Consider the following 56,445-nt stretch of genomic DNA (forward strand, 5'->3'; position numbering starts at 1 on the left):
TGCGTTATCGATCTGGTCGAAAGCACGAGCAGCACCGCCGTAGGTTTTAGCCAGTACGGTGGTGATTGCAGCGGTCAGAGTAGTTTTACCGTGGTCGACGTGGCCGATAGTACCAACGTTGACGTGCGGTTTTGTACGTTCAAATTTTTCTTTAGACACGGCTATATTCCTTACTATAGTGCTCTCCCCTTCAGGAGAGAGCACGGGACTTAGGTTTTAACCCCGGGGATTATTTACCACGGGCTTCGATTACGGCCTGAGCAACGTTGTTCGGCGCATCATCATACTTCAGGAATTCCATGGTGTATGATGCACGACCTTTGGTCAGAGAACGCAGCTGAGTTGCATATCCGAACATTTCAGACAGCGGAACTTCAGCGTGGATCTTAACGCCAGTTACTTCAGATTCCTGACCGCGCAGCATACCGCGACGACGGCTCAAGTCACCGATAACATCACCAGTGTTCTCTTCCGGAGTTTCTACTTCAACCTTCATGATAGGCTCAAGCAGAACAGGTTTTGCTTTCTTAAAGCCTTCTTTAAAGGCGATAGAAGCAGCCAGTTTAAACGCCAGTTCAGAGGAGTCAACGTCGTGGTAAGAACCGAAGTGCAGACGAATACCCATGTCTACAACCGGATAACCAGCCAGCGGACCAGACTTCAGCTGTTCCTGGATGCCTTTATCAACGGCCGGGATGTATTCGCCAGGAATTACACCACCTTTAATGTCGTTGATGAACTCGTAACCTTTCGGGTTAGAGCCCGGCTCCAGCGGGTACATGTCGATAACGACGTGACCATACTGACCGCGACCACCAGACTGTTTCGCGTGTTTACCTTCGATATCGGTAACTTTCGCGCGAATCGCTTCGCGGTAAGCAACCTGAGGTTTACCGACGTTCGCTTCAACGTTGAATTCACGCTTCATACGGTCAACGATGATGTCGAGGTGCAGCTCACCCATACCAGCGATGATGGTCTGGTTAGATTCTTCGTCAGTCCATACGCGGAATGACGGGTCTTCTTTAGCCAGACGACCCAGAGCCAGACCCATTTTTTCCTGGTCAGCTTTGGTTTTCGGTTCTACTGCGATGGAGATTACCGGCTCAGGGAATTCCATACGTTCCAGAATGATCGGCGCATCTTGATCACACAGAGTGTCACCAGTGGTTACGTCTTTCAGACCGATTGCAGCAGCGATATCGCCCGCGCGAACTTCTTTGATCTCTTCACGTTTGTTAGCGTGCATCTGAACGATACGACCGAAACGCTCACGTGCAGCTTTCACGGAGTTCAGTACGGTATCACCAGAGTTAACCACACCGGAGTACACACGGAAGAAGGTCAGGTTACCAACAAACGGGTCGGTAGCGATTTTGAACGCCAGTGCAGCGAACGGCTCGTCATCACTTGCGTGACGCTCAGCCGGCGTGTCTTTACCGTCGTCCAGGATACCGTTGATCGCCGGAACATCGATTGGGGATGGCAGGTAATCAATTACCGCATCCAGCATCGCCTGAACACCTTTGTTCTTGAACGCAGAACCACAGGTTACCAGGATGATTTCGTTGTTCAGAACGCGCTGACGCAGAGCACCTTTGATTTCTGCTTCAGTCAGTTCTTCACCACCCAGGTATTTCTCCATCAGCTCTTCAGAAGCTTCCGCAGCGGATTCCAGCAGGTTCTGGTGCCATTCGTCAGCCAGTTCCTGCATATCTGCCGGGATATCTTCGTAGGTGAAGGTTACACCTGCGTCTTCTTCGTTCCAGTTGATGGCTTTCATTTTCACCAGGTCAACAACACCGGTGAAATGTTCTTCAGCACCAATTGCCAGCTGCAGCGGAACCGGGTTCGCGCCCAGACGGGTTTTGATCTGACCAACAACTTTCAGGAAGTTTGCACCCATGCGGTCCATTTTGTTAACGAACGCAATGCGTGGAACTTTATATTTGTTAGCCTGACGCCATACGGTTTCAGACTGTGGCTGAACACCACCAACTGCGCAGTAAACCATTACCGCACCATCAAGAACACGCATGGAACGTTCTACTTCGATAGTGAAGTCAACGTGCCCCGGGGTGTCGATGATGTTTACGCGATGCGGTTCATACTGCTTAGCCATACCAGACCAGAATGCAGTAGTCGCTGCGGAAGTGATGGTAATACCACGTTCCTGCTCCTGCTCCATCCAGTCCATGGTAGCCGCGCCGTCGTGAACTTCACCGATTTTGTGGTTTACACCGGTGTAGAACAGAATACGTTCGGTAGTAGTGGTTTTACCGGCGTCGATGTGCGCACTGATACCGATGTTACGGTAGCGTGCGATGGGTGTTGTACGAGCCATTTGATTCCTCGTTTATCTTTTTAGGCGTTCAGTTAAGTAACCCAAAGCGGGCTGCTTCGCTGAAGCGCCCGCCTGGTGACTAATACTCCGAAGGGATTACCAACGGTAGTGTGCGAACGCCTTGTTGGCTTCGGCCATACGGTGAACGTCTTCACGTTTCTTAACTGCAGTACCTTTGTTGTCTGCAGCATCAGTGAGTTCGTTCGCCAGGCGCAGAGCCATGGATTTATCACCGCGTTTACGAGCAGCTTCAACGATCCAACGCATTGCCAGAGCATTACGACGGACCGGACGGACTTCAACTGGTACCTGATAAGTAGAACCACCAACGCGGCGAGACTTAACTTCGACAGTCGGGCGCACGTTTTCGAGAGCTACTTCGAAAGCTTCCAGTTCATTTTTACCAGAGCGCTGAGCCAGGGTCTCCAGCGCGCTGTATACGATAGTTTCTGCAGTAGATTTTTTACCATCTACCATCAGGATGTTGACAAATTTAGCCAGCAGTTCTGATCCGAACTTAGGATCCGGCAGGATTTTACGCTGACCAATGACGCGACGACGTGGCATGGAAATACTCCGTTGTTAATTCAGGATTGTCCAAAACTCAAAGAGTTTAGTTTGACATTAATTTAAAACGTTTGGCCTTACTTAACGGAGAACCATTAAGCCTTAGGACGCTTCACGCCATACTTGGAGCGAGCTTGCTTACGGTCTTTAACGCCGGAGCAGTCAAGCGCACCACGAACGGTGTGGTAACGAACACCCGGAAGGTCTTTTACACGACCGCCACGGATCAGGATCACGGAGTGCTCCTGCAGGTTATGACCTTCACCACCGATGTAGGAGGTTACTTCAAAACCGTTAGTCAGACGAACACGGCAAACTTTACGCAGTGCGGAGTTCGGTTTTTTAGGAGTGGTGGTATATACACGAGTACATACGCCACGTTTCTGCGGGCAGGCTTCCAGTGCCGGCACGTTGCTTTTTGCAACTTTGCGAGCACGTGGTTTGCGAACCAGCTGGTTAACTGTTGCCATTAAATAGCTCCTGGTTTTAGCTTTTGCTTCGTAAACACGTAATAAATCGCCTCATATAATATGAGGACGCAGAATTTTAGGGCGGTGTCGAAAAGGTGTCAAGAAATATACAACAACCTGGCATCTACCAGGCCATTTGAGACGCATGTTTTACCGCCAGCCTGACGAAGTCAGTATAGCCAACCCTGACGACACTGTTCGAAATTTGACCGTACAGCCCACGCGCTTCAACATCTTCATTCAGCACGTGTAGGGATATGGGGGCAGAACGGAGAATATCAAGAAAGCGGCTGCCCTCAATTGCCGCCACCACGCCATCAGAGCGAAGCAGCAGGTCATCCCCCTCTTTCACCACGCGCAGTAGCGCGGTGATGTCCGTATGCCAGGGAGAAGTACTTAGGGTATGCAGCATAGACGCCTCAGAAGTGAAGAATCACATCATAGCCATCAAGCTGCTGACGAAGCGCATCAGGCTCCAGCAACTCAACGTCTGTGACAAAGGCCGTGGCCGCACTTAAGCCGCGCTCACGCAGAGACGCCGCGCACAGCCAGACGTTCTCAATATCGTAGAGTGGCATCAGCTTAAAGGTGGCGATGTAATCGCGGGCCAGCACCGTCGACGGTTTTTGATCGCTCAGCAGTTGAAACACCCCGTCGCCGATAAAAAATACGCCGAGATCGTCACTTAACGCGGATGCGGCCAGCAGGGCATCGAGCCCTTCACGCCCGGAGGCGCTCCCGTGCGGCGCCGTCGAAAAAACAAAAGCGACACGTTTCATCAGAACTGCACCATGCGATCGCAGGTCAACGAGGCTTGCGCCAACGCACCCAACCCGCTCAGAGAAAACCCAGGCTGAAGATTAAAACCAGGCAGCGACAGATTTTTCGCTTCGGTTTCATCCGTGACACCACGACGTAGCGCCGCCGCCACACAAATATGCAACTCGACGCCTTGTTCATCATGCAGCTGCTGCCAGCCGCGCACCACGTCGAACTCATCGCTGGCAGGCGCGGTAAGCTGATTGGCGTTGTAGACGCCCTCGCGATAAAAGAACACGCAGGCAAGCTCGTGACCTTCGCTCAGCACCGCCTGCGCAAACTGCAGCGCGCTGCTGGCGTGTTGCGTCCCGTAGGCCGGGCCGGTCACCATGATGGCAAAACGCATTACTTATCTTGCCCCACAAAGTCGCCGCTTTTGAACTGGCGAATGTAGAGATACACCGTGTGTTTGGAGATGTTCAGGCGGTCGGCCACCTGATTAATCGCATCCTTGATATCAAAGATGCCTTTCTCGTAAAGGTTGAGCACGATCTGGCGATTTTTAGCGTTATTGGAAACGTTACGATCGGCATTCACCTCTTCAATCGTGAACTCCAGCGTCTGGGTGACCAGGTCTTCAACCGAAGAGGCAAAGTTAACCTGCGAATTCACTTCCGGCGTTTCCGGCGGAATAAAGGTGTTCATGATTTGTGAGAAAGGCACATCAAGGTTCATGTTGATGCACAGCAGCCCAATGACACGTTGTTCGCGATTGCGGATCGCGATGGTCACGGACTTCATCAGCACGCCACTTTTGGCACGAGTAAAATAGCATTTGGAAACGCTGCTATCTGCGCCGGTCATATCGTGCAGCATGCGCAGGGCCAGGTCGGTAATCGGCGAGCCGATTTTCCGTCCGGTATGTTCGCCGTTAGCGATTCGAATAGCCGAGCACTTCAGGTCCTGCAAAGAATGCAGCACAATTTCACAATGGGAACCAATGAGCATCGCTAACCCGTCCACGACCGCTTCGTAGGACTTCAGGATCTCGAAATCGGTTTTATCGAAAGGACGTTGATCCAGTAAATCAAGTTCACTGGTTTCGTTGGTTAAAAGCGACCTGGACATGTAAAAAAGCACTCCTTTTCAGGAGCCTGTCGTTATGTTGTCAGGGCAGGCTCATCACTAATAGGGGGATCTAAAGTAATACGCGCACCTGGCGCTTTCCAGCATTAATTATATCAGGCAGGTAATAAAAAGCCGCCGCCCAATGGGCGGCGGCTATCAGACTCTTATTTTTTGTCTGCGGTTGCAGCTTTCTCAGCTGGCGCAGCGTCAGCTTTCGCGTCCGCTTTTGGTGCTGGCTTAACGTCTAACAGTTCAACGTCGAAGACCAGGGTGGAGTTAGCCGGGATACCCGGAACGCCGGTTTTACCGTAAGCCAGATCCGGTGGGATAACCAGCTTGATTTTGCCGCCTTTTTTGATGTTTTTCAGGCCTTCAGTCCAGCCTGGGATCACGCCATCAAGACGGAAAGAGAGCGGCTCGCCACGAGTATAAGAGTTATCGAACTCTTTACCGTCGATCAGCGTGCCTTTGTAGTTTACTACCACGGTGTCGCTATCGGTCGGTGCGCTACCGGTACCCGCTTTCTCTACTTTGTACAGCAGGCCAGTAGAAGAGGTTTTCACATCTTTCTCTTTGGCGAATTTCGCGCGGTACTCTTTACCTTTCGCTTCGTTATCCGCGGCGTCTTTCTCCATCTTCGCCTGAGCGGAAGACTTCACGCGCGCTTCGAAAGCCTGCAGGGTTTGCTCGATTTCCTGATCGGATAGTTTGCTCTTATCAGCAAATGCGTCCTGAACACCGGCGATCAGCTGATCTTTATCCAGTTTGATGCCCAGTTTTTCCTGTTCTTTCAGGGAGTTTTCCATGTAACGACCCAGCGAAGCACCCAGTGCATAAGCGGATTTCTGGTCGTCGTTTTTGAAAGCGGATTTGCTTTCTGCGGCTGCTGCGGTTTTCGCAGAGTCAGCGGCAAACGCCAGCGGCGCATTCAGTGCAACGGCCATCGTGGTTGCCAGAAGCGTTACTTTAAACAGTGATTTCATCCATCTCTCCAGGGCCGGGGCCTCTCGCCCCAAGATTTACTAAGTGAGAAGCGTACTATATAGCCTTGCAGAACAAATCTACATACGAACGCTCCTGATTCTCGACACTTTTCAGACTATTTTTGTTTAAATTAGTTTCCCCGTTGACGAAGGAATGCTGCGTGAGAGCCGAAAGTTAAGTAGAATCCGCGGCACCGGGAAGCACGCCGGAACTCACAGCGAAGAGGTTAATGATGCAAGAAATGAGTATTGAAGCGCGGATGGAAGAACTTGAAAGCCGCCTGGCGTTTCAGGAGATCACCATTGAAGATCTTAACCAAACGGTCACCCAGCATGAGCTGGAAATGGCGAAACTGCGCGATCATCTGCGGTTACTGACGGAGAAACTGAAGGCCAGTCAACCGTCTAATCTCGCGTCCCAGTCAGAAGAGACGCCACCGCCTCACTATTGAGACGTAAAAAAAGCGGGATTATTCCCGCTTTTTTGTTGCCGGATGGCGCTTCGCTTATCCGGCCTACAAGATAATCTTATGTAGGCCGGGTAACGCAACGCCGTCCTCCGGCGAAGGCTGAATTAATGGCAACCGCAACCGCCGTTACCACAACCGCCTTTACCGTGTTCATGACCATGGTCGTGACCGTGGCCGCCGCAGCAACCATCGTGGTCATGATCGTGATCGTGGTCGTGGCCGTTCGCACCGTGAACGTGGCCATGAGCCAGTTCTTCTTCGGTTGCTTCACGGATAGCCACAACTTCCACGTTAAATTTCAGATTCTGACCCGCCAGCATGTGGTTACCATCAACCACAACGTGATCGTCTTCGACTTCGGTGATTTCAACCGGAACCGGGCCCTGGTCAGTTTCTGCCAGGAAGCGCATGCCAACCTGCAGTTCGTCAACGCCCATGAACACGTCTTTAGGAACGCGCTGCACCAGGTTTTCGTCATACTGACCGTAAGCGTCGTTCGCGCCAACAGCCACATCGAATTTATCGCCAACTTCGTGACCTTCCAGCGCTGTTTCCAGGCCAGAGATCAGGGAACCGTGACCATGCAGGTAGTCCAGCGGCGCACTTACCGGAGACTCATCAACCAACACACCGTCTTCTGTACGTACCTGATAGGCCAGGCTGACCACCAGGTCTTTTGCTACTTTCATGATATCTCCTGAGCAAGGGAAGAATAGTGGCGCAGATTGTAGCGGAATTCTGCACTCGTGTACCCCTTAGCTTAAAAAAAGGCGAGCGATAACGCTAGTCGGGATGAAAAATGCCAATCACTTGCTCATCTTTGCGAACATGCTCGCGGGCTTCTTTATCTGCTTCCCGCATCTGATGACCACACTTAACGCATTCAACAATATCAACATTATTTTCGCGCCACATGGCCATGGAATCCTGCGCCTGACACGCCGGGCATTTCGCGCCCGCGATAAACCGTTTACGTACCGCCATACTTCACCTTTTATTCAAATTCATCCCAGCCATCCAGCTGACGTCGCTCCTGTTGCATCTCGCGCTGGAAGATCTCTTCCAGCTCGCGCCGCGCTTCCCGCACGCGCGAAATCTGTTGCGTATCGCTGTGCACGGGCATCAGCTCGCGCAGCATCCGCATATCGAGCCGACGGAAGTGCAGTTGCGCCCGCTGTGCCTGATGAGGATGCATTCCCGTAGAAATAAGCGCCTTACGCCCCAGTTCCAGCGCGCTGGAAAAGGTCTCACGGGAAAACTGTAACACGCCCGCCTGCAGCAGTTCGTGCGCTTCCACACGTCCCCGGGCACGCGCCATAATATTGAGGTGCGGAAAGTGCTGCTGGCAGATTTCCACCAGCTTCATGGTGTCTTCCGGATCGTTACAGGTGATGACAATTGACTGTGCCTGCTCCGCCCCGGCGGAACGCAGCAACTCAACCTGCGTCGCATCACCGTAGTAAACCTTATAACCATATTTACGCATCAGATTGACCGCACTGATATCCCGTTCCAGCACGGTAATGCGCAGCTTGTTCGCCATCAGCAAGCGGCCAATCACCTGACCAAAACGGCCAAAGCCGACCACGATCACCTGTGGCTTATCATCTTCCACCCACGGCGCTTCCTCTTCTTCTTCCGGGCCGTTAAAGCGGCGCGACAGCACGCGGTCGATGGCTTTCATCAGCAGCGGCGTCGTCATCATCGACAGGGTTACGGTCACCAACAGCAGCGCCATCTGGTCGTCTTTAAAGAGCTTCACGCTCGATGCGGCGGAAAAGAGCACAAACGCAAACTCACCGCCCTGACTGAGCACGCCAGCGAACTGCATCCGCTCGGAACTACGCAGGCCATGCAGCCGCGCCAGCACGTACAGCACCAGCGTTTTCACCGCCACCAGCACCACCACGCTGCCCACCACCCACAGAATATGGGTGTAGAGCACGCCAAGATTCAGCGCCATGCCAACGGAAATAAAGAACAGCCCCAGCAGCAGGCCTTTAAAGGGCTCGATAGCTGTTTCCAGTTCGTGACGATATTCACTTTCCGCCAGCAGCACCCCGGCAATAAACGTCCCAAGCGCCATTGAAAGTCCCAGCGCATCCATAAACAGCGCGGAACCCAACACCAGCAGCAGCGTCGCCGCCGTAAACACTTCGCGCACGCCGGAGGCGGCGATAAACCGGAACACCGGACGCAGCAGGTAACGCCCGCCAATCAACACGCCACCAAATACCAGCACTTTCATGCCGACAGCCATCCAGTCGACGTGATCGTCGCCAGACCCTGCCAGCAGCGGCACCAGTGCCAACGCGGGAATAACCGCTAAATCCTGAAACAGCAGCACCGAAAAACCGAGTTGCCCCGATTCGCTGCGGTTCATGCCCTTCTCGCGCATTAATTGCAGCGCCATCGCCGTCGATGACATCGCCAGGCCAATCCCGCCAATCACCGCTGTCTGCCAGGAAAAATCCGTCAGCATCAGCAGGCCACCGAGGATAAGCGCGCTGAAAATAACCTGTGCCGCGCCGATACCGAAAATAGGTCGCCGCAGTTGCCAGAGTTTGGCCGGATTCAGTTCAAGCCCAATGATGAACATCAGAAAGACGACGCCCAGCTCCGAAAAGTGAAGAATTTCATCGACGTCGCTGATAAATCCGAGCCCCCATGGGCCGATAGCAATCCCCGCCAGCAGGTAGCCCAGTACCGCGCCAATGCCCAAACGGGCAGCGAGCGGCACCGCCACCACGGCGGCAAACAGAAACAGCACGCCGGCCAGTAACAAATCGGAACCTTCCATCAGCGGCCTCCCGGCGCAATCGGTGAAGCCAGCCACTCACCGTACGCTTTCGCGTGACTTGCCAGCTCTTCCGGCGATTGACGGCGCGCCCAGTAGATAATCATCGGGTTCATCCAGTGCATCCGGCACATCGCCGCCGTCAGTTCAAAGGGACGTAAAATATCGCTCATGGGATAGCGGTTCAGCGCGTCATAACGGTAAGCACTTTCTGGCTCGCCAGTGGTAATGACGCTACGCCAGTACTTTCCCGCCAGTTGGTTGCCCCCCACCCCGCTGGCAAAACCACGGCTTAACACGCGATCCAGCCACTCTTTGAGCAATGCCGGGCAACTGTAGGTATAAAGCGGATGCTGGAACACAATCACCTCGTGCTCGCGCAGCAGCGCCTGTTCACGCGGGATATCAATAAAAAAATCAGGATAGTTTGCGTACAAGTCATGCACGGTCACGTTGCTCAGCTGTGTGGCAGGCTTGAGCAAAACCCGGTTCGCCACCGAGTCCTGTGATTCCGGATGGGCATACAGCAGCAATACTTTCGGCGTCTGCGACATCATTCCCCTCCGTTTATCATTTCCGGGCGCACGCGCAGCAGGAATGATTTTGTGTATCGTCATCATTTTGGGCTACCATTGCGGCCCGGTGTGGCGATTCGCTCACCACATTACATTATCACAATGACAATTTAACATACCCAGAACATACGGCGCCTTATGATTGTTTTCTCCTCGTTACAAATTCGACGCGGCGTGCGCGTCCTGCTGGACAACGCAACAGCCACCATTAACCCAGGGCAGAAAGTCGGCCTGGTGGGGAAAAACGGCTGCGGCAAATCCACGCTGCTGGCGTTATTGAAGAACGAGTTAAGCGCCGATGGCGGTAGCTTTACCTTCCCCGGCAACTGGCAACTGGCCTGGGTGAATCAGGAAACGCCTGCTCTGGCAGAGCCTGCACTGGAGTATGTTATTGACGGCGACCGTGAATATCGCCAGCTTGAAGCGCAACTGAATGCCGCCAATGAGCGTAACGACGGCCATGCCATCGCCACCGTTCATGGCAAACTGGACGCGATTGACGCATGGACCATCCGCGCACGCGCGTCCAGCCTGCTACACGGTTTGGGCTTCAGTAACGAGCAGCTTGAACGTTCGGTGAGCGATTTTTCCGGTGGCTGGCGGATGCGTTTAAACCTGGCGCAGGCGCTGATTTGCCGTTCCGATTTACTGCTGCTCGATGAACCGACAAACCACCTCGATCTCGACGCGGTTATCTGGCTGGAGAAATGGCTGAAGAGCTATCAGGGCACGCTGATCCTGATTTCGCACGACCGCGACTTCCTCGATCCGATCGTCGACAAAATTATTCATATCGAACAGCAGGCGATGTTCGAATACACCGGCAACTACAGCTCTTTCGAACGTCAACGCGCGACGCGTCTGGCCCAGCAGCAGGCGACCTACGAAAGCCAGCAACAGCGCGTGGCGCACCTGCAAAGCTTTATCGACCGCTTTAAAGCCAAAGCCAGCAAAGCCAAACAGGCGCAGAGCCGCGTGAAAATGCTGGAACGTATGGAGCTTATCGCCCCGGCGCACGTCGATAACCCGTTCCACTTCAGCTTCCGCGCGCCGGAAAGCCTGCCAAGCCCGCTCCTTAAAATGGAGAAAGTCAGCGCAGGCTACGGTGAGCGCATTATTCTCGACTCGATTAAACTGAATCTGGTACCCGGCTCGCGCATCGGCCTGCTCGGGCGCAACGGCGCGGGTAAATCGACGCTGATTAAAATGCTGGCCGGTGAACTTAGCCCGATAAGCGGCGAGATTGGCCTGGCGAAAGGCATCAAGCTCGGCTACTTCGCTCAGCATCAACTGGAGTTCCTGCGTGCCGATGAGTCACCGATTCAACATCTCGCGCGCTTAGCGCCGCAGGAATTAGAACAGAAGCTGCGAGATTACCTCGGCGGCTTCGGTTTCCAGGGCGATAAAGTCAGCGAACCGACCGGGCGTTTCTCCGGCGGTGAAAAAGCGCGTCTGGTGCTGGCGTTAATCGTCTGGCAACGCCCGAACCTGCTGCTGCTCGATGAACCGACTAACCACCTTGACCTCGATATGCGTCAGGCTTTGACCGAAGCACTCATTGAGTTTGAAGGCGCGCTGGTTGTCGTCTCGCACGACCGTCACCTGCTGCGCTCCACCACCGATGACCTCTATCTGGTTCACGATGGCAAAGTCGAACCGTTCGATGGCGATCTGGAGGATTATCAAAAGTGGCTGAGCGATTCGCAGAAACAGGAAGCGCAGGCGGACGACGCCCCTAAAGATAACGTCAACAGCGCGCAAGCGCGTAAAGATCAGAAGCGTCGCGAAGCGGAACTGCGCACACTCACACAGCCGCTGCGTAAAGAGATTGCCCGTCTGGAAAAAGAGATGGAGAAGCTCAACGCGAAGCTTGCCAGTGCGGAAGAAAAACTGGGCGACAGCGAACTTTACGATCAGAGCCGCAAAGCGGAACTGACTGAATGTTTGCAACAGCAGGCGCAGGCAAAAGCGGGGCTGGAAGAGGCTGAAATGGCCTGGCTGGATGCGCAGGAGCAGTTAGAAGCCATGCTGCAAAGCGAATAAAGGCGACACACCATGAACCCGGTAACGACCAACGACATCACCTTCCGCAAGCTGGCGATCTTCATGACCTTTATGGAGAAAGGCAATATCGCCCGTACCGCCGAGGCGCTGGAGCTCAGCGGCGTGAGCGTGCATCGCGCGCTGCACACGCTGGAAGAGAACGTCCGTTGTCCGTTGTTCATCCATAAAGGCCGCAACCTGGTCGCGCTTCCGGCGGCCTGGACGCTGCTGGAGTATTGTCAGGAAGTCACTCAACTGATGGCGCGCGGGCTGGAAGAAGCGCGTAAAACAGCGGGTGTTGGTCAGGGGCGTCTGCGCGTCGGTACGCTCTATTCATTGACGCTGGAAACTGTGCCGCGCCTGATTATGGGTATGAAACTGCGGCGTCCGGATCTGGAGCTTGACCTCACCATGGGCTCCAACGATACCCTGCTGCATATGCTGGAAGACGGCACGCTGGATGCGATCATCATCTCTATTTCTGAGAGTGATATCGACCGCAACAACATGGAAGTGCTGCCACTGTTCCACGACGACATCTTCCTCGCCGCGCCCGCCTCCGCTTCGCTGAAGCCCGACGCGCTTGCCGACCTACGCGATTATCGCGACCAGAAATTTGTCTCACTGGCGGAAGGGTTTGCCACCTACGCAGGTTTTCAGGAAGCGTTTCACATCGCCGGGTTTGAACCGGAGATCGTGACAAGGGTGAATGATATTTTCTCGATGTTGAGTCTGGTACAGGCAGGTGTAGGATTTACCCTGATGCCAGGGCGCATGAAGAAGGTGTATGAGAATTCGGTACAGTTGCTGAAGCTTTCGCAGCCGTACCAGATGCAGCAGCTCATCGCGATTGTATTCAGCCGCAACCGCGAGCAGGACCCGAACCTCCGCGCGCTCGCCGCCGAAGGACGTATGTACGCGCGGAGCCTGGACGAGAACGCCTGAGCCGTTGCCGGATGGCGGCTACGCCTTATCCGGCCTACAAAAACATCCCACATTCTGGTAGGCCCGATAAGCGCAGCGCCACCGGGCAAATCACCGCAGCCGCTGCGCCAGATGCACCGCAACATCCACGCCGCTACGCTCCAGCGAAATCGACTCGCCTTCCCACGCCGCCTGACGCGTTAAACAGGTCAAAATGCCGCCCGGCGGCATCTCAATCGCCAGCCGCGCTTCGCGTTCATTGGCGGAAATCACCGCTTCCTGCCAGCGCACGGTGCGCGCCATATTCATCGCCAAATCATCGGCGATGCGTTCTGGCTGCCATAAGACGCGCCCGGTACTGCCACTCAGATACGCATAACGCGGACGCGTCAGCGTCACGCCGTTAAATGCCTGCACCAGCTTCTGCGCCGGTTGCGCCAATAGTTCACAGTGCGACGGTACGCTCACCGCCAGTCTCGGCGCTTTCGTCGCGCCTTTCGCCATCGCGCGTTTTGCTACGATAGCCATGCCTTCATCCGGGCCGGCAATCACCGTCTGGGTTTCCGCATTCAGGTTGGCGATGTACGTTCCCGTACCTTCCAGCAGCGGCTCAACCTGGTTCAGGGTGAGCCCCATAATCGCCGTTAACCCGTAGCCGTGAGGATACGCCTGCTCCATCAGATCGCCACGCAGCGCCACCAGCTTCAGCGCATCGCGGAAATCGAGCGCCCCTGCCACCACGGCGGCAGGATACGCGCCAATCGACAAACCGCTAACGATATCCGGCGGCACACCTCGCCGCTCCAGTTCCCGCGCCCAGGCAACTCCCGCAATCAGTAGCGACAGCTGTACCGCGCGCGTATGTTTCAGCGCTTCTGGCGTGTCCAGCGTCAGCGCCTCGTCGCCCAGCACCTCGCGGGCCTGCGTCAGTTCATCACCGGGCAGGTTTTGCAGCATGTCGGGGTGTTGCGTGCCCTGACCGGGAAAGGTAAACAGAATTTTCATTATTCCTCCCTGCTCCAGGGGAAGCGAACCCGCCGCGGCCCCTGGCTGGTTTTCAGCAATGCTTTGCCATCGCGCAGCCACTCCGCCAGCGCAAACGCGCCTTCCGGCGTTTCCACCTGGGTATCGGCGCGACACAGCGCGCCGGTGAGTTGCTGCTGCCAGCGTTGCAGCGCCTCGCGCGTTAACGGTTCAGGCGCGCGGATCAACAAATCCAGATCGCTTTCAGCGTGGATCACCGGGATCCCCGTCGCCAGTGCATAACCGGTGCTGCCCGTTACGCCCCACGTCCACGGCCAGCCTTGCTGGGCCAGCATTAACGCCAGTTGAACGGGAGGCTGAGAAATAAACGGAGAACGGAGTAATTCAAGGGGATTGACCAGCGATTCAGGCGAGCACACACGAACGACAGATTCACGTTTCACCCAGCCTGCGGCACGCTGGTCTCGGCGTATTCCGCGCACCCCAACCGGGATGCGCCCCTGCGCATCGACATCACGCCGCACCACCACCGGCAGACCGGTATGCCAGATACCGTCTACCCAATCTTCTGTTACCGATTCCAGCGCATCGCGGGAAATGAGCCAGATAAGGTCATGTGGGCGTAATGTCGTGGTCATAACTTAGATTCCTGAAGTCAGCGAGATAAACAGCGGCAGCGACAGGATACACAGAACCGAGCTCAGCAGCAGCACCGCTTCCGCATCCGGCGATTGCACGCCGAAACGGTTACCGAACACCACGCCGAAGAAACCGGCAGAGAGCGCAATCATCAGAATAGCGGTGATGGCGACAGAACCCTGCAGGCCGAACGCCAGTACGATACCCCATGCGATGAACGGCTGAATCAGCAGTTTGGCGATGGTCGCGCTGACAACCATGGTGTTGATTTGCAGTTTACGCGCAGAGAGGATCACCCCGGTCAGGAACAGTGCCGCAGCGGTTGCCGACAGGCCCAGCGGTTTAATCGACGCCAGCAGCATTTCCGGCATTTTGATGCCAATCGCCGAGAGAATCACCCCCAGCAGCGGGCCCATGACGATCGGTTTTTTCAGCGAGCGCCACATCAGCACTGGCAGCATAGAGAGTGAACTTCCACTGTTGCCACCTTCGGCACGCGCTTTTTCACGTTCCAGAATCAGCAGGCAGAACGGCGTCATCAGCACGGAACCACAGGCGATAGAGACCGCAACAGAAAGCGAAGTTGCCGGAGTTTCACCCAGTACGCTGCCCAGAATCGGCAGGCCAAGCGCGGCATAGTTTGGCAGTGCGACGGTCAGCGTCAGCACGGCGGCATCCTGCGGCGATTTATTAAAGACTTTCACGGCCAGGAAGTAGATAGCCGCGTAGATAATCCACATCGCCAGCGTCAGCACCACAATCAGCGGCGACTGAGCGACAATCCCGGCCCATGGAGTTTGTACGGTTGCGCTGAACAGCGCGGCAGGCAGTGCGAAATCCATGACAAAAATATTAAGCAGGGAAACATTCTTGTTATCGACCATTTTGGCCTTACCTGCCCAGAATCCCAGTAGCATGATCACGAAAATCGGTGCCAGGGCATGAATAATTACGTAAGTCATAAATCACCTGTAGTTAAAAAGAAAAGTCACTGACGCGATGGTTATTATTTTCAGAGTGCAGACTCCCGGTGGGCGCAGCAGCTGTGCCCACGGGGTTGACTCTGGCAGGTCTCTTTTTACTTACCAGCTGGCGCGCATACGTTCGCGTACGAGCGCCGAGCTGCGGCGGTTGTCAGAACCCAGGCGATTTTTCAGCGAGGTGTCCTGACGAGCGTCTTTGATGGCCTGTTGCAGCGTGCTGTTCACCTGCGTCAGATCGTTATCGGTTGGGGCATCCGGGTTGCTGATATCCAGCAGTTTCGCCAGCAAGCCCAGCGTGGCGTAGTTGCTGATGTCATACGCCATCGGCGGAATGGTCGCCGCCAGTTTTTCCAGCGCGTCAACGGTACGCAGGGTGATACGCGCGGCAGATTCTTTGCCCATCGCGTGGATCAACACGCCGGAATCGTTGAAGGCAATCAGTTGGTTGGCCTGATAACCGTGCGCCAGAAACGCGCCGGACATCGCTTTACCAACAATCAAACCAATCACCGGGTGACCGGCCAGACGCGCATTGGCATACGCCCCGGCAGCACCGGCCAGCGCCTGGTGAATACCGAACGCTTCTTCACGACGGCCATAGGCCTGACTCGGCACATCAATCACCGCGATAATCGGGCGTTTAACGGCTTTATCTGCATCGGCGGCGACGGTTTCGCTCACCACTTTCGCCAGCGTCCAGCCTTCGAGCAGGCCAACTTCACCTTTTGCGGCGCGAGGGAAATGGTTATTGGCATCGGGAACAACAGCCACAAAACGCACTGCTTCACCGTTAATTTCGCCATCAGCCGCCTGGACTGACGGGCAAAGACCTTGTACGCGTTGTGCGTTCGGGGCCAGTTTTTCCAGCCACAATGCCCCACGGCTTACTGAGTTACTCATCATTTCACCTCCCGGGCAAAAAGCGCGTTAATCTGTTCAGAATCAGCCTGTTTGCGGGTGTCGAAATTCGTCAGGCGATCCAGATACCAGTCGTAGTTATCGGTGCGATGTTTCGCCGGTACGCCTTTGGCAATCGCGTCGTTCATCGCTGCTTTCACCGCATTAACGCCATCGCCAACCAGCGCATCGACCAGCCCGCTTTCATAACGTACTTCACCACCGGTCATGCTCCAGATAAACGGACGGTCGCGGGAGTCATATTCGGCAATGCCCGCTTCCTGTTCGATAACCTGTGGGCCATTCAGACCAAGACGCGCTTCGCGGGTGACAATCAGATAGCTGCACAGCGCGGCAGCGATAGACATCCCGCCAAAACAACCCACGGTACCGGCAACAATTCCCACTACCGGGGTATAACGGCGCAGGTCAACAATCGCGGCATGGATATCGGCAATTGCCGCCAGGCCGAGATTCGCTTCCTGTAAGCGCACGCCACCGGTTTCGAGGCAAAGTACCGCCTGCGTCGGGATACCGTTACGATTATCTTCCGCCGCCAGTTCAAGCGCCGCCGCCATTTTTGCGCCGGAAACTTCACCCATACTACCGCCCTGGAACGCGCCTTCAATCGCCACAACCACGGCAGGTTGACCATTGATGGTACCTTTGGCGACAACCATGCCGTCATCGGCCTGCGGCACGATGCCCTGCGGCCCAAGCCACGGAGAAACGATGCCTTCAAACGGGTCCAGCAGTTCGCGGTAGCTGCCGTCATCCAGCAGCGCGTGCGCACGCTGACGTGCTTTTAATTCGATAAAACTGCGGTCATCACGCATAGCTCACCTCCTCAAAGACCTGTTCGATACGAATGCGAGCCACGCCAGGGGTTGCGCCAAAATCGTGGACAACCATCTTGCCGGAGGGCAGTTCGCTCACAAGGCTCAGGCGGTTGAACAGCGCTTCCCAGCGGGCGCGGCTGTTGTCCACCGAGGTGGTGATATCAATCGTCAGGGTTTTCTCCTGGTCGGCGGTGAATAACACCTCCATATCCCCGGAGCCCACAACGCCCGCCAGTGCTTTGCCGCTTACAGTGCGGCTGGCAGGCAAAGAGATCGTAATGTGTTCCATAACATCCTCTTAATTCGGTAAATAAGGCGCGGAAGACGCGTCAATACGGTCGAGAAACAGCGTGGCGGCCAGCAGGTCGGCAGCGCCGCCCGGTGACGCGTTGAGCGCCAGCATTTGTGCATCTAGGGTTGCCAGCGCCTCGCGGCCTTCTGGCTGTGCGGTGCCGCCAGCAAGCAGGACAGCACGCGCACCGTTTTGCATGGTTTCAAGGCCGTGCATTCCGCTGCGCGAGAGCACGCAGGTGTCGCTGAGAGAGGTCATAATCGCCATCAGCGCATCCAGCCTGGCGTGCGTTTCGCTGCTGCCGTTGAAGCGGCTTAAACGAAGCTGAGGTAAAGCGCGCTGCATCACGTGCGGAAAAGCCTGCTGCGCTTCTTCCCTCGCCCCTGGCACGCGATAGCGGTGCGTGGCGCGAAGCCCTTTGCTGAACACTTTCGGCGCGACAGCATCCGGCAACATCGCCAGTTTCGCCGCCGTGGTGCTGATGGCTTTCGCCGTACCGGCACCGCCGAGCATCGCCACCGCGCTGACCAACAGGCCCAGCGCCCAAATCGCGCCACGGTGAGTATTCACACCGTTCGTGGCAGCCATCATCTGTTGCTCGCCTTCGCGTCCCAGTCGCCCAATGGTTTGTCTGAGCGCAACATCCGCCGGACGCTGCCAGCTTTGCTGCGCCAGGGCATGAAACGTCGGGGTCAGGCTGTGGGCGGAACGCTCCATCAGCGCCAGCGTCAGGTCGTGATGCGCCCCGCTGCCCCGGCTGTCCACCAGACCGGGTTTCGGGCTTAAACGTGCTTCGTCGACAAGACATTGCGTGGCGGTTCGCGCCAGCCATTCGGCACCGCCTTCAACCTGAATCTGTGGCAGAAGTTTCATCACCAGCTCCGGAATTTCGCAGGTGGGTTGTACAAACCACCGGACCATTCCACCAGGTCGGACACGCTGCTGGCAGCCAGCAGGGAACGGGTGGCGTCGGTACGGCGAATGCCCATATCTTCCGGATAAACCACTTTGCCGCTCTTACGCAGCTCAGCAACGCGTTTGGCGTCTACGCCCAGGCCAATATCGGTAATACCGGCAACGGCGGCGACCATCGCGCGGCGCTCTTCCAGGCTTTCCGCACGGTAGAGGTAAGCGATACCTTCTTCGGTCAGCACGTGGGTCACGTCATCGCCGTAAATCATGACGGGTGCCAGCGGCATCCCGGAGGATTTCGCCACGTCAACGGCATCCAGCGTTTCGACGAAGGTCGGTTTCACGCCAGCCTGGAAGGTTTCCACCATCTGGACGACGAGTTTTTTACCGCGCTGCATCGGGTCTGGTTCGGTGATCATGTTCAGCCAGGCAGGCGTTGCATGACGACGACCGTGCGGGTCATGGCCCATGTTTGGCGCACCACCGAAACCGGAGAGACGACCACGGGTGACGGTCGAGGAGTTGGCGAGGCCATCAACCTGTAACGTTGAACCGATAAACATATCCACCGCGTACTGACCTGCTAACTGGCAGAACGCGCGGTTAGAACGCATTGAACCGTCGGCACCGGTAAAGAACACATCAGGACGGGCGCGGATGTACTCTTCCATCCCCAGTTCGCCACCGAAGCAGTGCACGCTTTCCACCCAACCGCTCTCAATCGCCGGGATCAGCGTCGGATGCGGGTTAAGCGTCCAGTGTTTACAGATTTTGCCTTTCAGACCGAGCTGTTCGCCGTAGGTTGGCAGCAGCAGTTCAATCGCGGCGGTGTTAAAACCGATACCGTGGTTGAGTGACTGCACCTGATGCTCTGCGTAGATGCCTTTAATCGCCATCATCGCCATCAGGATGTGTTCTTGTTTAATCAGACGCGGGTCGCGGGTAAACAGTGGTTCGATAAAGAACGGTTTGTCTGCGACGACCACGAAATCAATCCACGAGCCGGGAATATCCACGCGCGGCAGGTCGCATTCGTCGTCCACCAGTTCGTTCACCTGTGCGATGACGATACCGTCGTGGAAGGCGGCCGCTTCAACCAGCGCTGGCGTATCTTCAGTACTGGCGCCGGTGTAAAGGTTGCCTTTGCTGTCGGCTTTAAAACCGGCAATCAGCGCCACGTTCGGGGCCAGGTCAACATAAAGACGAGAGTAAAGTTCGATGTAAGTGTGAATCGCACCGATCTCCAGCAAGCCATCTTCCAGCAGTTGCGAAATACGCAGGCTCTGCGTCCCGGAGAAAGAGAAATCCAGCTTGTGAGCGATGCCTTTCTCGAAGATGTCGAGGTGTTCACTGCGACCTACGCTTGGCATGATCATATGCAGGTCATGAACAATCTGCGGGTTCACTTCAGCAAGGGAACGAGACAGGAAATCTGCCTGTTTTTGGTTATTCCCTTCTAATACCACTCTGTCGCCCGGCGCGATCAGTTTTTCCAGCATTGCGACAAGGTCTGCCGTCGGTAGCACCTTGCCCTGCACCGGTACAGACGCCAGGCGGCGCTGTTTCTCAGTGCGTCGCGTGTTCCATACCCGTGCGGGTGTTTGCCCAGATAACATTATTAACCTCCTGATTCAGCGAATCATTTTGATTTGCTTAACACTGAGAAGAGTCTGAACCCTGGTGAGAAAGTCATCAATTAAGCTTAGGAGGGAATCATTAGCCTGAGAGTAATAATCACATTAAAAATTTGTGACGCAGGTCAACTCAAAAAGGGGTAAAAGAGGCTACCACCGCCCATTTTCTTAAACAGAATCAAAAAGTGACGGTATAGTAGTCAGCAGATCAAAAGAGAACATCGCAACGTTATGGCCCAAATTACTCCCGCAGAGTTTGCTGTCCCGCAGGACGATTCTTCCACGTTTCGCCCGATGCCCGGCATCAGCAACCCGCATCTGCAAACCATGCTGCCGAGGCTCATCCGCCGTCGGCTACACTTTACGCCGCACTGGCAGCGCCTCGATTTACCCGACGGCGACTTTCTGGATATCGCCTGGAGCGAAGATCCCATGCAGGCGAAGCACAAACCCCGCCTGGTGGTGTTTCACGGTCTGGAAGGCAGCCTGCACAGCCCCTATGCACACGGTCTGATTCAGGCAGCGAAAGAACGCGGCTGGCTCGGCGTGGTGATGCATTTTCGCGGCTGCAGCGGCGAACCGAATCGCCTTAACCGTATTTATCACTCCGGTGAAACAGAAGACGGCACCTGGTTTTTAAACTGGCTGAAGCAGGAACTGGGCGATGCGCCCACGGCGGCGGTGGGATATTCGCTCGGCGGCAACATGCTCGCCTGTCTGCTGGCGAAAGAAGGCCATGCGGTTCCGCTGGACGCCGCGGTGATTGTCTCCGCACCCTTCGTACTGGAAGCCTGTAGCTATCACATGGAAAAGGGCTTTTCGCGAGTGTATCAGCGTTATTTGCTCAATCTGCTAAAAGGTAACGCATCGCGCAAACTGGCGGCGTATCCTGGCACGCTGCCGGTCGATTTGCGCCAGCTTAAGCGCGTGCGCAAAATCCGTGAGTTTGATGACCTGATTACCGCCAAAATTCACGGTTTTGCCGACGCTATCGACTATTATCGTCAATGTAGCGCCATGCCGTTACTGAACCAGATAGCCATTCCAACGCTGATTATTCATGCGAAGGACGATCCGTTTATGGATCACCACGTAATACCGGAAGCAGACGCGCTTCCCGCCTGCGTCGAATACCAGTTAACGGAACATGGCGGTCACGTCGGTTTTATTGGCGGCACCTTCCGCCGCCCGCAAATGTGGCTGGAGCGACGTATTCCCGACTGGCTGATGCCGTGGCTTGGAGGTGGAAAATGATCATTCCCTGGCAAGATATCGATGCCGAAACGCTCGATAACCTGATTGAAAGCTTTGTGTTGCGTGAAGGCACCGATTATGGTGAATATGAACGTTCACTTGCGCAAAAGGTTGCCGACGTAAAACAGCAACTACAACGCGGCGAAGCGGTACTGGTGTGGTCGGAACTTCATGAAACCGTCAACATCATGCCCCGCAGCCAGTTTCGCGGTTAATCTTACCGACTCGGGAGTTGTTCGCTATGTCAGCCAAACATCCGGTTATCGCCGTCACGGGTTCCAGCGGGGCGGGAACCACCACCACCAGCCTCGCGTTCCGCAAGATTTTCGCCCAGCTTAAGCTCCACGCCGCAGAGGTGGAAGGCGACAGCTTTCATCGCTATACGCGCCCGGAAATGGACTTAGCGATTCGTAAGGCGCGCGATATGGGGCGCCATATCAGCTACTTCGGCCCGGATGCCAACGACTTCAGCCTGCTGGAACAAACCTTCCGCGAGTACGGGTACAGCGGCACCGGACAATCGCGAAAATATCTGCATACCTATGATGAAGCGGTGCCGTGGAATCAGGTGCCGGGAACCTTCACCCCGTGGCAACCGCTGCCTGAGCCGACCGACGTGCTGTTTTATGAAGGGCTGCACGGCGGCGTGGTCACGCCACATCACGATGTGGCGAAACATGTCGATTTACTGGTGGGCGTGGTGCCAATTGTGAACCTGGAGTGGATCCAGAAGATGATCCGCGACACCAGCGAGCGGGGTCACTCCCGCGAGGCGGTGATGGATTCCGTGGTCCGTTCGATGGAAGATTACATCAACTACATCACCCCGCAGTTCTCGCGTACGCATCTTAACTTCCAGCGCGTGCCAACGGTCGATACCTCCGATCCCTTCGCCGCTAAAGGCATTCCGTCGCTGGATGAAAGCTTTGTGGTGATCCACTTCCGCAATCTCGACAATATCGACTTCCCATGGCTGCTGGCGATGTTGCAGGGCTCGTTTATCTCGCATATGAATACGCTGGTGGTGCCTGGCGGCAAGATGGGGCTGGCGATGGAATTGATCATGACGCCGCTGGTGCAGCGGTTGATGGAAGGGAAGAAGATTGGGTGAAGGGTGCAGGCTGGGCCCCTCACCCCGGCCCTCACCCGCAGGGGGAGGGAGAAAATCAGCGCAGAACCTGAACACCGCACGGTCAGTCCCCTCTCCCTGCGGGAGAGGGTTAGGGTGAGGGGTGTCTCAACTTACCCCTCCACCACCTCATAAGAATGGGTAATGTTCACCGCTTTGCCCAGCATCAGCGCCACTGAACAGTACTTCTCTGCCGACAAATCCACCGCACGGGACACCGCCGCATCTTTCAGCTCTTTGCCGGTCACAATGAAGTGCAGATTAATGTGCGTGAACAGACGTGGCGCTTCTTCGCGGCGTTCAGACGTCAGTTTAACTTCACAATCGGTCACGTCGTAACGTCCCTTTTGCAGAATCGACACCACGTCGATAGCGCTACAGCCGCCCGCTGCCATCAGCACGATTTCCATCGGGCTTGGTGCTTTATCACCTGAGTTGCCATCCATCAAAATCTGGTGCCCGGAAGCTGATTCACCCAGGAAGGTTAACCCTTCAACCCATTTCACACGCGCTTGCATAGTTGTCACTCCAAAGTTGCAAATTTATTGTCAGATTACGCGCACATAACAAATCTCGCAACGGAAGTAGACCTGGGTCATGCTGAAGCGAGACACCAGGAGACACGCGGCGAAAGCTATGCTAAAACAGTCGGGATGCTACAGAGATACATAAACGTACTGCATGTATGCAGAGGACATCACATACTGGTCGCGACAATCTTTGACGACCAACTTCCCAGGTAGAGGGAAGGATATTATTTCAACCAGTGGCGGCCTGATTTATGCCGCTGGCGATAGCTTATAACAGAGGATAACCGCGCATGGTGCTTGGCAAACCGCAAACAGACCCGACTCTCGAATGGTTCTTGTCTCATTGCCACATTCATAAGTACCCATCGAAGAGCACGCTGATTCACCAGGGTGAAAAAGCGGAAACGTTGTACTACATCGTTAAAGGCTCCGTGGCAGTACTCATCAAGGATGAGGAAGGTAAAGAGATGATCCTTTCCTACCTCAACCAGGGCGATTTCATCGGTGAACTGGGCCTGTTTGAAGAAGGCCAGGAACGTAGCGCCTGGGTGCGGGCGAAAACCGCCTGTGAAGTGGCGGAAATCTCCTATAAGAAATTCCGTCAGCTTATCCAAGTTAACCCGGATATCCTGATGCGTCTCTCTTCTCAGATGGCGCGCCGCCTGCAGGTCACCTCTGAGAAAGTCGGCAACCTGGCGTTCCTCGACGTTACCGGTCGTATCGCACAGACACTGCTGAATCTGGCGAAACAGCCGGATGCCATGACCCACCCGGACGGTATGCAAATCAAAATCACCCGTCAGGAAATCGGTCAGATCGTTGGCTGCTCCCGTGAAACGGTGGGGCGCATCCTGAAGATGCTGGAAGATCAGAATCTGATCTCCGCACACGGTAAAACGATCGTCGTTTACGGCACGCGTTAATCCCGTCTGACGGCGTATTGTTCACGCAATACGCCGTTTTTGTCTCTTATGTGGCGCAGGCTGATTTACCACCCGGAAGTCAACTATGCACTGCGGCAAACGCTGGTGTTATGTTTGCCGGTCGCCGTCGGCCTGATCCTCGGCCAGCTTCAACACGGTTTACTGTTCTCTTTAGTGCCTGCCTGCTGCAACATCGCCGGGCTGGATACTCCCCATAAACGCTTCTTCAAACGCCTGATTATTGGTGGGTCGCTGTTTGCCGGTTGCAGCCTGATTGTGCAATTGCTGCTGGCTGATGATATCCCGCTGCCGTTTATCCTCACGGGTCTGGCGATGGTGCTGGGTGTTACCGCCGAAATCAGCGCACTGCACGGGCGATTGCTTCCGGCTTCGCTGATTGCCGCGATTTTTACCCTAAGCCTGGCGGGTAACATGCCCATCTGGGAGCCGTTACTTATCTACGCACTCGGCACGTTATGGTACGGGCTGTTCAACTGGTTTTGGTTCTGGTTGTGGCGCGAACAACCGCTGCGCGAATCGTTAAGCCTGCTCTATCGCCAACTGGCGGAGTACTGCGAAGCCAAATATAGCCTGCTGACGCAACATACCGACCCGAACACCGCCCTGCCGCCGTTACTTAACCGTCAGCAGAAAGTGGTCGATCTTATCTCCCAGTGCTATCAGCAGATGCACATGCTGGCGGCGAATCAGCACAATGATTACAAGCGCCTGCTACGCGCCTTCCAGATGGGGCTGGATTTGCAGGAGCACATCTCGGTGAGCCTGCACCAGCCGGAAGAGGTACAAAAACTGGTCGAGCGCAGCCACGCCGAAGTGGTGATTCGCTGGAACGCGCAAACCGTCGCCGCGCGCCTGCGGGTAATGGCCGATGACATTCTTTATCACCGCTTCCCGACGCGCTTCAATATGGATAAGCAAATTGGCGCGCTGGAGAAAATTGCCCGCCAGCATCCCGATAACCCGGTTGGGCAGTTCTGCGCCTGGCACTTTAGCCGCATCGCCAAAGTGTTACGTTCGCAGCGTCCGCTTTATCCGCGCAATCTGATGGCCGATAAAGAGCGCCGCCTGCCGTTGTTCCCGGCGTTGAAAAGCTATCTATCACTGAAATCACCCGCCCTGCGTAATGCCGCGCGTTTAAGCGTGATGTTGAGCATCGCCAGCCTGATGGGGGCGGCACTGCATCTGCCAAAACCTTACTGGATCTTAATGACCGTGCTGTTGGTGACGCAAAACGGCTACGGCGCGACGCGCGTGCGTATCTTCCACCGTGCAGCGGGTACGCTGGCGGGGCTGGTGATTGCCGCCGCAACGTTGCACTATCATTTCCCGGAAGGGTTTGCGCTGGCCGCGATGCTGGTGATCACCCTGATAAGCTATCTGATCATTCGCAAAAGCTACGGCTGGGCAACCGTCGGATTTACCATTACGGCGGTATATACCCTGCAATTGCTGACGCTCAACGGTGAGCAGTTTATTGTCGCACGTTTCGCCGACACCATTATTGGCTGCCTGATCGCCTTTGGTGGCATGCTGTGGCTATGGCCGCAGTGGCAAAGCGGCCTGCTGCGGAAAAATGCGCACTCAGCGCTGGAAGCGGATCAGGAAGCAATCCAGTTAATTTTGAGTGACGACCCTGCCGCGGAAAAACTGGCGTATCAACGTATGCGCGTCAACCAGGCCCATAACGCCTTGTTTAACTCGCTCAATCAGGCGATGCAGGAACCGGGCTTTAATACACACTATCTGGAAGATATGAAACTGTGGGTGACGCACAGCCAGTTCATCGTCGAGCATATCAACGCGATGACCACGCTGGCGCGTGAGCACGATACGCTCTCGCCGGAACTGATGCAGCGTTATCTGGAATCGTGTGAAGTCGCCCTGCAACGCTGTCAGCAGCGTCTGGAGTATGATGAATCGGGCAGCAGCGGGGATGTGAACATCATGGAGTCACCGGATACGCTGTCCCATGGGCCCCTCAGCACCATGGAACAGCATCTCCAGCGTATTCTGGGCCATCTCAACACCATGCACACCATTTCATCGGTGGCATGGCGTCAGCGGCCACGGCACGGTATCTGGCTAAACCGCCATATCAATTAACGACCTTTGCCACTGCCTGAGCAAAGCGCGTCATGCCGTCGTCGATGTCTTTTTCTTCCACCACCAGCGACGGCGCGAAACGCATTACGTCCGGCCCGGCGTTCAGCACCATGACACCCGCCTCGGCGGCGGCGTAAAGGAATTCACGCGCGCGGCCTTTGTACGGATCTTTCAGTTCGGCGCCAATCAGCAGCCCCATTCCGCGGATATCGCTGAAGATATCGTACTTCGCGTCAATATCCTGCAAATGCTTCACGAAACGCTCGCGTTTGGCGTGAACGCCATCGAGCACGTCAGGCGTGTTGATAATATCGAATGCCGCACCCGCCACAGCACAGGCCAGCGGGTTACCGCCGTAGGTCGAGCCGTGGGAGCCGACGTGAAATGCGCTGGCGATATCTTCGGTCGTGAGCATGGCGCTAATCGGGAAACCACCGCCCAGGGCTTTCGCGCTGGTAAGGATATCCGGCGTCACGCCATAGTGCATATAGGCAAACAGCGAGCCGGTACGGCCCATCCCGCTCTGCACTTCATCAAACACCAGCAGCGCCTGATGCTTATCGCACAAGTCACGCAGCCCCTGTAAAAATTCCGGGGTAGCGGCCAGCACGCCGCCTTCGCCCTGAACGGGTTCGACCACAATCGCGCAGGTATGGTCATCAATTACCGCTTCAACCGCATGCAGATCGTTAAACGGCACGTGGACGATATCCGCCGGTTTCGGACCAAAGCCATCGGAATACTTCGGCTGACCGCCGACAGAAACAGTAAACAGCGAGCGACCATGGAAGGCATTATGGAAGGCAATAATCTTACTTTTGTACGGGCTATGACGCGTAGAGGCGTAGTAACGCGCCAGTTTGAACGCGGTTTCGTTGGCTTCTGTACCGGAGTTCATGAACACCACGCGCTCGGCAAAGGTGGCGTCCACCAGCTTTTGCCCCAGACGCAGCGCCGGTTCGTTGGTAAACACGTTACTGGTGTGCCACAGGGTTTCACCCTGCGATTTTAGCGCCTCTACCAGCGCCGGATGGCAATGCCCCAGCGCCGTTACCGCAATCCCGCCGGCGAAATCGACGTACTCTTTCCCCTGCTGATCCCACACGCGGCTGCCTTTACCTTTTACCGGGATAAACTCCGCCGGTGCATAAATTGGCAGGATCACCTGATCGAATGTCGCGCGGGTAATTGCAGGTTGTTTGGTTGTCATGTCATGCCCTTCTGTGATTATGCAGCAATGATTATGAAATTATAATCACAAAATATGCATAAAAAATCACTTGATAGCAATGACTAAATTAGCGATTAAGAAAGTTTGCCAGCAGCGCATGCCCTTGTTCGCTGAGAATACTTTCCGGGTGGAACTGCACGCCTTCAAGATCCCACTGATGATGGCGAATGCCCATAATCTCACCGCTTTCACTGCGCGCGGTCACCTCGAAGCTTTCAGGTAGCGTATCCGGGTCAATCAGCAGGGAATGGTAGCGAGTGACGGTCAGCGGGTTATTCAGCCCCTGAAAAACGCCCTGCCCGTTGTGCGTGACAGGCGAGGTTTTGCCATGCATCACTTTTTGCGCCCGCACGATGCGCGCGCCAAACGCCTGCGCAATCGCCTGATGCCCCAGGCACACGCCCAGCAGCGGCGTTTTTCCGGCGTAATGGCGAATGACCTCCAGCGAAATACCCGCGTCATCCGGCGTACAGGGACCGGGGGAGATAACAATTTTCGCCGGGCTAAGCGCATCGATTTGCGCGAGGGTGATGTCATCGTTGCGCTTCACGAGCACCTCAGCACCCAGCTCGCAGAAATACTGGTAAAGATTCCAGGTAAAGGAATCGTAGTTATCAATTAGCAGGATCATGGCGGCTCCGGTTACAGCAAACTGGAGCATTCTACCGTTTGTGCCGCGTCTGGACGATGAAAAGGTGCGTTTAGATACCCCTCACCCCGGCCCTCTCCCGCAGGGAGAGGGAGAAGGGCTCGATCGGTTCCCTCTCCCTGCGGGAGAGGGTTAGGGTGAGGGGAAACAAGCTGCGCCAATATCAAACACTCCCTTCCCTCACCACCTTAGTAAACAGTGCCAGCAGCGGCTTCAAATCGCCCATCGCCCCCTGCTGATTAGCGTCGTTCCAGCGTAGCGGTTCAATCTCCCGCCAGTCCAGCGCGTAACCCGCGTGAATCGCCAGTTGCTCAAAGAATATACGCTGCGCCAGGCCACTGCCAATGCGAAACGGATGCAGTACGTTGATTTCGCAGTAATACCACGTTAGTCGCTCAATAAACGCGTCTTTTTCCAGCCCCGACAGCCAGTACTCGTCTTCCAGTTCCTGCATCAGGGCGTTGCCCTCTTTCTCAATGCGCGTGAAATGACAGAACGGTGTATCGCCGTGGTAGATATTGATTTCCCGATATTTTCCGGCCCAGTCAAACACATCCTGATAGAGCTGATAATGGATGGCGCACAGCCAGGGAAGCCCGCGCACCTGTGGGCCCAGTTCGAGGGTCGCGGCACGCAGAGAGGTAAGCTCCCAGGCGGCCTGTTCAAGGCGGGTGGCTTCGTGGATGCCCAGTTTATTACGCATCACGTTTAAACCAGGGAACAGATAAGGGTCGCGGTCGTTACCGAATTTATCGCTCATAGTGCCTCCGCAGTTGTTCAATGCGTGTCAACGCGTCTTCGGCACAGAGGGTGACCAACGGGATATCAACCCCCTCCAGGCGGCGACTGGCCTGAAAATTCTCATTGCGTGTCTTTTCCCAGAACTGAGCTTTTTGCTTATCGGTGAGTTTTTTCATGCAGCCTCCCTGAACTGTTCCCGTTTGCCACAAGTATAAGCAGCAATTGCAGGTTATACACATCATCATTCAAGCTGCCTCTGCGTTGGCTGCACTCGTTCACCCCAGTCACGTACTTATGTACGCTCCAGGGGATTCACTCCCTTGCCGCCTTGATGCAGCTCGAATGATTTTGTGTATATGCAGGAAGGCAAAAACGCGCGGACGGCATCGCCCGCGCGAAGAAGAATTTACGGCAGGACTTTTGCGGAGAGGATAACAATCGGTTTGGTCGGCACATTCTGGTACGGACCAACGTTATGGGACTGCACCTGAGAAATTTTATCAGCAACGTCCATCCCTTTGACAACCTTACCAAATACCGCGTAGCCAAAATCACGCTGACCGTGATCGAGGAAGGCATTATCCGCTACGTTGATGAAGAACTGGCTGGTTGCGCTATCTTTATCAGCAGTACGCGCCATTGCGATAGTGCCACGGGTGTTACGCAGGCCGTTGTCCGCTTCGTTTTTGATTGGCGGGTTCGGCTGTTTCTGCTGCATCTGCTCATTAAAACCGCCGCCCTGCACCATGAAGCCCGGGATCACGCGGTGGAAAGTGGTGTTGTTATAGAAACCGCTATTCACGTAGTTCACGAAGTTTTCCACGGAAACCGGCGCTTTCTGGCTGTTCAGCTCCAGCTCAATATTCCCTGCGGAAGTCGTCAGCAGCACATGCGGGTCGCCAGTCGCTGCAAGAGCTGCCGGGGAGATCGCTGAGAGTGCAAAAACAGCCGTCATGGCCGCCAGAGTTGATTTGAGCATGAGAATTCCTTAACGGGTGCAGTAAAGAAGGCAAGTGGCTTGATTCTAAAGAGGGTTTGCACCCCAGGCCAGACTTTTACTTAAGTTTACTTAGTTGAAACAGATGTAACCAGCACGGCGCTGAAATCCACACATTTTTAATGTGACGCACATCACGTTAGCTGGTGCAATAAATAACATTGATGCAATAAAACTAGGAATGCATCACTTAAATGAATAAAATCTGCGCACCCGGCGGGGTGTCAACGCGTTTTACGTTTCTATTCATACAGGCCAGTCATGACTAACAGCAACCGTATCAAGCTCACATGGATCAGCTTCTTCTCCTACGCCCTTACCGGTGCGTTGGTGATTGTCACCGGGATGGTGATGGGAAATATCGCCGATTACTTTAATCTGCCCGTTTCCAGCATGAGTAACACCTTCACCTTCCTGAACGCCGGGATCCTGATTTCTATCTTCCTGAACGCGTGGCTGATGGAAATCGTACCGCTGAAAACGCAGCTCCGCTTTGGCTTTGTGCTGATGGTGCTGGCGGTTGCCGGTCTGATGACCACGCACAGCCTGGCCCTGTTCTCTGCCGCGATGTTCGTACTCGGCCTGGTCAGCGGGATCACCATGTCGATCGGTACGTTCCTGATCACCCACATGTATGAAGGTCGCCAGCGCGGCGCGCGTCTGCTGTTCACCGACTCCTTCTTCAGCATGGCCGGGATGATCTTCCCGATGGTCGCCGCGGTTCTGCTGGCGCGCAGCATCGAATGGTACTGGGTATATGCCTGCATTGGTCTGGTTTACGTGGCTATCTTTATTCTGACATTCGGATGCGACTTCCCGGTTCTCGGCAAAAAAGCCGCGCCCGATGCACAGCCTGTGGTGAAAGAAAAATGGGGTATCGGCGTACTGTTCCTGTCGATTGCCGCGCTGTGCTACATCCTTGGTCAGCTCGGGTTTATCTCCTGGGTGCCGGAATACGCCAAAGGCCTGGGCATGAGCCTGAACGACGCGGGTAAACTGGTGAGCGATTTCTGGATGTCATATATGTTCGGTATGTGGGCGTTCAGCTTCATTCTGCGCTTCTTCGACCTGCAACGCATTCTGACCGCGCTGGCGGGCCTGGCAACCGTGCTGATGTACTTCTTCATTCACGGCGAGCCGCAACATCTGGCGTGGTTCATCCTGACGCTGGGTTTCTTCTCCAGCGCGATTTACACCTCAATCATTACGCTGGGTTCACTGCAAACCAAAGTGGCCTCGCCGAAGCTGGTTAACTTTGTACTGACCTGCGGCACCATCGGCACCATGCTGACCTTCGTGGTCACCGGCCCGATTGTGGCCCACAGCGGCCCGCATGCGGCGCTGGTAACCGCCAACGCTCTCTACGCTGTGGTCTTCGTGATGTGCGTCATCCTCGGCTTCGTTAGCCGCCATCGCCAACACGGCGCGGCGTCTCACTAAGACGATTGTTGTTGTGCCCGGTGGCGCTGCCGCTTACCGGGCCTACGAGGCGTGTCGCCTTGCAGGCCCGGCAAAGCGCCATCCGGCATTTCATCGCCTCATGTGTTTCGCGCGAAATTCACGCTCTCTCCCCACACCCAGGTTTTCGCCAGCTGGGTTTCCGCAATCACCGTCCCTTCTCTTATCGACCAGCGTACCGGCACCTGACGACGTACCGCCTCAAAGCCATTCTCTGCCGGTAAAATAATCAGGTTAGCCGTATTTCCTGGCGCGATGCCGTAATCCGTCACGCCAAACGTCCGCGCGCTGTGGTGCGTAATCAGCTTCAGCCCCTCGTTGATTTGCTGATACCCCATCAACTGGCAAACGTGCAGCCCCATATGCAGCACCTGCAACATATTTCCGGTGCCGAGCGGATACCACGGGTCGAACACATCATCATGCCCGAAGCAAACGTTAATCTCTGCCGCCAGCATCTCTTTCACGCGGGTGATACCGCGACGTTTCGGATAATCATCAAAACGGCCTTGTAGATGAATATTCACCAACGGGTTAGCGACAAAGTTAATGCCCGACATCTTCAGCAAGCGGAATAAGCGCGAGGTATACGCGCCGTTATAGGAGTGCATCGCCGTAGTGTGGCTCGCCGTCACCCGACTGCCGATGCCCTCTTTCAGCGCCAGCGCCGCCACGGTTTCGACAAAGCGTGACTGCTCATCGTCGATTTCATCGCAGTGGATATCCAGCGGGCGCTCATATTTCTGCGCCAGACGAAACGCGATATGCAGCGACTCCACGCCATACTCGCGGGTAAATTCAAAGTGCGGGATCGCCCCCACCACATCCGCGCCGAGCTTGAGTGCCTCTTCCAGCAGCTCTTCACCGTTGGGATAGGACAGAATCCCCTCCTGCGGGAAGGCCACGATTTGCAGGTCAACCCACGGCGCAACTTCCTGCTTCACTTCCAGCATCGCTTTCAGCGCCGTAAGCGACGGGTCAGAGACATCCACATGGGTACGCACATATTGAATGCCATTTGCCATCTGCCACTTCAGGGTCTTCCACGCCCGAGCTTTCACATCGTCGTGACTGAGCAGCGCTTTGCGCTCGGCCCAGCGTTCAATACCCTCAAACAACGTGCCGGACTGATTCCAGTTTGGTTCACCCGCCGTTTGCGTGGTGTCGAGGTGAATATGCGGCTCAATAAACGGCGGCAGCGCTAAACCGCCCTCAGCGTCGAGCACCTGTGGGTCGTCAGCCCGCACCACCTCCATGGGGGTAATCGCGCCAAACCGGCCATTTTCTATCGCGATTTGCCAACATCCTTCCTGATTCGGCAAACGCACATTCTGGATTAAGCGAAGCGGTAGCGTTGTCATTCCTTTCTCCCAATTTAGTCGCTGTTTTTTTCACCAGCACGAAATGTTCATTTACCACTATTTTGTACATAAAAAGAGCAACCTGGAAAAGCGTGTCTTTTCCGTAACTTATAAAAATACTGACAAATCAGTGATATACCCATTAAGTGGTAGGCAAAGGTGTATTTGATTTGTATCAATAATCGCCATAGCTGAATCGTTAAGGTAGGCAGTAATAGAAAAGAAATCGAGGCAATAATGAGCAAAGTCAGACTCGCAATTATCGGTAACGGCATGGTCGGCCACCGCTTTATCGAGGATCTTCTCGATAAGTCCGACGCCAGCCTTTACGACATCACCGTGTTCTGTGAAGAACCGCGTAAAGCCTATGACCGCGTGCACCTTTCTTCCTACTTCTCTCATCATACAGCGGAAGAGCTGTCGCTGGTGCGCGAAGGTTACTATGAGAAGCATGGCGTTAAGGCGCTGATTGGCGAACGCGCCATCACCATTAACCGTCAGGAAAAGGTGATCCACTCCAGCGCCGGTCGTACCGTATTTTATGACAAATTGATCATGGCGACGGGTTCGTACCCGTGGGTGCCGCCGATCAAGGGTTCTGAAACGCAGGACTGCTTTGTTTATCGTACCATCGAAGATCTTAACGCCATTGAATCCTGTGCACGTCGCAGCAAACGCGGCGCGGTGGTTGGCGGCGGGCTGCTCGGGCTGGAAGCGGCTGGCGCGCTGAAAAGTTTAGGCGTAGAAACCCACGTCATCGAGTTCGCGCCCATGCTGATGGCTGAACAGCTTGATCAGATGGGCGGCGAGCAGTTGCGTCGTAAGATTGAAAGCATGGGCGTGCGCGTGCACACCAGCAAAAACACCAAAGAGATCGTTCAGGAAGGCAAAGAAGCGCGCAAAACCATGCGCTTTGCCGACGGCAGCGATTTAGAAGTCGACTTTATCGTCTTCTCTACCGGTATTCGTCCGCGCGATAAACTGGCGACCCAGTGCGGCCTGGCCGTGGCGCAGCGCGGCGGTATCGTGATTAATGATACCTGTCAGACCTCCGACCCGGATATTTACGCTATCGGTGAATGTGCCAGCTGGAATAACCGTGTTTACGGCCTGGTGGCGCCTGGCTACAAAATGGCGCAGGTCGCCGTTGACCATATCCTCGGCACGCAGAACGCATTCCAGGGCGCAGACCTCAGCGCCAAACTGAAGCTGCTGGGCGTTGATGTTGGCGGTATCGGTGATGCGCACGGCCGCACGCCGGGGGCACGCAGCTACGTTTATCTCGACGAAAGTAAAGAAGTCTACAAACGCCTGATCGTCAGCGAAGACAACAAATACCTGCTCGGCGCAGTGCTGGTGGGCGACACCAGCGACTACGGCAACCTGTTGCAGCTGGAGATGAACAAGATTGAGCTGCCGGAAAACCCGGACTCCTTGATTCTTCCTGCACATGCGGGCAGCGGTAAACCGTCTATTGGCGTCGATAAACTGCCGGACAGCGCACAAATCTGTTCCTGCTTCGACGTCACCAAAGGTGACCTCGTCGCGGCGATTAACCGTGGCTGCCACACCGTTGCGGCGCTGAAAGCGGAAACCAAAGCCGGTACCGGCTGCGGCGGTTGTATCCCGCTGGTGACGCAAGTGCTGAACGCGGAACTGTCAAAACAGGGCATCGAAGTAAACAACAACCTTTGTGAACACTTCGCCTTTACCCGCCAGGAGCTGTATCACCTCATCCGCGTGGAAGGGATTAAATCCTTCGACGAACTGCTGCAAAAATACGGGAAAGGCTACGGCTGCGAAGTGTGTAAACCGACTGTCGGTTCACTGCTCGCCTCCTGCTGGAATGAGTACATTCTCAAACCAGAACATACGCCATTGCAGGATACCAACGATAACTTCCTGGCGAACATCCAGAAAGACGGGACCTATTCCGTTATCCCACGCTCTGCGGGCGGTGAAATCACCCCGGAAGGGCTGGTCGCCGTGGGCCGTATCGCGCGTGAGTTTAATCTGTACACCAAAATCACCGGTTCTCAGCGTATCGGCCTGTTTGGCGCACAAAAAGACGACCTGCCAGAAATCTGGCGTCAACTGATTGATGCCGGCTTCGAAACCGGCCACGCGTATGCGAAAGCGCTGCGTATGGCGAAAACCTGCGTGGGCAGCACCTGGTGCCGCTACGGCGTAGGCGATAGCGTGGGCTTCGGCGTTGAGCTGGAAAACCGCTACAAAGGCATCCGCACGCCGCACAAAATGAAATTCGGCGTCTCCGGCTGTACCCGTGAATGTGCGGAAGCGCAGGGTAAAGACGTGGGCATCATCGCCACCGAGAAAGGCTGGAACTTGTATGTCTGCGGTAACGGCGGGATGAAACCGCGTCACGCGGACCTGCTGGCGGCTGACCTCGATCGCGATACGCTGGTGAAATACCTCGACCGCTTCATGATGTTCTACATTCGCACAGCCGATAAGCTGACGCGTACCGCGCCGTGGCTCGATAATCTGGAAGGCGGGATCGACTACCTGCGCGCCGTGATTATCGACGACAAACTGGGCCTGAACGAACATCTGGAATCTGAAATTGCCCGTCTGCGTGCGGCCTTCGCCTGCGAGTGGACTGAAACCGTCAACAACCCGACGGCGCAGGTGCGTTTCAAACACTTTATCAACAGCGAACAGCGTGACCCGAATGTGCAGGTTGTGCCTGAACGTGAACAGCATCGCCCGGCTACGCCGTACGAACGCATCCCGGTCACCATGGTGGAGGAAAACGCATGAGCCAGTGGATAAACATCTGCAAAATCGACGCTATTTTGCCGGCAACCGGCGTTTGCGCCCTGCTGGGCGACCAGCAGGTGGCGATTTTTCGCCCCTACGCTGACGACCAGGTTTTCGCCATCAGCAACATCGACCCGTTCTTTGAGTCCAGCGTGTTATCTCGCGGCCTGATCGCAGAACATCAGGGCGATTTATGGGTCGCCAGCCCGCTGAAAAAACAGCGTTTCCGCCTGCGCGATGGTCTGTGTATGGAAGACGAAAGCCACTCTGTCGCCCATTTTGAAGCCCGCGTCAAAGACGGCCAGGTGCAGCTTAAAGCCTGACCCGACAGGTCATAGGTTCCTCCTATGACCTCTTAGAGGTAACAGCAGGAAAAGTCGTATGTTTCGTACGGCTTCTGCTGTTATTCTACTCACCATTATCCCCCCTGATTCTGTCCATTTAAGAGGCTACACCGTGGATCACTTACCTATCTTCTGCCAGTTACACGACCGTGACTGTTTATTGGTTGGCGGCGGTGATGTTGCTGAACGCAAGGCGCGTCTGCTGCTTGATGCAGGAGCCCGCTTGACGGTCAACGCGCTGGAGTACGTTCCTCAGTTCAGGATATGGGAAGATGCAGGTATGTTGACGCTGGTTGAGGGCGAATTTGCTCCGTCGCTGCTTGATACCTGCTGGCTGGCGATTGCCGCCACGGATAACGATGTGGTGAATCAGCAGGTCAGCGAAGCGGCGGAAGCGCGGCGCATTTTCTGCAACGTGGTCGATGCCCCGAAAGCCGCCAGTTTTATCATGCCGTCGATTATCGACCGCTCGCCGCTGATGGTGGCGGTCTCTTCCGGCGGCACGTCTCCGGTGCTGGCGCGTCTGCTGCGCGAAAAACTGGAATCGCTGCTGCCGTTGCATCTTGGCCAGGTAGCACACTACGCAGGCCAGCTACGTTCACGGGTGAAAAAGCAGTTTTCCACCATCGCTGAACGCCGCCGTTTCTGGGAAAAACTGTTCAGCCATGACCGTTTAGCCCAGTCGCTGGCAAATCAGGACAACGTTGCCATTAATCAGGTCACTGAACACCTGCTCACCGAACCGCTTGATCATCGCGGTGAAGTGGTGCTGGTTGGCGCCGGGCCGGGCGATGCGGGCTTATTGACGCTCAAAGGGCTGCAACAGATCCAGCAGGCGGATGTGGTGGTTTATGACCGTCTGGTCTCTGATGACATTATGAATCTGGTGCGTCGTGACGCGGACCGCGTCTTCGTCGGAAAACGTGCCGGTTATCACTGCGTGCCGCAGGATGAGATCAACCAGATCCTGCTGCGCGAAGCGCAGAAAGGGAAACGCGTGGTGCGACTGAAAGGCGGCGATCCGTTTATCTTCGGGCGCGGTGGTGAAGAACTGGAAACCCTCTGTGATGCGGGAATCCCCTTCTCCGTTGTGCCGGGTATTACGGCGGCATCCGGTTGCTCGGCGTATTCGGGTATCCCACTCACGCACCGCGACTATGCGCAAAGCGTGCGTCTGGTCACCGGCCACCTGAAAACCGGTGGCGAGCTGGACTGGGAAAATCTGGCGGCAGAGAAACAAACGCTGGTGTTCTACATGGGGCTGAATCAGGCAGCAACCATCCAGGAAAAACTGATTGAACACGGTATGTCGGCGGAGATGCCGGTGGCGATTGTGGAAAACGGCACGGCCATTAAACAGCGCGTCGTTGACGGTACGCTGTCTGAGTTGGGTGCACTGGCGCAGCAGATGGAAAGCCCGGCACTGATTATCGTAGGCCGGGTGGTTGGGCTTCGCGAGAAGCTGAACTGGTTCTCAAATCATTAATGCGTTTTGAGCTGCCGATTAGCTGCTGCACCAATGATTTAAAAGCCGGGAATATTCCCGGCTTAAAAGCGCCCGATGCGCAAGCTTATCGGGCCTACGGCCTGTTCCCGTTTATCAACATTGCACATCCTTGTAGGCCGGATAAGGCGTTCACGCCGCATCCGGCAAGAACAACGCGCACATTATCAACAATCTGAAGCCGGGAATATTCCCGGCTTCAGTCATTTATTATAAAGGCTTACCGACAAAACCAATCGCTTCATACACCGCTTTCAGGGTTTGCCCTGCGCGCGCGCTAGCTTTGTCCGCGCCCTCTTTCATGATTTTGTTGAGCAGCGCTTCATCGTTACGGAAGCGATGATAGCGTTCCTGAAGCTCGGTCAGCATGCCGGAAACGGCTTCCGCCACTTCGCCTTTCAGGTGGCCGTACATTTTGCCTTCGAAGTGTTTTTCCAGCTCCGGAATGCTCTGGCCTGTCACGGCAGAGAGAATATCCAGCAGGTTGGAAACGCCCGCTTTCTCTTTCACGTCATAACGCACCACCGGCGGCTCTTCCGAGTCAGTCATCGCGCGTTTGATTTTCTTCACGACGGATTTCGGATCTTCCAGCAGGCCGATAACGTTGTTGCGGTTGTCATCCGATTTGGACATCTTTTTGGTCGGCTCCAGCAGCGACATCACGCGCGCGCCGGATTTCGGAATGAACGGCTCTGGCACTTCAAAGATATCGCCGTATATGGCGTTAAAGCGCTGGGCAATATCGCGGCTCAGTTCCAGGTGCTGTTTCTGATCTTCACCCACCGGGACCTGATTGGTTTGATACAGCAGGATGTCTGCCGCCATCAGCACCGGGTAGTCAAACAGACCGGCATTGATGTTTTCCGCATAACGTGCGGATTTATCTTTGAACTGGGTCATGCGGCTCAGTTCACCGAAGTAGGTGTAGCAGTTCAGCGCCCAGCTCAGCTGCGCGTGTTCCGGCACGTGAGACTGAACGAAGATGGTGCTTTTTTCCGGGTCGATGCCGCAGGCCAGATAGAGCGCCAGGGTATCTAACGTTGCTTTGCGCAGCGCCTGCGGGTCCTGACGCACGGTGATCGCGTGTTGGTCAACGATGCAGTAGATGCAATGGTAATCATCCTGCATGTTTACCCACTGACGCAGCGCACCCATGTAGTTGCCAATGGTCAATTCACCTGACGGCTGTGCGCCACTAAAAACGATGGGCTTAGTCATTTTCTAATTCCTGATTTTCACTGTGCGGAAGCCCGAGCGCGGGCAAGAGTTCGTTAAACTGGTCGAAGATATAATCGGGCGAGCTGAGCGCGATAGATTCGCCATAGTTGTAGCCGTAGGTCAGCCCCACAGAGCAGCAGCCCGCCGCCTGTGCCGCCTGAATATCGTTGCGTGAATCACCCACAAACAACAGTTCAGCCGGTTCAATTTCCAGACGCTTCGCTACCAGCAACAGCGGCTCCGGATGCGGCTTCTTGTTCTGCACGTCATCGCCGCCAATCACCACGCTAAAGAAGCGCGCAATGCCCAGCGACTCAAGCAGCGGCGCGACGAACGGCGTCGGCTTGTTGGTCACCAGTGCCAGCGGCAGGCCTTTGTCATGCAGCGCCGCCAGCGTCTGTTCAACATGCGGGAAGAGGAAACTGCCCTCTTCGGCAAACTCGGCGTAGTAGCGATCAAACAGGCGACGCAACACGCGCAGCTGTTCATCCTGCGGAATATCCGCATGGTCCACGGAAGGTTTCCCCTGGGCGGCTCGTTGAGTCGCACGCTCCTGACGAGACCAGACCAACGCCCGTTCCATCAGGACATCAGCACCGTTGCCAATCCAGGTCACCACGCGTTCTTCGCCGGCGACAGGGAGTTCCAGCGCATAAAGCGCGCTATCTACCGCCGCGGTGAGCCCCGGCGCGCTATCCACCAGCGTGCCGTCGAGATCGAAGGCCACGCCGCGGAGGTTTTGCAATTTATCCATGACTTACCTTTGCCAGTTCACTGCGCATTTCATCTATCACTTTTTTGTAATCTGGCTGATCGAAAATCGCGGAGCCTGCGACAAACATATCTGCCCCGGCGGCAGCGATTTCGCCAATGTTGTTCACCTTCACCCCGCCGTCCACTTCCAGGCGGATATCATAGCCAGATTCGTCAATGCGACGGCGCACCTCACGCAGTTTATCGAGGGTGTGAGGAATGAAGGACTGGCCGCCAAAGCCTGGGTTCACCGACATCAGCAGGATCACGTCCAGCTTATCCATTACATAATCGAGATAGCTCAGCGGCGTCGCCGGGTTGAATACCAGCCCCGCTTTACAGCCGTGTTCTTTGATCAGCTGCAGCGTGCGGTCAACGTGCTCAGAGGCCTCGGGATGGAAGGTAATAATGCTGGCGCCTGCTGCCGCAAAATCGGGAACAATGCGATCAACCGGTTTCACCATCAGGTGAACGTCGATAGGCGCGGTAATACCGTATTTGCGCAGGGCTTTCAGCACCATCGGGCCGATGGTCAGGTTCGGCACATAGTGGTTATCCATAACATCGAAATGAACCACATCCGCACCGGCTGCCAGTGCGTTGGCGGTGTCTTCACCCAGGCGGGCAAAATCAGCCGACAGAATTGAGGGGGCAATCAAAAACTGTTTCATCCGCATCTCCTAAAAACTATTTTTTATCTGCCGGACGATACAACGCCAGCAGCTCATCCACCTTATTACGCGTGCCGCCGTTGCGGCTAATGCTGCGTCGCACTTTTACGACGTGCTGTACTGCGTTGTTATACCACGCTACCGTCTCGGGTGTGCGATGGTTTGAAATCAGTACCGGAATACGCTTCGCCACCAGCTCTTCTGCTTTATCAGCCAGCAGCTTTTGCTGTTCACTGCTGAAGCTATTGGTGTGGTAGGCCGTAAAGTTGGCCGTTGCAGAGAGCGGCGCGTATGGCGGATCGCAATAGACTACCGCTTTCTGTGCCTGATGGGCGCGATCCATACACACTTCATACGACTCGCAATAGAACTCTGCGTTCTGCGCTTTTTCGGCGAAATGGTACAGTTCGGCTTCCGGGAAGTAGGGCTTCTTGTATCGGCCAAACGGCACGTTGAACTCGCCGCGCAAATTGTAACGGCACAGGCCGTTGTAACCGTGGCGATTCAGGTACAAGAAGAGAACCGCACGGCGCATTTTATCCGTGCTGGCGTTAAATTCGCTGCGAAACGCATAGTAGCTGTCGGCGTTATTCGTTTCAGGCGCAAAAACCTTGCGCGCCTCGGCGACATAGTCATCAGGCTGGTTTTTAACAATCTTGTACAGTTCGATAAGATCGCTGTTGATATCAGCAAGGATATAACGAGAAAAGTCGGTATTAAGAAATACCGACCCGGCGCCCACGAAGGGCTCCACCAGGCAGTCACCTGATGGCAAGTGATGTCTAATATCTTCGAGCAGGGGGAACTTTCCCCCTGCCCATTTTAAAAAAGCGCGATTTTTTTTCATGCTGCCTAACTAATTACACTTTCTCCGGCTGTGGAGAAAGCTCCGACAGCATCCTGCGCTTGTAGCACGTCACATTACTTCAGATCAGACTGCACCTGATGCAACGGTTTCGCCCACGGATTTTTTGCCTGAACATCGGCAGGCAGCGTGGTGACCGCACGTTTCGCTTCATCTTTAGACGCGTAAACACCTGTTACCAGCACATACCATGGCTGACCATTACGTGTGGTCTGATAAACCACGTAGTCTTTCAGATTCTCTTTCTTCGCCCAACCATTCAGATTGTTGTAGTTGGAAGAGGAGCTGAGCTGCAGCGTGTAATGACCGCCAGGCGCAGATTTCAGTGAGTTCACATCACCGGCGGATTTCGCCGCGCTGCTGGCTGCCGGAGCGCTGGTTGCCGCAGTGGCAGCCGGTGCAGTGGTCGCCGCAGGAGTCGTCGTCGATGTTGCCGCAGGAGCCGTGGTGGTTGCCGTTGCAGCCGGTTTCGCCGGAGCGGTAGAGGTGGCTGGCGTTTTCGCCGGCGTGCTCGTGGCTGCGGTTTCAGTGTGTTTCGGCTGCTGAGCAACTGGTTTAGGCGTTGTCACCGGAGCCGGTTTCGCCGCCGCGGTGGTTTGCGGTTTGCTCTGCGGTTTCGGTTCAATCACAGCTTGTTTACGCTCAGGACGCGTAGCCGCCGTCTGCTGGCGCGGTGCCGTTTCCGTTGCCGCCGGGCGAGAAGACGCGCCATGGCGAACAGGCGCAACGGTAGCCGGTTCGGTTGGCAGCGTGGAATTCACAACCACGTTGTCAACCTGGCCCTGCTGCTGAGTCAGTGCGTTGTTCAGATCGCCCTGTACTTCCACACGCTGCTGGCCTTCAGCCGTTGCGGCTGGCTGACCCTGAGTCGGCGTAGAAGAGATTGGCGGCAGAGAAACGTCCTGCTGCGGGTTAGCGCCTGCGGTCTGCTCTGCGGAAGTGGTGCCTGGCGCAGGCTGCGTGCCATTTGCCTGATCGGCAGCATCACCGGAGAGATCGATATTTTTCTCCGCTGACGCGCTCTGGTCGCTGGAAGAGGAAGACGGCGACTTCAGCGCCGAGCCGATGCCAACGATCAGCAGCAACAGCACCAGAATCCCGACGCCCATCATAATGTACTGGCGGGAAGCCGGTTTACGCGGTGGGGATTTACGTTTACGCGGACGACGCTCAACGACTTCTTCCGCCTCTGCGTCATCTTCGTCGTCATACAGCTCATCTTCGGGCTCGACATCTTCACGTGCCTTGCGGCTACGGGCCGGACGGCGCTCATCCGCTTCCAGCTCCACATCATCAAAATTGATCTGCGGCTCATTGTCACGATCGGAAGATTGACGAGAGCGACCAGTACGACGATCGCTGGGATCGGGTTTCAGCTCGTCTTCTGGTTTAAATTCATCCATTTAACACCCCACTAAAAGGCTCACGCCCACAACTATTGCACTTCACCTGAAGATAAAACGCCGCGCGAACGCGGCTTGACCTTTCTTATTGTTGCGCCCGCTGAGTATCAGCGATAGCGCCAAGAACCACATCATGCGGCACACCGCCGCGCACTTCACTTTTACCGATTGCCAGCGGGAGGACGAGTCGCATCTCACCAGCTAAAACTTTTTTGTCGCGCATCATATGCGGCAGATAGGCTTGTGCCGTCATCTCCTGCGGGCCCGTGACCGGCAGGTTTGCGCGCTTGAGCAGCGCAATAATACGCTGTGTCTCTTCCGGCTTAAACTGACCTAAGCGTTCAGAGGTATGCGCCGCCATGACCATGCCAGCAGCAACCGCTTCACCGTGAAGCCAGTTACCGTAACCCATCTCGGCTTCAATCGCATGTCCAAATGTATGTCCAAGATTGAGTAAAGCACGTAAGCCGGTTTCGCGCTCGTCCGCAGCGACAACTTCTGCTTTTAATTCGCAACAGCGACGAATGCAGTACGCCATGGCTTTCTCATCGAGGGCCATCAGGGCATCGATATTCTCTTCCAGCCAGTCGAAGAACGGCGCGTCGAGGATAATGCCATATTTGATGACCTCAGCGAGTCCAGAAGAGAGTTCACGCGCAGGCAGGGTTTTCAGGCAGTTCAAATCGACAACCACGGAAGCCGGTTGCCAGAACGCGCCAATCATATTCTTGCCAAGGGGATGGTTTACGGCTGTTTTGCCGCCAACCGAGGAATCTACCTGCGAAAGTAGCGTGGTAGGAACCTGAATAAAGCGCACGCCGCGCTGATAGCTCGCCGCCGCAAACCCGGTTAAATCGCCAATGACGCCGCCGCCAAGGGCTACCAGAGTCGTATCGCGACCGTGCGGTTTTTGCAGGAGTGCAGTAAAGACCGTGTCCATCACGGCCAGGCTTTTGTACTTCTCGCCATCGGGAAGGATCACGCTATCGACCTTGACGCCAGCCTGTTCTAACACAGAACGGACCTTATCAAGATAGAGCGGCGCCAGCATTTCGTTGGTGACCAGCATAACCTGGCAGCCAGACTTGAGCGGTAAGAAGGAAGCTGGATCGTTAAACAAACCAGCCGCGATGGTTATCGGGTAACTACGTTCCCCGAGAGTTACAGTAAGCCTCTCCATAACGCGACGTCCACCTTGGTTACTTATATTCGCTTAAACGCTTTACGCTGACGCTGTGTTCGCTGCCCAGTATCAGTTGCTTTCCAGCATGTGAATGATCTGGTTCGCGACCACTTTTGCACTCTGATCGTCAGTACGGATAGTGATGTCGGCAATCTCTTCATACAGCGGGTTGCGCTCATCGGCCAACGCCACGAAGACATCGCGCTGCGGTGCATCAACCTGCAACAGCGGACGTTTTTTATCGCGCTGCGTACGTGCCAGCTGTTTTTCGATGGTCGTTTCGAGATAAACCACCACACCGCGGGCGGAGAGACGATTACGCGTTTCGCGAGATTTAACAGAGCCACCACCCGTCGCCAGAACAATGCCCTGCTTTTCGGTCAGCTCGTTGATGATCTTTTCTTCGCGGTCACGGAAACCTTCTTCGCCTTCGACATCAAAGACCCAGCCCACGTCAGCGCCTGTCCGTTTCTCAATCTCTTGATCAGAATCGTAAAATTCCATATTGAGCTGTTGGGCTAACTGGCGCCCAATAGTGCTTTTGCCGGCACCCATAGGTCCAACCAGAAAGATATTGCGTTTCTCTGCCATTTTTTTGGTACTACTAAGACTATTCGTTAATGATAAATCCGCGCCGCAAACATTCTGGCGTCGCCGGACATGAACTGAAACCTCTTGTGCGATACTGCGAGAGTCAGACTGAAAATTATCTCAATACTCCGGCTGGTTTGGCAACAGAATAAATTGCCGTCTTAAAGGAGACGGGAAAGAGGCGCCGACGCTCAAATCGGTACTCCTTGTATGCTAAATCCTGTCTCACGTCAAACACCTGACGCCAGTTCGTAAAGAAATTTCAGTGATTAGCGAGCTGAAATGATCCGTGGTGTGATAAATACCACCAGCTCTCGTCGCTCATTATCTTTGCCGTCATGGCGGAAAAGCTGGCCCAATAGCGGGATATCGCCCAATAAAGGTATACCATCCCGCGCGGTTTTGTTTTTTTGCGAGAATATTCCGCCCAGCGCCAGCGTTTCGCCGCTCTGAACTTCCACCTGGGTTTCTATCTCTTGTTTGTCGATAGCCAGCACTTCGCCATCGGCCTGTTGCAGTACCTGCCCTGGCATATTCTCACTGATGTGCAGTTTCAGGCGCACACGGTTTTTCTGTAGCACTGTAGGGGTCACTTCCATCCCCAGCACCGCCTCTTTAAATTCTACCGAGGTCGCGCCGCTTTCGCCGCTGGAGACCTGATACGGAATTTCGCTCCCTTGTTTGATGCTGGCAGGCTGTAGGTGCGAAGCCAGTAAACGTGGGCTGGCGATAATTTCCAGTTGCTGCTTTTGTTCCAGCGCCGAGAGTTCCAGCTCCAGCAAACGGCCATTAATGCGGCCAATGTTAAACCCCGCGCGGGTGGTCGCATCCGCCACAGACAAGTCGCTACTGAGGGTGGTCACTTTGCCCAGCCCCGGCGGATTGGCGGCATCCGCCAGCGTCCACTTCACGCCAAGCTCGCGCAGACTCTTTTCATTAATGGTCACGATGTGCGCCGCCAGCTCAACCTGGCCCACAGGAATATCCATTTCGCTGGCCCAGCTATCAAACAGTGGTAGATGATTTTCATCATCACGCAGAATGAGCCGATTAGTGCGTTTATCGACGGTGAGCGTGCCGCGCGGGCTCAGCAACTTTTCCCCGGCTTTGGCGAGTTCCACTGCATCCGCGTGATACAGCACGATGCTGCGGCTTTTTAGCGGAAGCGCCTGCTGGCGTTTTTCCTGCTCGGCCTGCGCACGCTGCTGACGAGCTTCCTGCCAGGCCTGCGAATGAATGGCGATAACGCTGCCTTCCTGAGTCATGGTTAAACCGCTGCTGGTTAACACGGTTTGCAGCGCCTGCTTCCACGGTACATTTTTCAGCTGCAACGACAGCGTGCCCTGCACATCGGGCGCAATCACCATATTGCGCTGCTCGAGATCGGCCAGGCTTTGCAGCACCTGCGACACCGGCACCTCATCGACAACCAGCGACACATTTTTACTGGCGGCCAGTAGCGGCAGCAGTAACAGCGCCAGCAGGCTTATCCTTTTTATCATGCTCTGTTTCTCCTTTAATGATTCGCCACTGCGACTGCTCACAGGCTTCACCCATCTCCATCGTCAGGCTTTCCGTCGCGATCGCCGTAATACGCCAGCCTGGCAGGGGGGTATCTTCTCGCTCTACCCGCTGCCACTTACCTTTTTCATCACGCAAAAATGCAATCTGTCGTTGCCCGCTATCAATATTGCCCGCGTACTGCAACTGGCTGAGCTGCACGGTTCGACAGGGATCGTCTACCGGCAAAAAGGGATCACGCATACCCAGCAACAACGGGAGGAACAGCATTAGCGCGCCGAGTAAATTATTCTGCATCGATGCCCTCCAGTTGCAGCGTCAGCACATGCCGCGTCTCGCCAGCCTGAAGAGTGAATGCCGATAATCGCATTCCCCGTTCAGCCAGAAGCATAAACACCGATGGCACCTGCTCCCATTCCGTTTCCAGCACCAGCTCACCGCCCCGCCCGGCAGGTGTCCAGCTCATCAACTCAGCCCCTGGACGTTGAAAATCGACAGGGGAAAAGGGTTTAGTCGCCGCCAGAGTGGTGTCAGCGGTAATGTTCAGCGCCGCCTGTAGCGGCATCACGCTCTGCCAGCGGGCGATGCGCAGTCTCTGCTGTTGCTCCCACGCGGCGTTCTGCGGAGCAGATGCAGATTGCAGCAGAAACGCCACACCACCCACCGCCATCAACAGCAAACCAGCAAGCCCGACATGCCAGCGTTCAGGGCGCAACATCGGCAACTCTCCTTTTCATCTGATAGTGGAACAGCCAGCGTCCGTCTTTATCGCGCGCCATTTTTCCGGCAACGGCAGGCCCGAAACCGTCGATACGCTGCATCTGCTCATCAAGGGCGTGCAAGGCCGAAAAACGCGCCAGCACGCCGGAAAGCGAAAGAACGTCGTTCTGGTAGCTCAGGCCGGTCAGCCACGCCTGCGCGGGCAACTGTTCGGCAAGCGCCACCAGCCGCGCCTGCCAGGCGAACATTTGCTGCCGCGTGGCCTGTTGACGCTGCAACAGCGCGCGTTCCTCCAGCTGTTGCCTGAAGTGCTCTTCGCGCTGGGTTAGTGCGCGAATCAACTGACGTTCGGCATCAATGCGGCAAACCAACAACGCTTCTTGCAGGCGCGATTTCACCTGCCTGCTTACCCCAGCCACCAGAAGCGCCAGCATGACGCCACTCACGATGAGGCATGCAAGACGGAGCCGTTTTCGCTGACGAGATTGTCGCCAGGGCAGAAAGTTAACCGACGCACTCATTTATGAGCTCCCAGCGCCAGGCCAATGGCGATGGCAAACGCGTCGCTGTCGGCGGGCAACGGCGGCTGAATCTGCCCAATAACACTCCAGGGATCGAAGCGAGGAGTGCCTTCAGCCTGCGCGGTACAGCACATCAGTTCAGGCATAGACAGTCGCGTGCTGAGTTGATGCAACGAGGACGCTTCAGACCGCAACACGCTTCCCCAGCCTGCTGCGCTGGCCCACAGCCAATGCGCATCGTCCTGCCATGCCAGCGCGCTCGCCCCGTGGGAAAGCCAGGGAAGAAAGTGGCGCAGCGCACAGGCGTCAGGCGTAATCGCCGTCACATGCAGGCGAAGCGCGCGCGCGACGCGCTGCAACGGTTCAACATCCTTACGCTGAGCCGCAGTGACGCTCCAGCCTTCTGCCTGCATGTTTGGCTGATAATCAAAACAGAGGGCAGAAGGCTCCATCGCCACCTGTTGCGCCATCGCGCCGGCGATCCACTGCGCCTGCTCACTGTCACGTAGCGTCATCGACGCCTGCGGCAACGTTTTTTGTAAGGTGCGATACGCCGGAAACGCCAGGCTAACCGCATGCTGCCACGGAAGCTCGCGCCGCCAGGCCGAGAGGACCGCCACCAGCGCGTTTTCCGCCTGTGAGGGTGAAAATGTGGAGAAATCAGCAGGAAGCGGCAGAAGCCACCAGCGTCGCAGCGCCCAGCCGCCGCGCACGCGCTGGAGCGCAAGGGCCGCAATTTTATCCTGTTGAATGTGAAGACCTATTTGCCAGCATCCGAAAGCCATTTCGTGATATCCCTTAAACGCCATCATGGTGACGGCTATATCAATGCATCTGGCTTGCCTTTATACTACCGCGCGTTTGTTTATAAACTGCCCAAATGAAACTAAATGGGAAATCTCCGGTGAAGTTCGTAAAGTATTTATTAATCCTTGCAGTCTGTTGCATTCTGCTGGGAGCAGGCTCGGTTTATGGCCTCTACAAGTATATTGAGCCCCAGCTTCCTGATGTTGCGACGCTCAGAGACGTGCGTCTGCAAATTCCAATGCAGGTTTACAGCGCAGATGGCGAGCTGATCGCCCAATATGGCGAAAAACGGCGTATTCCGGTCACCCTCAGTCAAATGCCGCCTGAGCTGGTGAAGGCGTTTATTGCCACGGAAGACAGCCGTTTCTACGAGCACCACGGGGTTGATCCGGTGGGGATTTTCCGTGCCGCCAGCGTCGCGCTGTTCTCCGGCCACGCGTCGCAGGGGGCGAGTACCATCACCCAGCAGTTGGCGCGTAACTTCTTCCTCAGCCCTGAAAAGACGCTGATGCGTAAAATAAAGGAAGTGTTCCTGGCCATTCGCATCGAGCAGTTGCTGAGTAAAGATGAGATCCTCGAACTCTATCTGAACAAAATCTACCTCGGCTACCGTGCGTACGGTGTGGGCGCTGCGGCGCATGTTTACTTCGGTAAATCCATCGATCAGCTGAGCCTGAGCGAAATGGCGGTGATCGCCGGCTTACCGAAAGCGCCTTCCACCTTCAACCCGCTCTATTCTATGGATCGCGCCACGGCCCGTCGTAACGTGGTGCTGTCACGCATGCTGAACGAAGGGTATATCACTCAGGCGCAGTACGATCAGGCACGTAGCCAGCCGATTGATGCGGACTACCATGCCCCGGAAATCGCCTTCTCTGCCCCGTATCTGACTGAAATGGTGCGCCAGGAGATGGTGAAACGCTACGGCGAGCAGGCGTATGAAGACGGCTACCGCGTTTACACCACCATCACGCGTAAGAACCAGCAGGCCGCGCAGTTGGCCGTGCGGACCAACGTGATGGATTACGATATGCGTCACGGCTATCGCGGCCCGTCTAATGTGCTGTGGAAAGTGGGCGAGACGCCGTGGGACAGCAAAAAAATTACCGATTCCCTGAAAGCGCTGCCGACTTACGGGCCGCTGCGTCCGGCGGTGGTGATGTCAGCCAGCGCAACGGAAGCGACCGCACAGCTGGCTGATGGCAGTTCTGTCTCCCTGACAATGGAAGGCGTTCGCTGGGCGCGCGCCTGGCGTTCAGATACATCGCAGGGGCCAACCCCGCGTCGCGTTAGCGAAGTCATGCAGGCCGGGCAGCAGATTTGGGTGCGTCAGGTTGGCGAAAACTGGTGGCTGTCGCAGGTGCCGGATGTGAACTCGGCGCTGGTTTCCATCAATCCGCAGAATGGCGCGATCATCGCGCTGGTCGGCGGCTTCGATTTCAACCAAAGCAAATTTAACCGCGCCACGCAGGCGCTGCGTCAGGTGGGCTCGAACATCAAGCCGTTCCTGTACACGGCGGCGATGGACAAAGGCTTAACGCTTGCCAGCATCCTGAATGACGTGCCGATTTCCCGCTGGGATGCCGGGGCCGGTTCAGACTGGCGTCCGAAAAACTCCCCGAACGAGTACGCGGGCCCGATTCGCCTGCGTCAGGGTTTAGGTCAGTCGAAAAACGTGGTGATGGTGCGTGCCATGCGTGCGATGGGCGTCGATTATGCGGCGGAGTATCTCCAGCGCTTTGGCTTCCCGTCGGAGAACATCGTTCGCACAGAATCACTGGCGCTGGGCTCGCCGTCCTTCACTCCGCTACAGGTCGCGCGCGGCTACGCCGTAATGGCGAACGGCGGTTTCCTGGTTGACCCGTACTTTATCAGCAAGATTGAGAACGATCAGGGCGGCGTGATTTTTGAAGCGAAACCGAAAATCGCCTGTCCGGAATGTGATATTCCGGTGATTTACGGCGAAACGCAGAAATCCGACGTGCTGGAAAACAAAAACGTTGAGGATGTCGCCGCATCACAAACACCGCAGAATGCCAGCGTACCGATGCCACAGCTTGAACAGGCTAACCAGTCGCTGGTGGCACAGACCGGCGCGCAGGAGTATGCCCCACACGTGATCAACACGCCGTTATCGTTCCTGATTAAGAGCGCGCTGAATACTAACATCTTCGGCGAGCCCGGCTGGCAGGGTACCGGCTGGCGCGCGGGTCGCGATCTGCAACGTCACGATATCGGCGGTAAAACCGGGACCACCAACAGCTCGAAAGATGCGTGGTTCTCAGGTTACGGCCCAGGTGCGGTGACTTCAGTGTGGATTGGCTTTGACGATCACCGCCGCGATCTCGGCAGAACGTCTGCTTCTGGCGCGATTAAAGATCAGATTTCCGGTTACGAAGGCGGTGCGAAAAGCGCGCAGCCTGCGTGGGATGCGTTTATGAAAGCCATTCTGGCCGGAGTGCCGGAACAGCCGTTAACGCCGCCGCCGGGTATCGTCACTATCAATATCGATCGCAGCACCGGCCAGTTGGCCAGCGGCGGCAACAGCCGTGCCGAATACTTTATCGAAGGCACCCAACCGACGCATCAGTCGATTCGCGAGGTGGGAACGGAGATTATTGATAACGGGGAATCGCAGGAATTGTTCTGACGGTACCGAAAATTGCCTGATGCCGCTTTGCTTATCAGGCCTACAAGCACTATGAATTGTAGGCCGGGTAAGCGAAGCGCCACCCGGCTAATCTCTTTAAACCCTGCCCTGCCCCTTCAGCCATTCCCGCACTAAAAACAGCGCGCTCACATTACGGGCTTCGTTGAAATCCGGCTCTTCAAGCAGTTCCATCATATTGGCGATAGGCCAGCGCACCTGCGGCAGCGGTTCCGGTTCATCGCCTTCCAGCGATTCGGGATAGAGGTCTTCCGCCACCACGATATTCATCTTACTGGAGAAGTAAGACGGCGCCATACTGAGCTGTTTCAGGAAGGTCAGGTTATTGGCCCCGAATCCTACCTCTTCTTTCAGCTCGCGGTTCGCCGCTTCAAAAACGGTTTCACCCGGGTCGATGAGCCCTTTTGAGAACCCCAGCTCGTAGGATTCAGTACCCACTGCATACTCACGGATGAGAATTAAGTGATCGTCCACCACCGGCACAATCATGACGGCTTCACGCGACGACGGTTTCATGCGTTCATAAACGCGGCGTACTCCGTTACTAAACTCCAGATCTACGCTTTCAACATTAAACAAACGGGAGCGCGCGACCGTTTCAACATGGAGAATCGTGGGTTTTTGTAATGGTTTACTCATTGGACCGTTCTTTGCTGTGATGACTGTTGTCATTGTGAGCCAGGAGGCGCATTCCGGCAATTTAAAATGGCTGTTATTTACATTTTCGTAACTATTGTTTTTGACAACCCTCATTTGTTCCAAAAAGTCAAGAAGTTGAAACAAATTTGAGAATTTGCTGATATTCGCGGCGAGAGGGGTTTGTTATCCTCGCGAGTTACGATAGTGTGCAACAAATCTTTTAAGACCTGGGTCATTCGTATTAAAAGTGAATAATAAAAAAGACGAATGAAGCGACCGACAAAAATAAGGATAATGGCAATAGCATGGGCACATTGACTCTCTTTACCGCGGCAATTCTGGTCTGTGCCTTACTGGCGGGCTGGTTTATTCGCCTGCGCGCAAAGCGACGCCGTTTACCCTGGCTGCATGCATTCCCTGGCGCGACCACGCGCAAATTAACCGACGATGAGCGTCGCGGCATTGAGAACTATCTTGAAGATCTCAACCAGAGTCAGCAGATCCCCGCATCGGGTTCCACGGTCGCCCCGGCGCTTATCTCGTTAAATGCGCAAAGCAATACCGTTTTCACCCTGACCCGCGCCATTACCCGCTACGGCATCACGACCGACGATCCCAATAAATGGCGCTATTTCCTCGACTCCATCGAGGTTCATCTGCCGCCCTTCTGGGAACAGCACATCAACGACGAAAACAGCATCGAACTTATCGTCACCGATGATATTCCGCTGGTGATTGCCCTCAATGGTTATTCGCTGAAAGAGTACACCCTCGAAGACCAGCGTAAGGCGCTGGAATCCCCCACCTCGACGCAGGCGTCTATTCGCGGCGAAGAGAGTGAACAGATCGAGCTACTCAACATTCGTCAGGAGACGCATGAAGAGTACGCGCTAAGCCGCCCGGACGGGCTGCGGGAAGCGCTGCTGATCGTTGGCGCATTCGCCCTGTTCTATTGCAGCCTCGTCCTGCCCGGCGTCTTTACACCCTGGTTGCTTGGCGGTGGCGTTTTGCTGCTGCTGGCGGGCTTGTGGGGCCTGTTTGCACCGCCCACCAAAACGTCGCTGCGTGAAATCCACTGCCTGCGTGGCACGCCAAAACGCTGGGGTTTGTTTGGCGAAAACGATCAGGAACATATAAATAATATTTCACTCGGCATTATTGACCTGATCTACCCACGCCACTGGCAGCCGTTTGTCGCGCAGGATCTTGGTCAGCAAACCGATATTGATATCTATCTCGACAGGCATGTAGTGCGTCAGGGACGTTTCCTGTCGCTGCACGATGAGGTCAAAAACTTCCCGCTTCAGCACTGGTTGCGTAGCGCCGTCATTGCCGGTGGCGCGTTGCTGGTGGTGGTGATGCTGTGGGTGAGCGTGCCGCTCAACATGCCGTTTAAATTCACGCTCTCCTGGCTGAAAGGCGCGCAGGTGATTGAAGCCACCACCGTCGATCAGCTCACTAAAGCGGGCGTGCGTGTAGGCGATACGCTACAGCTTCAGGGCACCGGGATGTGTAATATTCATTCGCCCGGTACCTGGACGGCACAGGAGAGTTCACCTTTCCTGCCGTTCGATTGCTCACAAATTATCTGGAATAACGCGCCGCGCCTGCCGCTACCAGAGTCCGATATCGTCAACAAAGCCACGGCGCTGGTGCAGGCAGTGAACCGTCAGTTGCACCCAACGCCGGATGACAACTCTCGCGTCAGCCCGGCGCTACGCTCAGCGATTCAAAAATCAGGCATGGTGCTGCTGGATGACTTCGCCGATATCGTGCTGAAAACCAAAGATCTGTGCTCGGCGGCGGACGAATGTTCGCGTCTTAAAAATGCCCTGGTAAACCTTGGAAACACGCGCGATTGGGAAACACTGGTCAAGCGCGCCAATTCGGGGCGTCTGGACGGCGTGAATGTGCTGTTACGCCCGGTCAGCGCCGAGTCGCTCGATAACCTGGTTGATACCTCCACCGCGCCGTTTATTCTGCGGGAAACCGCGCGCGCGGCACAGGCCCTGAACAGCCCGGCACCTGGCGGTTTTCTTATCACCAGTGATGAAGGCAGCGATCTCGTTACTCAACCTTATCCGACGATGAGCCTGTATGACTTCCCGGCACATCAGCAATGGAGCGAGTTCCAGCGTCTGGCGGGTATGCTGATGCACACTCCGTTCCACGCGGAAGGCATCGTCACCAATATCTTTACCGACGCCAACGGCACACAGCATGTAAACCTGCACCGCATGCCGGACAGCAGCGGCCTGTGGCGCTATCTGGCGACCACCCTGCTAATGATTACGATGATTATCTGTACCATCTACAACGGTATTCAGGCGCTGCGCCGTTATCAGCGTCATCGCGAGCGTTTGGCCGAAATTCAGAAATATTACGAAAGCTGCACCAACCCCGTTTTGCTCTCCAACCCTGAGGATTATGAGCAAAATATGCCGCATCATTGATCCCATCCGGCATGAAGCAAAGCGGCAGGTTGTGCTAACCTGTCGCGCAATTCTATGGCTGGAGGCTCCTCATGCATTTTGACATCGCCTGGCAGGACGTCGATACCGCCCTGCTGGATATGGATGGTACGCTGCTCGACCTCGCATTCGATAATTACTTCTGGCAAACGCTGGTGCCTGAGACCTACGGCAGCCAGAAGGGCCTGACGCCGCAGGAAGCGCGCGACGCGCTGCGCCAGGAGTACCACGATGTGCAGCATACGCTAAACTGGTACTGTCTTGATTACTGGAGCGACCGGCTGGGTTTGGATATTTGTGCGATGACCCGCGAGCAGGGGCCACGTGCGGCGCTGCGTGATGATACTGTGCCATTTCTCAATGCCTTACAGGCGAGCGGTAAGCGGCGCATTCTGCTGACCAACGCGCATCCGTACAACCTTTCCGTCAAGCTGGAGCATACCGGTCTTGATGCACACCTTGATTTATTACTTTCCACCCACACATTTGGTTATCCGAAAGAGGATCAGCGGTTGTGGCAGGCGGTAGCGGAACATACAGGGCTGAAAGCGGAGCGCACGCTGTTTATCGACGATAGCGAAGCGATTCTGGACGCGGCGGCGACATTTGGTATTCGCTACTGTTTAGGCGTCACTAACCCGGACTCCGGTCTGGCGGACAAAAGCTATTTACGTCATCCCGCCCTGAATGATTACCGTCGTCTGATCCCCTCACTCAAGTGAAGGAGTGACCATGAAAGAGAAGTCCGTAGCGGGCGTTCGGCTGGATAAATGGTTATGGGCCGCGCGTTTCTATAAAACCCGGGCGCTGGCGAGGGAGATGGTTGACGGCGGCAAGGTTCACTATAACGGGCAACGCAGCAAGCCCAGCAAGATAGTCGAACTCAACGCGCAGATAACCTTACGCCAGGGCAACGACGAGCGTACCGTGGTGGTGAAAAGTATCACCGAACAACGTCGCCCGGCCAGCGAAGCCATGCTGCTTTATGAAGAGACCGCGGAAAGCATTGAGAAGCGCGAGAAAGTCGCGCTGGCACGCAAACTCAACGCGCTGACGATGCCGCATCCGGACCGACGTCCGGATAAAAAAGAGCGCCGAGACCTAATGAGATTTAAATATGGCGACAGCGAGTGACTGGCGCCTCAAGAGAGAAAATTATGACTCAACACGATCAATTACATCGCTATCTGTTTGAAAACTATGCCGTCCGTGGCGAACTGGTCACCGTATCAGACACCCTCGAACAGATCCTCGCGAACCACGACTACCCGCAGCCGGTGAAAAACGTGCTGGCCGAGCTGCTGGTCGCCACCAGCCTGCTGACCGCAACGCTGAAGTTCGCTGGCGATATTACCGTTCAGTTGCAGGGCGACGGCCCGATGACGCTGGCTGTGATCAACGGCAATAACCAGCAGCAGCTGCGCGGCGTGGCGCGCGTGCAGGGCGATATTCCTGCCGATGCCGACCTGAAAGCACTGGTGGGGAATGGTTATCTGGTGATCACTATCACCCCGGAAGAAGGCGAGCGCTATCAGGGTGTGGTGGGTCTGGAAGGCGATACGCTGGCCGAATGTCTGGAAGATTACTTCCAGCGCTCTGAACAGCTGCCGACGCGTCTGTTTATCCGCACCGGCGAAGCGAACGGTAAGCCTGCGGCGGGCGGTATGCTGTTGCAGGTGATGCCCGCGCAGGACGCCCAGCGTGATGATTTCGATCACCTGGCGGCGCTGACAGAGACCATCAAAGGCGAAGAGCTGTTCACCCTGCCGGCGAACGATGTGCTGTGGCGTCTGTATCACGAAGAAGAAGTGACGATTTACGACCCGCAGGACGTAGAGTTCAAGTGCACCTGCTCCCGCGAGCGCTGCGCTGGCGCGCTGAAAACGCTGCCGGATGAAGAAATTGATAGCATCCTGGCCGATGAAGGCGAAATCGATATGCACTGCGACTACTGCGGTAGCCATTACGTTTTCAACGCCATGGATATTGCAGAGATCCGCAATAACGCCTCTCCGGCGGACCCGCAGGTACATTAATTATCCGGCGTTGAAAAATGCCATTTGTAGGCCCGGTAAGCGTAGCGCCACCGGGCATTTTTTTGACCTGTCAGTTGCTGTAATACGTTTCCAGCGCTTCACCATCAATCGTCAAGTCGCGCCATGATTTTGCTTTAGTCCCGATTTTTCCTTCACGCATCGCACGCAAAACCTGCTCTTCCGTCATGCCTTTCGGTAATTGCACCGAGCCTTTATTAGCCCAGGCTTTTTTTGCCGGATCGTATGCGTAAATCAGGCTTCCCTCTCCTGCGAAAGAAAAAAGTATGCGTTCAGGCTGGCCATCATCATTTAAATCCTGGGTCGTCAGTAAGCAGGCATTTTTTTCACCACAGGATGCAAACCGATAACGATCTTCATTCACCACTTGCCAGAAGGCCTCATCCGGTTGGGAAGTGCCTGGCGCTAAGGCAACATTATCCGCCAGATCTTTCATAAAGAGTTGATCGCGATTCCCGCCCAGCATCGTCAGTAATTCACGCTTACGTTTAGCATCTTTCATATATTCCGCATCGTTTTTCAGCGACACCAGCGCGGCGCGCCCGGTACGACCGCTGTGGTCGAGCAGATAGAGGCTGACCTGTTCAGCAGTAATCTTACCGCTGTGATAACGTCCCATATGGCTGTTCACGCTGATACGCCAGCTATCCAGCACCGGTGAATTGAGCAGCACGAGAATCACCAACGCCAGTAGCGAAACAGCCTGGTTGATCTTGCCCTGAAGCATCAGCGGGTTCTGTCCGTTACGTCGCACAATGCTAAAGAAATATCCCAACGTCCATACCAGCAGCACCATCACCACCAGCACGCCATGCAGGCGGCCGGGCGTCCAGCCATATTGATTCACGCGCAGCCACAGCGCCCACGCCGCAATCAGCACATAGATCGGCGCGACCAGAAGCGACGTTTTAATCAGGCAACGCAGCGCACCGGTAAACGGCAGCGATATTTTTTGTGGATCGCGAACAATCGCCATCAACAGAAGCAGCAGGAATGCCAGCGTCGAAAGCAGGCCTGCGGCAGAGACGTGGCGGGAAATGGCACTCAGGCCGGTAAACGGTAACGTAACGATAAACAACAGCGTCAACAGCGAT

Annotated in this window: 60 protein-coding genes (1 of these 60 only partly in view); 18 read left to right on the forward strand and 42 right to left on the reverse strand. The window is 55.5% G+C overall.

What is annotated here, in order from left to right; translation table 11 throughout:
- The 9 genes from NMC31_RS20690 to fkpA form a co-directional block, all read right to left on the reverse strand.
- The coding region (locus NMC31_RS20690) for a GTP-binding protein (RefSeq protein ID WP_001543379.1) at positions 1-159 on the reverse strand (159 nt) is incomplete at its 3' end.
- Positions 160-229: 70 nt separating this feature from the next.
- Complete coding sequence (fusA, locus tag NMC31_RS20695) at positions 230-2,344, reverse strand: elongation factor G (RefSeq protein ID WP_149464187.1); 2,115 nt, start codon at positions 2,342-2,344, stop codon at positions 230-232.
- A gap of 96 nt (positions 2,345-2,440) precedes the next feature.
- Positions 2,441-2,911 (reverse strand): 30S ribosomal protein S7, encoded by a 471-nt coding sequence (gene rpsG / locus NMC31_RS20700; protein ID WP_006817513.1) that lies wholly within the window; start codon positions 2,909-2,911, stop codon positions 2,441-2,443.
- A gap of 95 nt (positions 2,912-3,006) precedes the next feature.
- Entirely contained in the window at positions 3,007-3,381 is a 375-nt protein-coding gene (gene rpsL / locus NMC31_RS20705) for a 30S ribosomal protein S12 (RefSeq protein ID WP_000246815.1), read from the reverse strand.
- Between the two features lie 124 nt (positions 3,382-3,505).
- Complete coding sequence (tusB, locus tag NMC31_RS20710; RefSeq protein ID WP_253898959.1) at positions 3,506-3,793, reverse strand: sulfurtransferase complex subunit TusB; 288 nt, start codon at positions 3,791-3,793, stop codon at positions 3,506-3,508.
- Positions 3,794-3,800: 7 nt separating this feature from the next.
- Positions 3,801-4,160 (reverse strand): sulfurtransferase complex subunit TusC, encoded by a 360-nt coding sequence (tusC, locus tag NMC31_RS20715; protein ID WP_253898960.1) that lies wholly within the window; start codon positions 4,158-4,160, stop codon positions 3,801-3,803.
- A complete protein-coding gene (tusD, locus tag NMC31_RS20720; protein WP_253898961.1) occupies positions 4,160-4,546 on the reverse strand; it encodes a sulfurtransferase complex subunit TusD in 387 nt (128 codons plus the stop codon). The genes tusC and tusD overlap by 1 nt, the downstream gene beginning before the upstream one ends.
- On the reverse strand, positions 4,546-5,268 hold the full coding sequence (locus tag NMC31_RS20725) for a helix-turn-helix transcriptional regulator (RefSeq protein WP_015962730.1): 723 nt from the start codon (positions 5,266-5,268) through the stop codon (positions 4,546-4,548). The genes tusD and NMC31_RS20725 overlap by 1 nt, the downstream gene beginning before the upstream one ends.
- Positions 5,269-5,432: 164 nt before the next feature.
- Positions 5,433-6,251, reverse strand: a complete 819-nt coding sequence (fkpA, locus tag NMC31_RS20730; protein WP_108476640.1) for an FKBP-type peptidyl-prolyl cis-trans isomerase — start codon at positions 6,249-6,251, stop codon at positions 5,433-5,435.
- A gap of 233 nt (positions 6,252-6,484) precedes the next feature.
- On the opposite strand from fkpA, the gene NMC31_RS20735 reads away from it, so the two are divergent.
- Positions 6,485-6,703, forward strand: a complete 219-nt coding sequence (locus tag NMC31_RS20735) for a protein SlyX (RefSeq protein ID WP_149464193.1) — start codon at positions 6,485-6,487, stop codon at positions 6,701-6,703.
- Between the two features lie 122 nt (positions 6,704-6,825).
- Here NMC31_RS20735 and slyD read toward each other — a convergent pair whose 3' ends face one another.
- The 4 genes from slyD to kefG form a co-directional block, all read right to left on the reverse strand.
- A complete protein-coding gene (gene slyD, locus NMC31_RS20740) occupies positions 6,826-7,410 on the reverse strand; it encodes a peptidylprolyl isomerase (RefSeq protein ID WP_113858451.1) in 585 nt (194 codons plus the stop codon).
- Positions 7,411-7,504: 94 nt separating this feature from the next.
- Positions 7,505-7,705 carry a YheV family putative zinc ribbon protein gene (locus tag NMC31_RS20745; protein WP_108476637.1) on the reverse strand — a complete coding sequence of 67 codons (201 nt, stop codon included), beginning with the start codon at positions 7,703-7,705 and terminating at the stop codon, positions 7,505-7,507.
- Between the two features lie 10 nt (positions 7,706-7,715).
- Positions 7,716-9,521 (reverse strand): glutathione-regulated potassium-efflux system protein KefB, encoded by a 1,806-nt coding sequence (gene kefB / locus NMC31_RS20750; protein WP_253898962.1) that lies wholly within the window; start codon positions 9,519-9,521, stop codon positions 7,716-7,718.
- Positions 9,521-10,072, reverse strand: coding sequence for a glutathione-regulated potassium-efflux system ancillary protein KefG (gene kefG / locus NMC31_RS20755; protein ID WP_015962724.1), 552 nt, complete (start codon positions 10,070-10,072; stop codon positions 9,521-9,523). Before kefG ends, kefB begins: the two co-directional genes overlap by 1 nt.
- A 159-nt stretch (positions 10,073-10,231) precedes the next feature.
- Between kefG and NMC31_RS20760 the strand changes: the two genes are divergently transcribed.
- On the forward strand, positions 10,232-12,136 hold the full coding sequence (locus NMC31_RS20760; RefSeq protein ID WP_253898963.1) for an ABC transporter ATP-binding protein: 1,905 nt from the start codon (positions 10,232-10,234) through the stop codon (positions 12,134-12,136).
- A 12-nt stretch (positions 12,137-12,148) separates the two neighbouring features.
- Positions 12,149-13,081 carry a LysR family transcriptional regulator gene (locus NMC31_RS20765; protein WP_149464180.1) on the forward strand — a complete coding sequence of 311 codons (933 nt, stop codon included), beginning with the start codon at positions 12,149-12,151 and terminating at the stop codon, positions 13,079-13,081.
- Between the two features lie 90 nt (positions 13,082-13,171).
- Here the strand turns inward: NMC31_RS20765 and mdcH are convergent, their stop codons facing one another.
- From mdcH to mdcA, 8 genes are all read right to left on the reverse strand, one after another.
- Positions 13,172-14,065 carry a malonate decarboxylase subunit epsilon gene (gene mdcH, locus NMC31_RS20770; protein ID WP_149464179.1) on the reverse strand — a complete coding sequence of 298 codons (894 nt, stop codon included), beginning with the start codon at positions 14,063-14,065 and terminating at the stop codon, positions 13,172-13,174.
- Complete coding sequence (locus NMC31_RS20775; protein WP_253898964.1) at positions 14,065-14,682, reverse strand: malonate decarboxylase holo-ACP synthase; 618 nt, start codon at positions 14,680-14,682, stop codon at positions 14,065-14,067. Before NMC31_RS20775 ends, mdcH begins: the two co-directional genes overlap by 1 nt.
- Positions 14,683-14,685: 3 nt before the next feature.
- Positions 14,686-15,645, reverse strand: coding sequence for an AEC family transporter (locus tag NMC31_RS20780; protein ID WP_149464177.1), 960 nt, complete (start codon positions 15,643-15,645; stop codon positions 14,686-14,688).
- A gap of 120 nt (positions 15,646-15,765) precedes the next feature.
- Entirely contained in the window at positions 15,766-16,566 is an 801-nt protein-coding gene (gene mdcE / locus NMC31_RS20785; protein ID WP_253898987.1) for a biotin-independent malonate decarboxylase subunit gamma, read from the reverse strand.
- On the reverse strand, positions 16,566-17,399 hold the full coding sequence (locus tag NMC31_RS20790) for a biotin-independent malonate decarboxylase subunit beta (RefSeq protein WP_253898965.1): 834 nt from the start codon (positions 17,397-17,399) through the stop codon (positions 16,566-16,568). The genes mdcE and NMC31_RS20790 overlap by 1 nt, the downstream gene beginning before the upstream one ends.
- Positions 17,392-17,691: a malonate decarboxylase acyl carrier protein gene (gene mdcC / locus NMC31_RS20795; protein ID WP_149464175.1), complete on the reverse strand. Its 300-nt coding sequence runs from the start codon at positions 17,689-17,691 to the stop codon at positions 17,392-17,394. Before mdcC ends, NMC31_RS20790 begins: the two co-directional genes overlap by 8 nt.
- A 9-nt stretch (positions 17,692-17,700) precedes the next feature.
- Complete coding sequence (locus NMC31_RS20800; protein WP_253898966.1) at positions 17,701-18,567, reverse strand: triphosphoribosyl-dephospho-CoA synthase; 867 nt, start codon at positions 18,565-18,567, stop codon at positions 17,701-17,703.
- Positions 18,567-20,222 (reverse strand): malonate decarboxylase subunit alpha, encoded by a 1,656-nt coding sequence (mdcA, locus tag NMC31_RS20805; protein ID WP_253898967.1) that lies wholly within the window; start codon positions 20,220-20,222, stop codon positions 18,567-18,569. The genes NMC31_RS20800 and mdcA overlap by 1 nt, the downstream gene beginning before the upstream one ends.
- Before the next feature lie 249 nt (positions 20,223-20,471).
- Here mdcA and NMC31_RS20810 point away from each other — a divergent pair, with 249 nt between their 5' ends.
- From NMC31_RS20810 to NMC31_RS20820, 3 genes are read left to right on the forward strand one after another with little or no spacing between them, the layout of a single operon-like run.
- A complete protein-coding gene (locus NMC31_RS20810) occupies positions 20,472-21,494 on the forward strand; it encodes a hydrolase (RefSeq protein ID WP_253898968.1) in 1,023 nt (340 codons plus the stop codon).
- The gene (locus NMC31_RS20815) at positions 21,491-21,709 is read left to right on the forward strand and encodes a YheU family protein (RefSeq protein ID WP_015962712.1); all 219 of its coding nucleotides are present in this window, start codon (positions 21,491-21,493) and stop codon (positions 21,707-21,709) included. The genes NMC31_RS20810 and NMC31_RS20815 overlap by 4 nt, the downstream gene beginning before the upstream one ends.
- A 26-nt stretch (positions 21,710-21,735) precedes the next feature.
- Entirely contained in the window at positions 21,736-22,605 is an 870-nt protein-coding gene (locus NMC31_RS20820) for a phosphoribulokinase (protein ID WP_149464172.1), read from the forward strand.
- A 131-nt stretch (positions 22,606-22,736) separates the two neighbouring features.
- Here the strand turns inward: NMC31_RS20820 and NMC31_RS20825 are convergent, their stop codons facing one another.
- Positions 22,737-23,141, reverse strand: coding sequence for an OsmC family protein (locus tag NMC31_RS20825; RefSeq protein WP_253898969.1), 405 nt, complete (start codon positions 23,139-23,141; stop codon positions 22,737-22,739).
- 302 nt (positions 23,142-23,443) lie between these two features.
- On the opposite strand from NMC31_RS20825, the gene crp reads away from it, so the two are divergent.
- Positions 23,444-24,076, forward strand: coding sequence for a cAMP-activated global transcriptional regulator CRP (crp, locus tag NMC31_RS20830; RefSeq protein ID WP_000242758.1), 633 nt, complete (start codon positions 23,444-23,446; stop codon positions 24,074-24,076).
- A gap of 48 nt (positions 24,077-24,124) precedes the next feature.
- A complete protein-coding gene (locus NMC31_RS20835) occupies positions 24,125-26,200 on the forward strand; it encodes a YccS/YhfK family putative transporter (protein WP_253898988.1) in 2,076 nt (691 codons plus the stop codon).
- Here the strand turns inward: NMC31_RS20835 and argD are convergent.
- The 5 genes from argD to ppiA all read right to left on the reverse strand — a co-directional run bounded on the left by argD (position 26,193) and on the right by ppiA (position 29,800).
- Positions 26,193-27,410 (reverse strand): bifunctional acetylornithine/succinyldiaminopimelate transaminase, encoded by a 1,218-nt coding sequence (gene argD / locus NMC31_RS20840; protein WP_253898970.1) that lies wholly within the window; start codon positions 27,408-27,410, stop codon positions 26,193-26,195. The genes NMC31_RS20835 and argD overlap by 8 nt on opposite strands.
- Before the next feature lie 88 nt (positions 27,411-27,498).
- Entirely contained in the window at positions 27,499-28,062 is a 564-nt protein-coding gene (gene pabA, locus NMC31_RS20845; RefSeq protein WP_149464169.1) for an aminodeoxychorismate synthase component 2, read from the reverse strand.
- 181 nt (positions 28,063-28,243) lie between these two features.
- Positions 28,244-28,840 (reverse strand): putative adenosine monophosphate-protein transferase Fic, encoded by a 597-nt coding sequence (locus NMC31_RS20850; protein ID WP_253898971.1) that lies wholly within the window; start codon positions 28,838-28,840, stop codon positions 28,244-28,246.
- Positions 28,830-28,997, reverse strand: a complete 168-nt coding sequence (gene ficA / locus NMC31_RS20855) for a FicA/YhfG family antitoxin (RefSeq protein ID WP_253898972.1) — start codon at positions 28,995-28,997, stop codon at positions 28,830-28,832. The genes NMC31_RS20850 and ficA overlap by 11 nt, the downstream gene beginning before the upstream one ends.
- A 230-nt stretch (positions 28,998-29,227) precedes the next feature.
- Positions 29,228-29,800: a peptidylprolyl isomerase A gene (gene ppiA / locus NMC31_RS20860; RefSeq protein ID WP_149464166.1), complete on the reverse strand. Its 573-nt coding sequence runs from the start codon at positions 29,798-29,800 to the stop codon at positions 29,228-29,230.
- Between the two features lie 279 nt (positions 29,801-30,079).
- Here ppiA and tsgA point away from each other — a divergent pair, with 279 nt between their 5' ends.
- Positions 30,080-31,258, forward strand: coding sequence for an MFS transporter TsgA (gene tsgA, locus NMC31_RS20865; RefSeq protein ID WP_149464165.1), 1,179 nt, complete (start codon positions 30,080-30,082; stop codon positions 31,256-31,258).
- Positions 31,259-31,356: 98 nt separating this feature from the next.
- On the opposite strand, the gene NMC31_RS20870 is transcribed toward tsgA, so the two are convergent.
- Positions 31,357-32,637, reverse strand: coding sequence for a cytosine deaminase (locus NMC31_RS20870; RefSeq protein WP_253898973.1), 1,281 nt, complete (start codon positions 32,635-32,637; stop codon positions 31,357-31,359).
- Between the two features lie 237 nt (positions 32,638-32,874).
- On the opposite strand from NMC31_RS20870, the gene nirB reads away from it, so the two are divergent.
- From nirB to NMC31_RS20890, 4 genes are all read left to right on the forward strand, one after another.
- Positions 32,875-35,418: a nitrite reductase large subunit NirB gene (gene nirB, locus NMC31_RS20875; RefSeq protein WP_253898974.1), complete on the forward strand. Its 2,544-nt coding sequence runs from the start codon at positions 32,875-32,877 to the stop codon at positions 35,416-35,418.
- Entirely contained in the window at positions 35,415-35,741 is a 327-nt protein-coding gene (gene nirD, locus NMC31_RS20880) for a nitrite reductase small subunit NirD (RefSeq protein WP_231826044.1), read from the forward strand. The genes nirB and nirD overlap by 4 nt, the downstream gene beginning before the upstream one ends.
- A 133-nt stretch (positions 35,742-35,874) precedes the next feature.
- Entirely contained in the window at positions 35,875-37,248 is a 1,374-nt protein-coding gene (gene cysG, locus NMC31_RS20885) for a siroheme synthase CysG (protein WP_253898989.1), read from the forward strand.
- Entirely contained in the window at positions 37,248-37,445 is a 198-nt protein-coding gene (locus NMC31_RS20890) for a hypothetical protein (RefSeq protein WP_253898975.1), read from the forward strand. The genes cysG and NMC31_RS20890 overlap by 1 nt, the downstream gene beginning before the upstream one ends.
- Positions 37,446-37,476: 31 nt before the next feature.
- On the opposite strand, the gene trpS is transcribed toward NMC31_RS20890, so the two are convergent.
- The 12 genes from trpS to NMC31_RS20950 form a co-directional block, all read right to left on the reverse strand.
- On the reverse strand, positions 37,477-38,484 hold the full coding sequence (gene trpS, locus NMC31_RS20895) for a tryptophan--tRNA ligase (RefSeq protein ID WP_253898976.1): 1,008 nt from the start codon (positions 38,482-38,484) through the stop codon (positions 37,477-37,479).
- On the reverse strand, positions 38,477-39,238 hold the full coding sequence (gene gph / locus NMC31_RS20900) for a phosphoglycolate phosphatase (protein WP_149464159.1): 762 nt from the start codon (positions 39,236-39,238) through the stop codon (positions 38,477-38,479). The genes trpS and gph overlap by 8 nt, the downstream gene beginning before the upstream one ends.
- Positions 39,231-39,908 (reverse strand): ribulose-phosphate 3-epimerase, encoded by a 678-nt coding sequence (rpe, locus tag NMC31_RS20905; RefSeq protein ID WP_108476607.1) that lies wholly within the window; start codon positions 39,906-39,908, stop codon positions 39,231-39,233. Before rpe ends, gph begins: the two co-directional genes overlap by 8 nt.
- Before the next feature lie 16 nt (positions 39,909-39,924).
- The gene (dam, locus tag NMC31_RS20910) at positions 39,925-40,755 is read right to left on the reverse strand and encodes an adenine-specific DNA-methyltransferase (protein WP_149464158.1); all 831 of its coding nucleotides are present in this window, start codon (positions 40,753-40,755) and stop codon (positions 39,925-39,927) included.
- 74 nt (positions 40,756-40,829) lie between these two features.
- The gene (gene damX / locus NMC31_RS20915) at positions 40,830-42,176 is read right to left on the reverse strand and encodes a cell division protein DamX (protein ID WP_253898977.1); all 1,347 of its coding nucleotides are present in this window, start codon (positions 42,174-42,176) and stop codon (positions 40,830-40,832) included.
- 85 nt (positions 42,177-42,261) lie between these two features.
- Entirely contained in the window at positions 42,262-43,356 is a 1,095-nt protein-coding gene (gene aroB, locus NMC31_RS20920) for a 3-dehydroquinate synthase (protein ID WP_253898978.1), read from the reverse strand.
- 72 nt (positions 43,357-43,428) lie between these two features.
- Complete coding sequence (gene aroK / locus NMC31_RS20925) at positions 43,429-43,950, reverse strand: shikimate kinase AroK (protein ID WP_108476603.1); 522 nt, start codon at positions 43,948-43,950, stop codon at positions 43,429-43,431.
- Between the two features lie 269 nt (positions 43,951-44,219).
- Positions 44,220-45,452 carry a DNA uptake porin HofQ gene (gene hofQ, locus NMC31_RS20930; protein ID WP_253898979.1) on the reverse strand — a complete coding sequence of 411 codons (1,233 nt, stop codon included), beginning with the start codon at positions 45,450-45,452 and terminating at the stop codon, positions 44,220-44,222.
- Complete coding sequence (locus NMC31_RS20935) at positions 45,394-45,768, reverse strand: HofP DNA utilization family protein (protein ID WP_253898980.1); 375 nt, start codon at positions 45,766-45,768, stop codon at positions 45,394-45,396. Before NMC31_RS20935 ends, hofQ begins: the two co-directional genes overlap by 59 nt.
- The gene (locus NMC31_RS20940; protein ID WP_149464153.1) at positions 45,758-46,189 is read right to left on the reverse strand and encodes a HofO family protein; all 432 of its coding nucleotides are present in this window, start codon (positions 46,187-46,189) and stop codon (positions 45,758-45,760) included. The genes NMC31_RS20935 and NMC31_RS20940 overlap by 11 nt, the downstream gene beginning before the upstream one ends.
- The gene (locus NMC31_RS20945; protein ID WP_253898981.1) at positions 46,176-46,712 is read right to left on the reverse strand and encodes a PilN domain-containing protein; all 537 of its coding nucleotides are present in this window, start codon (positions 46,710-46,712) and stop codon (positions 46,176-46,178) included. The genes NMC31_RS20940 and NMC31_RS20945 overlap by 14 nt, the downstream gene beginning before the upstream one ends.
- Positions 46,709-47,497, reverse strand: coding sequence for a pilus assembly protein (locus NMC31_RS20950; protein ID WP_149464151.1), 789 nt, complete (start codon positions 47,495-47,497; stop codon positions 46,709-46,711). Before NMC31_RS20950 ends, NMC31_RS20945 begins: the two co-directional genes overlap by 4 nt.
- A gap of 119 nt (positions 47,498-47,616) precedes the next feature.
- On the opposite strand from NMC31_RS20950, the gene mrcA reads away from it, so the two are divergent.
- Positions 47,617-50,169, forward strand: coding sequence for a peptidoglycan glycosyltransferase/peptidoglycan DD-transpeptidase MrcA (mrcA, locus tag NMC31_RS20955; protein ID WP_253898982.1), 2,553 nt, complete (start codon positions 47,617-47,619; stop codon positions 50,167-50,169).
- Between the two features lie 96 nt (positions 50,170-50,265).
- Here mrcA and nudE read toward each other — a convergent pair whose 3' ends face one another.
- Positions 50,266-50,826 carry an ADP compounds hydrolase NudE gene (gene nudE, locus NMC31_RS20960; protein ID WP_149464149.1) on the reverse strand — a complete coding sequence of 187 codons (561 nt, stop codon included), beginning with the start codon at positions 50,824-50,826 and terminating at the stop codon, positions 50,266-50,268.
- Between the two features lie 305 nt (positions 50,827-51,131).
- Here nudE and NMC31_RS20965 point away from each other — a divergent pair, with 305 nt between their 5' ends.
- The 4 genes from NMC31_RS20965 (at position 51,132) to hslO (ending at position 55,333) form a co-directional block, all read left to right on the forward strand.
- Positions 51,132-53,279 (forward strand): intracellular growth attenuator family protein, encoded by a 2,148-nt coding sequence (locus NMC31_RS20965; protein WP_253898983.1) that lies wholly within the window; start codon positions 51,132-51,134, stop codon positions 53,277-53,279.
- A gap of 71 nt (positions 53,280-53,350) precedes the next feature.
- The gene (gene yrfG, locus NMC31_RS20970) at positions 53,351-54,019 is read left to right on the forward strand and encodes a GMP/IMP nucleotidase (protein WP_253898984.1); all 669 of its coding nucleotides are present in this window, start codon (positions 53,351-53,353) and stop codon (positions 54,017-54,019) included.
- 10 nt (positions 54,020-54,029) lie between these two features.
- Positions 54,030-54,431, forward strand: coding sequence for a ribosome-associated heat shock protein Hsp15 (gene hslR, locus NMC31_RS20975; RefSeq protein ID WP_015962681.1), 402 nt, complete (start codon positions 54,030-54,032; stop codon positions 54,429-54,431).
- A gap of 23 nt (positions 54,432-54,454) precedes the next feature.
- Positions 54,455-55,333, forward strand: coding sequence for an Hsp33 family molecular chaperone HslO (gene hslO, locus NMC31_RS20980; protein WP_015962680.1), 879 nt, complete (start codon positions 54,455-54,457; stop codon positions 55,331-55,333).
- Between the two features lie 70 nt (positions 55,334-55,403).
- Here hslO and NMC31_RS20985 read toward each other — a convergent pair whose 3' ends face one another.
- Positions 55,404-56,445, reverse strand: partial view of a DUF4153 domain-containing protein gene (locus NMC31_RS20985; RefSeq protein WP_253898985.1) — the 3' portion only. The gene runs 674 nt beyond the window's last position; the window shows 1,042 of its 1,716 coding nt (coding positions 675-1,716); its start codon lies beyond the right edge, outside the window; it ends in the stop codon at positions 55,404-55,406.

Origin of the sequence: Pseudocitrobacter vendiensis, assembly GCF_943590815.1 — a bacterium.
Lineage (GTDB): Bacteria > Pseudomonadota > Gammaproteobacteria > Enterobacterales > Enterobacteriaceae > Pseudocitrobacter > Pseudocitrobacter vendiensis.

Bases quoted from the DNA above. Each gene is read 5' to 3' on its own strand.
- pabA (WP_149464169.1), bottom strand. From the start codon at position 28,062: ATGATCCTGCTAATTGATAACTACGATTCCTTTACCTGGAATCTTTAC.
- kefG (WP_015962724.1), bottom strand. From the start codon at position 10,072: ATGTCGCAGACGCCGAAAGTATTGCTGCTGTATGCCCATCCGGAATCA.
- aroK (WP_108476603.1), bottom strand. From the start codon at position 43,950: ATGGCAGAGAAACGCAATATCTTTCTGGTTGGACCTATGGGTGCCGGC.
- tusC (WP_253898960.1), bottom strand. From the start codon at position 4,160: ATGAAACGTGTCGCTTTTGTTTTTTCGACGGCGCCGCACGGGAGCGCC.
- NMC31_RS20835 (WP_253898988.1), top strand. From the start codon at position 24,125: ATGTGGCGCAGGCTGATTTACCACCCGGAAGTCAACTATGCACTGCGG.
- mdcE (WP_253898987.1), bottom strand. From the start codon at position 16,566: ATGAGTAACTCAGTAAGCCGTGGGGCATTGTGGCTGGAAAAACTGGCC.
- NMC31_RS20760 (WP_253898963.1), top strand. From the start codon at position 10,232: ATGATTGTTTTCTCCTCGTTACAAATTCGACGCGGCGTGCGCGTCCTG.
- mdcH (WP_149464179.1), bottom strand. From the start codon at position 14,065: ATGAAAATTCTGTTTACCTTTCCCGGTCAGGGCACGCAACACCCCGAC.
- gph (WP_149464159.1), bottom strand. From the start codon at position 39,238: ATGGATAAATTGCAAAACCTCCGCGGCGTGGCCTTCGATCTCGACGGC.
- NMC31_RS20825 (WP_253898969.1), bottom strand. From the start codon at position 23,141: ATGCAAGCGCGTGTGAAATGGGTTGAAGGGTTAACCTTCCTGGGTGAA.
- aroB (WP_253898978.1), bottom strand. From the start codon at position 43,356: ATGGAGAGGCTTACTGTAACTCTCGGGGAACGTAGTTACCCGATAACC.
- NMC31_RS20735 (WP_149464193.1), top strand. From the start codon at position 6,485: ATGCAAGAAATGAGTATTGAAGCGCGGATGGAAGAACTTGAAAGCCGC.
- mdcA (WP_253898967.1), bottom strand. From the start codon at position 20,222: ATGTTATCTGGGCAAACACCCGCACGGGTATGGAACACGCGACGCACT.
- tusB (WP_253898959.1), bottom strand. From the start codon at position 3,793: ATGCTGCATACCCTAAGTACTTCTCCCTGGCATACGGACATCACCGCG.
- NMC31_RS20940 (WP_149464153.1), bottom strand. From the start codon at position 46,189: ATGTTGCGCCCTGAACGCTGGCATGTCGGGCTTGCTGGTTTGCTGTTG.
- NMC31_RS20935 (WP_253898980.1), bottom strand. From the start codon at position 45,768: ATGCAGAATAATTTACTCGGCGCGCTAATGCTGTTCCTCCCGTTGTTG.
- nudE (WP_149464149.1), bottom strand. From the start codon at position 50,826: ATGAGTAAACCATTACAAAAACCCACGATTCTCCATGTTGAAACGGTC.
- ppiA (WP_149464166.1), bottom strand. From the start codon at position 29,800: ATGCTCAAATCAACTCTGGCGGCCATGACGGCTGTTTTTGCACTCTCA.
- ficA (WP_253898972.1), bottom strand. From the start codon at position 28,997: ATGAAAAAACTCACCGATAAGCAAAAAGCTCAGTTCTGGGAAAAGACA.
- NMC31_RS20870 (WP_253898973.1), bottom strand. From the start codon at position 32,637: ATGACAACGCTACCGCTTCGCTTAATCCAGAATGTGCGTTTGCCGAAT.
- tsgA (WP_149464165.1), top strand. From the start codon at position 30,080: ATGACTAACAGCAACCGTATCAAGCTCACATGGATCAGCTTCTTCTCC.
- damX (WP_253898977.1), bottom strand. From the start codon at position 42,176: ATGGATGAATTTAAACCAGAAGACGAGCTGAAACCCGATCCCAGCGAT.
- fusA (WP_149464187.1), bottom strand. From the start codon at position 2,344: ATGGCTCGTACAACACCCATCGCACGCTACCGTAACATCGGTATCAGT.
- hofQ (WP_253898979.1), bottom strand. From the start codon at position 45,452: ATGATAAAAAGGATAAGCCTGCTGGCGCTGTTACTGCTGCCGCTACTG.
- rpsL (WP_000246815.1), bottom strand. From the start codon at position 3,381: ATGGCAACAGTTAACCAGCTGGTTCGCAAACCACGTGCTCGCAAAGTT.
- NMC31_RS20820 (WP_149464172.1), top strand. From the start codon at position 21,736: ATGTCAGCCAAACATCCGGTTATCGCCGTCACGGGTTCCAGCGGGGCG.
- slyD (WP_113858451.1), bottom strand. From the start codon at position 7,410: ATGAAAGTAGCAAAAGACCTGGTGGTCAGCCTGGCCTATCAGGTACGT.
- NMC31_RS20945 (WP_253898981.1), bottom strand. From the start codon at position 46,712: ATGAGTGCGTCGGTTAACTTTCTGCCCTGGCGACAATCTCGTCAGCGA.
- NMC31_RS20890 (WP_253898975.1), top strand. From the start codon at position 37,248: ATGCGTTTTGAGCTGCCGATTAGCTGCTGCACCAATGATTTAAAAGCC.
- mdcC (WP_149464175.1), bottom strand. From the start codon at position 17,691: ATGGAACACATTACGATCTCTTTGCCTGCCAGCCGCACTGTAAGCGGC.
- NMC31_RS20780 (WP_149464177.1), bottom strand. From the start codon at position 15,645: ATGACTTACGTAATTATTCATGCCCTGGCACCGATTTTCGTGATCATG.
- NMC31_RS20790 (WP_253898965.1), bottom strand. From the start codon at position 17,399: ATGCGTGATGACCGCAGTTTTATCGAATTAAAAGCACGTCAGCGTGCG.
- NMC31_RS20965 (WP_253898983.1), top strand. From the start codon at position 51,132: ATGGGCACATTGACTCTCTTTACCGCGGCAATTCTGGTCTGTGCCTTA.
- NMC31_RS20810 (WP_253898968.1), top strand. From the start codon at position 20,472: ATGGCCCAAATTACTCCCGCAGAGTTTGCTGTCCCGCAGGACGATTCT.
- fkpA (WP_108476640.1), bottom strand. From the start codon at position 6,251: ATGAAATCACTGTTTAAAGTAACGCTTCTGGCAACCACGATGGCCGTT.
- NMC31_RS20815 (WP_015962712.1), top strand. From the start codon at position 21,491: ATGATCATTCCCTGGCAAGATATCGATGCCGAAACGCTCGATAACCTG.
- NMC31_RS20745 (WP_108476637.1), bottom strand. From the start codon at position 7,705: ATGGCGGTACGTAAACGGTTTATCGCGGGCGCGAAATGCCCGGCGTGT.
- NMC31_RS20775 (WP_253898964.1), bottom strand. From the start codon at position 14,682: ATGACCACGACATTACGCCCACATGACCTTATCTGGCTCATTTCCCGC.
- trpS (WP_253898976.1), bottom strand. From the start codon at position 38,484: ATGACTAAGCCCATCGTTTTTAGTGGCGCACAGCCGTCAGGTGAATTG.
- NMC31_RS20950 (WP_149464151.1), bottom strand. From the start codon at position 47,497: ATGGCTTTCGGATGCTGGCAAATAGGTCTTCACATTCAACAGGATAAA.
- nirB (WP_253898974.1), top strand. From the start codon at position 32,875: ATGAGCAAAGTCAGACTCGCAATTATCGGTAACGGCATGGTCGGCCAC.
- rpsG (WP_006817513.1), bottom strand. From the start codon at position 2,911: ATGCCACGTCGTCGCGTCATTGGTCAGCGTAAAATCCTGCCGGATCCT.
- dam (WP_149464158.1), bottom strand. From the start codon at position 40,755: ATGAAAAAAAATCGCGCTTTTTTAAAATGGGCAGGGGGAAAGTTCCCC.
- NMC31_RS20800 (WP_253898966.1), bottom strand. From the start codon at position 18,567: ATGAAACTTCTGCCACAGATTCAGGTTGAAGGCGGTGCCGAATGGCTG.
- nirD (WP_231826044.1), top strand. From the start codon at position 35,415: ATGAGCCAGTGGATAAACATCTGCAAAATCGACGCTATTTTGCCGGCA.
- rpe (WP_108476607.1), bottom strand. From the start codon at position 39,908: ATGAAACAGTTTTTGATTGCCCCCTCAATTCTGTCGGCTGATTTTGCC.
- kefB (WP_253898962.1), bottom strand. From the start codon at position 9,521: ATGGAAGGTTCCGATTTGTTACTGGCCGGCGTGCTGTTTCTGTTTGCC.
- yrfG (WP_253898984.1), top strand. From the start codon at position 53,351: ATGCATTTTGACATCGCCTGGCAGGACGTCGATACCGCCCTGCTGGAT.
- tusD (WP_253898961.1), bottom strand. From the start codon at position 4,546: ATGCGTTTTGCCATCATGGTGACCGGCCCGGCCTACGGGACGCAACAC.
- hslR (WP_015962681.1), top strand. From the start codon at position 54,030: ATGAAAGAGAAGTCCGTAGCGGGCGTTCGGCTGGATAAATGGTTATGG.
- NMC31_RS20725 (WP_015962730.1), bottom strand. From the start codon at position 5,268: ATGTCCAGGTCGCTTTTAACCAACGAAACCAGTGAACTTGATTTACTG.
- crp (WP_000242758.1), top strand. From the start codon at position 23,444: ATGGTGCTTGGCAAACCGCAAACAGACCCGACTCTCGAATGGTTCTTG.
- NMC31_RS20850 (WP_253898971.1), bottom strand. From the start codon at position 28,840: ATGAGCGATAAATTCGGTAACGACCGCGACCCTTATCTGTTCCCTGGT.
- NMC31_RS20765 (WP_149464180.1), top strand. From the start codon at position 12,149: ATGAACCCGGTAACGACCAACGACATCACCTTCCGCAAGCTGGCGATC.
- argD (WP_253898970.1), bottom strand. From the start codon at position 27,410: ATGACAACCAAACAACCTGCAATTACCCGCGCGACATTCGATCAGGTG.
- hslO (WP_015962680.1), top strand. From the start codon at position 54,455: ATGACTCAACACGATCAATTACATCGCTATCTGTTTGAAAACTATGCC.